This is a genomic window from Leuconostoc lactis KCTC 3528 = DSM 20202 (genome assembly GCF_014651235.1).
GTDB lineage: Bacteria > Bacillota > Bacilli > Lactobacillales > Lactobacillaceae > Leuconostoc > Leuconostoc lactis.
This window is the reverse complement of sequence record NZ_BMWM01000016.1, coordinates 1-40768: the sequence shown is the minus strand read 5'-3', so window position 1 is coordinate 40768 and position 40768 is coordinate 1. Positions and strand designations below refer to the sequence as shown.

Genomic DNA, 40768 nt, shown 5'->3' with positions numbered 1-40768 from the left:
ACACCAATCGAGATCTTCTTACTTAATCTACGTCACTAAATTCGTTCAAGTTATTTCTTGCAATCTGCCATAACAATAAATCAACACTGGAAAATATCATGCTTGCACCCCGTTTGGTGTTGAAGCGTGACGAAGCGGAAAACAAAAAAATTGCGATGGAATTGCTTGAAAAGGTTGGCTTGGCCGACAAAGCAGCGAATATGCCATCTGAATTGTCTGGTGGACAAAAGCAACGTGTTGCCATCGCGCGCTCATTGGCGATGAAGCCAAAAGCCCTATTGTTTGACGAACCAACTTCGGCTTTGGATCCGGAAATGGTTGGGGATGTGTTGGACGTTATGCGTGATATTGCCAAGGATTCATCCATGACAATGCTTGTCGTGACCCATGAAATGAGTTTCGCGAAGGCGGTGGCTGATCGGGTAATTTTCATGGCTGACGGACAAATTCTTGAAGATAGCACAACCAAGGCATTCTTCGATAATCCAAAAGAAGCACGTGCTAAGAAGTTCTTGAGCCAAGTTGAACATCATTAAAAATAGAGGAGGGGCGTTTACGAGTAATCTGAACGTACAGTAAATTATGGAAAAAGCTAAAAAACGACAATTTGGCATTATTGCAACAATTGTTTTAGCTGCCGTTATTGTCCTCGGTTTAATGTGGGCAACAGCCACAGCTAAGAAAAATTCAGAACACGAAGACACGCTGGCGCGTGTTGAACGACTGGGTCGTATTGTCTGGGGTGTCAAAGCAGATACAAAATTATTTGGTTTGATGAACACCAAAACTGGGACACCAGAAGGCTTTGACGTGGATATTGCCAAAGCCTTGACGGTGCAAATTGCAAAACAAACTGGCGTGCCAATGTCAGCACAATTTATCCCAGTATCAGCATCTTCAAAGATGCAGTTATTGAAGAACACTAATATTGATGGCTCTGTCTCAACGATGACAATTACGCCAGAACGTGAAAAGATTATTGACTTTACCAAGCCATATTTTGACGCCGGACAATCAATCTTGGTGAAAAAAGATTCTGGTATTCATTCTGTTAAAGATATGAATGATTCTAAGTACACGATTATTGTGGTCGTGGGCACCACTGCTGCCACTGAAATCAAGAAGTTTGCGCCTAAGGCAAAGGTTTTGGCAGTGCAAGACTATGCCACAGGTATGCAAGCGTTGAAGAGTGGTCAAGGGCAAGCGATGTCAACTGATAATGCGATCTTGTACGGTTTTGCAACTGAAAACCCAGAGTATCACATTGCTGGTGGTACATTTACGCATGGGCCTTACGGGATTGCCTTTGATAATGATCAAGGCCCAATGATTCGCGAAGCCAATAAGGCATTAGCAACGATCAAAAAGAATGGTGTCTACAACGCGTTAATTAAAAAGTGGTTCAGTGATGTTCCTGGTCTTGACTGGCACAGTTTGGAGGCGAAGTGATGATTGAATTGTTTCAGAATAATTTTCCAACTTTGATGCAGGGCTTTGGTTACACGTTACTATCGAGTGTGATTGCACTGGTGGGTTCCTTGATTTTGGGAACGGTGTTTGCGGTAATGCAAGTGATGCCACAGGCGTGGGTCCGTCGCATTGGTAATATTTATGTCCAAGTTTTCCGAAATATCCCACTTTTGGTAATTACGTTCTTCTTCTTCTTGGTCGTGTCACAGTACGTTAAAATGAGTGGTTTTGTTTCAGGAACTGTCGCGTTGATGTTGTATACATCAGCGTTTATTGCTGAAACTGTCCGTGCGGGTATTTTGGCGGTTAATGGTGGGCAAATGGAAGGTGCGCGTGCAAATGGGTTGTCATTCGCACAAGCTATGCGCCATATTGTTTTGCCACAGGCGTTCCGTGTGGCCTTGCCATCACTGGGTAACCAATTTATCAATTTGGTTAAAAACTCATCTATTTTAGCCTTTGTTGGTGGTTTGGACTTGATGTATCAAGGTAACATGATTGCAGCCAATACGTTTGAAACGTTTGGGACATATATCATTGTCGGTATCTTATATCTCATTATTACCTTACCGTTGAGTTACTATATGCAGCACCTTGAGCGTAAGCTCAAGCAGGCAGCGTAAGGAGGAATTATGGCGACATTAGGATTTTTTAGTGCCTTTACACCACAAAATGTGATGTATCTATTAGGCGGCCTGGGGATCACGGTTGGCGTATCTCTCATTTCAGTTATTTTGAGTTTAATTTTTGGTTCAATTGTTGGGATTATTCAATTTGAACGTATCCCTTATTTTTCAAAATTTGTCGGCACAATCAATAACGTGATTCGTAATTTGCCACTATTGTTAATTATTTTCTTTGTTTACTTTGCGTTGCCAAAGATTGGGATTCACTTATCAGTTTTTTGGGCCACCATCATTGCGATGAGTACGTTTGAGTCAGCGATGTTGGCTGAAATTGTGCGTGGTGGCTTGGAATCAGTTGATATTGGCCAATTTGAAGGTGCGCGTGCGAACGGCTTGAGTAATATGCAAACGATGATTTACATCATTTTGCCGCAAGCTTATAAGAAAATGATTCCACCAATTATTTCACAATTGATTTCATTGGTGAAGGATACTAGTTTGGCAATGGGAATTGTGTTGGCCGAATTGATGTATCGTGGCCAGATTGTTTATGCGCAGAACTCGACGTATATTATTCCAGTATTGATTGTGATGACGCTGGTCTACTTCGTCTTGAATTACGGTCTGTCATTAGTCGCACGCTGGGCTGATCGTAAATTAGCGTAACGGTTGTCTTTAATTTCGGACAGTTATTTATGGATGTAATCTCATAAAAATGTGTTAAAACCCATTATTTCAAAAAAATAACAAATAATTAGTTGTACATGAGAAAAGCACATGGTATACTAATATCTGTTAATAAAGAATTTAAAACACAAACCTTTATATCTCGGGAGGATATATGCTATGGAAACATGGAAGAAGGTAGCCCTTGGAGCGGCTGCTGTAGTCGTTGTCGGTGGTGGTACACGTGCTGCTGGTCTTTGGGGCGGTTCATCAGATAATAGCAAGAACTTGTCATTCCAATTGCCAACACCTATTCAAACATTGGACATTTCTAAGAATACCGATACGTACTCAGGTACGATCATTGGTAACTCTGGTGCCAACTTGATGCGTGTGGATGCCAAAGGTAAGCCACAACTTGAATTGGCGAAGTCAGTTAAGCACTCTGACGATGGTTTGACTTATACCGTTGAATTGAAGGATGGCTTGAAGTGGTCTGACGGTTCAAAGTTGACAGCCCAAGACTTCGTTTACACTTGGCAACGTATCGTGAATCCAAAGACAGCATCACAATATGCTTACTTAGCATCTGGTGTTGAAAACGCTGATAAGATTGCAGCCGGTAAGGCCGCTGTCGATTCACTTGGTGTCACTGCTAAGGGCAACACGTTGACATTCAAGTTGGAACGCCCAATGCCACAATTTGAATACTTGTTGACGTTTGCGAACTTCATGCCACAAAAGGAAAGCTTTGTGAACAAGGAAGGCAAGAAGTACGCGACAACTTCAGACACAGCATTGTACTCTGGTCCATATAAGGTTCAAGGTTGGAACGGAACAAACAACACGTTCAAGCTTGTGAAGAATGACAACTACTGGGATGCTAAGAACGTTAAGACAAAAGAAATTGACGTGCAAGTCGTTCAAAAGCCTGAAACAGCTGTGCAATTGTACAAGCAAGGTAAGATTGATCGTGTGTCAATTTCAAACACACCTGAATTGTATAAGGCTAACAAGAACAACAAGGATGTCGTGAAGACACCAGAAGCAACAACAGCTTATTTGGAATATAACCAAACAGGTAAGAACAAGTTCTTGGCTAACGCTAAGATCCGTGAAGCTTTGAACTTAGCAACTAACCGTAAGGAATTGACTGATCAAGTCACTTCTGGTGTGTCAACACCAGCCACTGGTTTGGTGCCAACAGGATTGGCTAAGACAGCTACTGGTGAAGACTTAGCCAAGTATGTTGCCCCTGGTTACACATACGATCCTAAGAAGGCCGCTGAATTGTTCAAGCAAGGTTTGCAAGAAGTTGGCGAAACAAGTGCTACATTGACAGTAACTTCTGATGCTGATTCACCAACTGCTAAGACAACTTTGGACTACCTCCAAGGTTCATGGGAAAAGGCTTTGCCTGGTCTTAAGATCGAAGAAAAGTTTGTGCCATTCCAACAACGTTTGAAGGATTCAAAAACACAAAACTTTGACATTGTTGTGACACTTTGGAGTGGTGACTATCCTGAAGGCTCAACGTTCTATGACTTGTTCAAGGATGGCGCATCATACAACGATGGCCGCTTTACGAACGTTCCTTATACAGCCGCTGTTAACAAGGCCGAAACAACAGATGCTTTGAAGCAAGAAGCACGTGATAACGACTATAAGGCAGCTGAAGCAGACTTGTTCAAGGACAGCAACTTTAACCCACTTTACTTCCGTTCAGGTTACTCACTACAAAATCCTAAGGTGACAGGTATCATTATCAACTCAACAGGATTGAACCAAGACTGGAAATTCGCTGTTAAGAAGTAAAAGTTGGTCTCATTAAAATATAAGCAATAACAAATAAGGATTGACGTAAGTTAATTCTTATTTTGTTCATTATAGGAAATCATAATTATGTGGAAATATATTCTCAAAAGACTAGGGTGGCTTGTCTTCACGCTATTCTTAGTCATTACAGCGACGTTTTTCTTGATGCAAATTATGCCAGGAACGCCGTTTAATAATCCGAAGTTGACGCCAGAAGCCTTGGCGCAGTTGAAGACAACCTATGGATTAGACTTGCCATTGTGGCAACAATATCTTAATTATTTGGTTGGGGTTGCACATGGTGATTTTGGTATTTCATTCCAATATCAAAATCAACCGGTTAGCATGTTGATTGGGCAACGGTTACCTGTTTCGGCAGCGCTTGGGGCACAAGCCTTGGTTGTTGGTGTGATTGCTGGTTTGATCATGGGTGCCGTGTCAGCACGTAACAAGAACAATAAAATTGATGGCACATTAGGCATTTTGTCAACGTTGGGTATTTCAGTGCCAAGTTTCATTTTGGGAATTGTCCTCGTCTACCTCTTTGGCTTCAAGTGGCCACTTTTCCCCGTTTCTGGTTGGGGTGATTCGTTCTCACAAACGATTTTGCCAACAATTGCTTTGGCAGTGAGTCCAGCAGCAATCACAACACGCTTTGTGCGTTCAGAAATGATTGAATCACTGAGTTCTGATTATGTGCAATTGGCAAAAGCCAAAGGCTTAAGCGAGAAGGAAATCGTTAACAAGCACGCTTACCGTAACTCAATGATTCCAGTTTTGACATTGATCGGGCCAATGGCGGCTGGTTTGTTAACGGGATCAACATTGATTGAACAAATTTTTTCGATTCCTGGTATTGGGCAACAGTTCGTGTTGTCTATTCCATCAAAAGACTTTCCGGTTATCATGGGCACAACAATTGTCTATGCGGCAATGTTGATGTTGATGATTTTGATTACAGATGTGCTCACGGCGATCGTTGATCCACGTGTTCGTTTGCAATAAGGAGGCTTATGATGGCAGCAAATACTGAAGATTTTGTCATCGTTGGCGCACAAAGCTCTGATGCCAACGAGCATATTTCAAAGCCGGCCTTGTCATTTTGGCAAGATGCTTGGCGTCGCCTCAAGCTTAACAAGCTTGCGGTTGTATCCATGTGGTTTTTAGTTATTATTTTGGCTTTTGCCGTGTTATCGAATATTTTCGTCCCACAAAAGGCAGCCAATTCATTTAATTCTGATAAAGTTGGTGTGTATAAGAACTTACCACCAAACTCTGGCTTACCAATTCCTGGTTGGGATGGTAAGATCAAAGCGCCTGGCGACACGACCTCAACGAACGCTTATAGCGAACAAGGTGTGCCGGATGGGCAAAAGTTTATCTTAGGTACGGATAATATTGGCCGTTCAATGGCTAAGCGTGTCACTGTCGGGTTGCGTATTTCATTGTTAGTGGCCATTGTGGCAACATTCATTGACTTGGTCATTGGTGTGGCTTATGGTGTCTTCTCTGGCTGGAAAGGCGGCTGGGTTGATAACGCGATGCAACGTATCATTGAAATCTTGTCATCTATTCCAAACTTGATCATCGTGACGATGCTTGGTTTGTTGTTTGGTAGTGGGATTGCCTCAATTATCTTGGCAATTGCCATGACTGGTTGGTTAGGCATGGCGCGTCAAGTCCGTAACATGACGTTGTCCTTAAAAGAACGTGATTATGTATTGGCTGCGAAGTCATTAGGTGAAAGCTCATTTAAAATTGCGGTGAAGCATTTGATTCCAAACATGGCCGGTACGATCATTGTGCAAATTATGATGACTGTGCCAAGTGCGATTATGTTTGAAGCGGTTTTGTCAGCCATTAACTTGGGTGTGAAGCCACCGACAGCGTCATTGGGATCATTGATTGCGGATGCGCAATCAATGTTGCAATTCTATCCTTATCAAGTATTAATTCCTTCAGCCGTGTTGGTATTGATCTCGTTGGCCTTCATCTTGTTGGGTGATGGCTTACGTGATGCATTTGACCCACGTGCGAGTGAAGATTAAGAGGTGTGCAAGAGAATGAGTAATCCGATATTAAGAGTTGAAAATTTGCACGTGAACTTCAACACGTATGCTGGGACAGTGCAAGCGATTCGTGATGTATCGTTTGACCTAAACAAGGGCGAAACGTTAGCGATTGTTGGTGAATCAGGGTCTGGTAAGTCAGTCACGACTAAGACGTTGATGGGTTTGAACGCCAAAAATGCTAGCATTCCTGATAATTCACGCTTGTTGTTTAAAGACCGTAATTTGCTCGATTTGACCGAAGAAGAATGGCAATCAGTGCGTGGTAACGAAATTGCTATGATTTTCCAAGATCCAATGACGAGTTTGGATCCAACGATGAAGATTGGGATGCAGATTGCTGAACCGCTCATAAAACATCGTGACATGAAAAAAGAAGACGCGCTAGCACGTGCGTTGGAGTTGATGAAAGGGGTTGGGATTCCTAACGCCGAAGAACACATCAACGATTACCCACACCAATGGTCTGGTGGGATGCGGCAACGTGCCGTGGTTGCCATTGCGTTGGCGGCTGATCCAGAAATTTTGATTGCTGATGAACCAACAACTGCCTTAGATGTGACGATTCAAGCGCAGATTTTGACATTAATGAAAAAATTGCAACATGAAACGAAAAGTTCAATTATTTTCATCACGCACGACCTCGGTGTGGTAGCAGGTGTTGCTGACCGTGTTGCTGTCATGTATGCGGGTAAGATTTTGGAATATGGTACTGTAGATGAAATCTTCTTTAATCCACAACACCCTTACACATGGGGCTTGCTTAATTCAATGCCAACAACTGATACTGAAGTTGGGACATTGGAAGCCATTCCAGGAACCCCACCAGATTTGTTGGAACCACCTAAGGGTGATGCATTCGCACCGCGTAATGCTTACGCCTTGGCGATTGATTTGAAAGAAGAACCACCATTCTTCAAAGTGAGTGACACGCACTATGCGGCCACATGGTTGTTAGATGAACGTGCACCAAAGGTCACGCCACCAGCGCAAATTCAAAAGCGTTGGGATCGTTGGCAAGAAATGCAAGGACAGGAGGCTTAATCATGACTGAAGAAGCACCAAAGAAGTTAGTTGAGCTAAAAGATCTGCAGTTGTATTTTAACCAAGGCAAGGCCAATGAAGTACGCGCAATTGATCATGTGAGCTTTGACATTTACGAAGGTGAAATTTTTGGCCTGGTTGGTGAATCAGGTTCTGGTAAGACGACCATTGGTCGGACAATTTTAAAGATTTATGAACAGACAGCTGGTGATATTTTATTCCAAGGAAAAGATGTCACGCAGTTGAAAGGGAAGAAATTAGCGGAATTCCGTAAGGATGCGCAAATGATTTTCCAAGATCCACAAGCGAGTTTGAATGGGCGTATGAAAGTGCGTGACATTATCGCTGAAGGAATTGACGTGAACAAACTCGCCAGTTCTAAGGCGGAACGTGACCAAAAAGTGCAAGAATTGTTGGATTTGGTTGGTTTGAACAAAGATCATGCTACCCGTTATCCCCACGAATTTTCGGGTGGCCAACGTCAGCGTATCGGGATTGCCCGTGCGTTAGCGGTTGATCCGAAGTTCATCATTGCCGATGAACCAATCTCTGCGCTGGACGTCTCAATTCAAGCACAAGTTGTGAACTTGATGAAGGAATTGCAGAAGAAGCATTCACTAACCTATCTCTTCATCGCGCACGACTTGTCAATGGTGAAGTATATTTCTGATCGTATCGGGGTCATGCACTGGGGTAAGTTGCTTGAAATCGGGTCTGCGGACGCGGTTTATAATCACCCTTTGCATCCTTATACGAAGAGCTTGCTTTCAGCCATTCCAGTGCCTGATCCAGAAGTAGAAAAGGCGCGTCAACCGTTGGAATATGATACAAGTATCGAAACTGACGGTAAAACACGGGAAATGATTGAAGTGAACCCAGGTCACTTTGTGTTGGCCACACCTGAAGAAGCAGCGCTATATAAAGCGCAACAGGTTTAAGGGATTAAAAAAGCTATAACAACTGATTCACAGTTGTTATAGCTTTTTTATGATAGAAAAATGATAATAACGTGCGTTTAACCGGTAACTGGTGTATAATTGTAATTAATTACTAATAAAAAGGTGGTAAAAGATGGTACGACAACAAGATAATTTTTATGACGCAGTGAATGGCGCTTGGGAAAAGGCTGCGGTAATTCCTAACGATAAGCCACGCACAGGTGGTTTTAGTGACTTGTCTGATGAGATTGAAAAGTGGTTACTGAAGGTCACGGCGGACTGGCAAGCAGGGAAAAACTTGCCTGACTCACCGATTTTGTCACAATTTATTGCGTATCATCGCTTAGCCACTGATTTTGCCACACGTGAACAACAAGGCACCCAACCCGTGCAAGCGTTGTTGAAACAGTATCAAAATTACACCTCATTTGCTGATTTTGCGCAACATATTGCCGAATTGGAAAAGCAAGGCTTGCCAAATGCTTTGCCACTTGGTGTGGGGCCTGATTTTAAAGATGCCCGGACCAATGTTTTGTGGGCTAGCGCGATCAACTTAGTCTTACCAGACACGACGTACTATGCACCCGATCACAAACAGGGACAAGCGTTGTTAGCGAAGTTTCGGGCTGCGCAAACAGCCTTACTGCCAAATTTTGGCTTTTCTGAGGCAGAAACGGCTGATTTGATTGACCGTTATCTGGCTTTTGATGCCCGTGCGGCCGCTGTCGTTTTAAGTCAAGAAGAGGGACATGAATATGCCAAGTTGTACCATCCTTACACTTGGGCAGACTTTACCAAATTAGCCCCAGAATTGCCGCTAGACGCGATTTTAACGGCCTTGGTTGGTCAGACACCAGATCAAGTGATTGTGCCCGAAGAACGCTTTTGGGCGGCCGCTAATCAATTCTTTTCTGAAGAAGGTTGGCCATTATTGCAGGCCCATTTGATCGTTTCGGTTGTTAACAGTTTTACGCGTTATTTATCGGACGATGTGCGCGTACTGGGTGGCCAATACCAGCGTGAATTGACGGGAGCACCAGAAGCCATGCAGGCGGATAAAGCAGCCTTTTATCTGGCAGCTGAACCGTTTAATCAAGCGATTGGCTACTATTACGCCCAAGAAAAGTTCTCACCAGCAGCCAAAGCCGATGTTGAGGCTAAAGTGGCCAAGATGATTGCCGTGTTTAAGCAACGACTACAAGCAAATGACTGGCTGAATGCCGCAACCCGCGAAAAGGCCATTACAAAATTAAATACCATCGTGCCACATATTGGCTATCCGGAGCAGCTACCGGCGCGCTTAGCCAAGAAAATTGTCCAACCAGGCGCTACTTTATTAGAAACAGCGTTACAGTTTCGACAAATTGAAATCGCTCATGAATGGTCGCAATGGCAACAACCGGTGGATCGTAGCGAATGGCATATGCCAGCTCATCTGGTGAATGCTTACTATGACCCACAGCAAAACCAAATTGTCTTCCCGGCAGCGATTTTGCAAGCCCCATTTTATAGTTTGTCACAATCGTCATCAGCGAATTACGGTGGGATTGGCGCGGTCATTGCGCATGAAATTTCCCATGCGTTTGATACGAATGGGGCGTCATTTGATGAGTTTGGGAGCTTAAAGAACTGGTGGACAGACGAGGACTTTGCTGCCTTTAAGGTGCGTACGGATCGGGTCGTGGCTCAGTTTGACGGCTTGGATTCGTATGGTGCTAAAGTCAATGGTAAACTCACCGTTTCTGAAAATGTCGCCGATTTGGGTGGTTTGGCGGCTGCGTTAGCCGCAGCTGCGCAGGAGCCAGACTTTTCCGCAACTGACTTCTTTGAAAGTTGGGCCACAATTTGGCGGATGAAGGCGCGACCAGAATATATGCAACTCCTAGCAGCCTCGGATCCACATGGTCCAGCGAAGTTACGCGTGAATGTCCAAGTGAAGAACTTTGATGCCTTCTTTGCGGCATTTAACGTACAACCAAGCGATGGGATGTGGTTGGCACCGGCTGAACGCGTGCAAATTTGGTAAGATGTGATAACAATGAGACAACGTGCTGACGAACAATCAGTGCGTTTTTTGATGCTGGGGATGTGAGTCGATCAAGACATGAGAAATCGTGATTAAACTTTGATACAATAGTGTGTATTGATTTTTTGAAACGAGTAAGACAATATGTATGAAAAAATGATCCTATTAATCATTCAAATAGTATTGATCACGGTGATGGTGATGATGATTGGTCTCATCGCACGCGCTTATTTTAAACAAAAAAAGCCTATTTTTCAGCGTTTTGGGTTGGGGATGGTCATTGGTTTTGTGACTGATTTTGGTGATACACTTGGGATTGGTTCTTTTGCAACGACGACAGCTGCCTTTCGAGCCACGCACTACATTGATGACGATCGGCAGTTACCGGGGACGTTAAATGCGATGCATGCCATTCCGGTCATGATCGAAGCGCTATTTTTCATCACCGCAGTGAAAGTCGAATTAAGCACGTTGTTGCCGATGACGACTGCCGCTGTCGTGGGGGCATACGTGGGGACACACGTCACGAAAAATTGGCATGCACCAACGGTACAGCGGGTAATGTCTGCGGCCTTGTTTATCGCGGTCGTGATTATGATAGTCCGGATGATCACCAACCCAGGAGCGGATAATGCTTTAATAGTGCACGGGTTGCATGGCTGGTGGCTTGTCTTAGGCATCGTGTTTAACCTTGGCGTGGGGATTTTGATGACGATGGGGCTGGGGAATTATGCGCCCGAATTGATTTTTTTCTCACTGATGGGGGTGAATCCAGCGATTGCTTTTCCAGTGATGATGTTAGATGCCGCTTTGATCATGCCAACGATGGCTTGGAATGTGATTAAGATGGATCGGATTTCATGGCGTGGTTTTGCTGGTGTCACGATTGGTGGTATTCTTGGCGTGATTGTTGCGGCTAAGTTCTTCACGAGTATGGATGTGCAATTGCTGAAACTATTGATTATTGTGGTGTCACTTTGGACCGCTTTTGGGTTATTTCGTGACTCATTTAAACAAAATTGGAAAAAAATCCACTAAAGGGGTTGTCAAGGTCTTAAATATTTGTTATTATAATATAGTTGTTTGAGACATGGGAGTGTAGCGAAGTCTGGCTAAACGCGACGGACTGTAACTCCGTTCCTTCGGGTTCGTAGGTTCGAATCCTACCGCTCCCATAGCCGATTAATAGTTAACGGCTGAATAAATTAACTATTGCCCCTTGGCCAAGCGGTAAGGCAGCGGTTTTTGGTACCGCCATGCGCTGGTTCGAATCCAGCAGGGGCAATCTTAAAAAAACCGGCATACTTGATGTATGTCGGTTTTTTATTGGCTTATGATTTTGGTGCATGTAACACTAATCCGTGTTCAGGTGTACGCGCATTAATCACGATATCTTCAACGCGGAAAATACGCGTTAATTGTTCTGTGGTAAAGAGTTTTTTCTTTTCCGCAATTTGTCGGAGTGATTTACCGGTGCGTAGGGATTCTTTGGCAATTTTGGCCGCTTCTTGATAACCAATAATTGGCGCCATCGCTGTGGCAAAGCTGGCTGATAGATCAATATCTTGAGACAAACGTGCTTTATTGCTGGTAATGCCATCAATCGCATTGATTCTTAAAGTTTGCATGGCTGCCGTTAAATGCTCAATACCGGCAAACAGTGACCGAAAGACAATGGGTTCAAAGGCATTCAGTTCTAACTGACCGGCCTCTGCGGCAGCTGTCACGGTTGCATCAAACCCAAACATTTCAAAGGCCACTTGGTTAACGACCTCTGGAATAACGGGATTGATTTTCCCGGGCATAATCGATGAGCCTGCCTGTGGGGCTGGCAAGTTAATTTCCGACAGTCCTGATCGGGGACCGGAACTCAAGAGACGCAAGTCGTTAGAAATTTTAGACAAATTCATGGCTAAGGTTTTGAGTGCGCCAGAGAGTGCCACAAAACAGTCTAGATTTTGGGTCGCGTCAAAGAGATCGTGTGCTTGTACCAAAGGTAAGTTGGTGATACCGGCCAAATTAGGCACGATATGCACTTGATAATGATAACTGACGTTAATCCCAGAACCGATGGCTGAGCCACCCATATTTAAGAGATAGAGCGCGTTACGTGCTGCAGTAATACGCTCAACATCACGTCGTAGCGGCTTTAACCAGGCGTGGAAACTGTTACCCAAGGTCATAGGGACAGCGTCTTGAAGTTGGGTACGACCCATTTTATATGTGGCTGAAAATTCATCCGCTTTGTTGCCAAGCGCGTCAATCAATGCTAGTAGTTCCGTAAATAGTGGCTCAAGGAGACGAATCAGAGCGATTTTACCTGCACTAGGATACGTGTCGTTGGTACTTTGGCCCATATTAACGTGGTCGTTGGGATGGATATAAGCATAGTCACCACGTAACCGGCCGGTTTGTTCTAATACGACATTGGCGATGACTTCATTGACGTTCATATTGGTTGATGTCCCAGCACCACCTTGGATGTCGCTAATTGGAAACAATTCGGGTTTGAAGGGTTGGTTGAGCAGCTGTTTCGTGGCGCGCACAATATGTTTGGCAACGGAGCGGTCTAAATTGCCGGATGTGGCATTGGTTTGTGCTGCTGCTTGTTTGATTTCCAAAAATGCGCGAATTAACTCAGGGTGTGTTACTTGGGCTGCAATTGGAAAATTGTGCAATGCCCGTTGCGTGTGAATCCCATAATAGTCAGTTTGAGGAATGTTCAATGGACCCAGTGAGTCAGTTTCGGTACGCATGATGATCTCCTTAATAAATTGTATAGCTATATTCTATATCGGAGAGCAGCTAGACCAATTAAACATGTTACTTATTATGACATGCTGTGGTGTTGATATAACAACATACTTCACTGTAACAAATTTTAAACCAAATAAAAAAAGCGTGTGCTAACACGCTTTTTATCGGGGGTTCACATCAATCACACGCACGTGATCATCGGGTTCGCCAATCACAACGCGGTTCACCACATCGGTGAAGAGGCCGTGTTCGACAACGCCCACCATCTTGATAAGTTCATCACCGAAGGCTCGGGGATGATCAATCATAGGTAAATGTAAATCGATGAGGAAATTAGCCGAGTCTGTGCGGACAGGATTACCATTTTGGTCAAGACGCCAAGTCGGTTGGAAGCCTTCAGCCGCAAAACGTTTGAATAGTTGGTGAGAACCATAGGGAATGACTTCAACTGGCAAATACTGATTTAACTTGGGTACTTGCTTGCTGGCATCAATCACCCAGATATTTTCGCGAGAATTAAAGGCCACGATTTTTTCCCATAGAAGGGCGGCACCGCCACCTTTAATGGCTGAAAAATCATCGGAAATCTGGTCAGCGCCATCAATGGTTAAATCGATTTGATCAACGTCGTCGACGTTATACATTGGTATGCCAAGTTGGGCAGCGTTACGGCGCGTTTTTTCCGAAGTGGCAACGCCAACGATTTTGAGGTTTTCGTGCGCCACGCGTTCACCTAACGCATTGATGACATGCGCAATCGTCGAACCAGAACCAATCCCAACAACCATGTCATTTTGGACAAATTCTGCGGCCCGTCGGCCAGCAATCATCTTTTGTTGTTCTTGGGTCATGGCTTGTACTGAATCTCCTGGTATTTGTCTGGCTGATTGAAAAATGCCTTACGGGCATAACTGCAAATCGGATGCACGGTCATGCCGTTTGCCCGTGCTTCGTCAACAACGGCGTCAAGAAGTGCTGCTGCAACTCCTTGACCGCGTAGTGCGGGGTCAACAATGGTTGAATTGATCGCATAGGTTTGGCCATCATTGATGGTTGTGTAAGTAATTTCAGCGAGACGTTTACCATCTGCTTCTAAAAAGTAACGACCGGGTTCATGTTGAAAGTCCATCATGCTTCTCCATTTCGTGACGATACGGTGATGCGAAAATCACCAGTGATAATCTAATTAGTTCTATTATACCGCAGGATACGGTTATTGGGGATGATGCGTGCCAAAAATCGACGGCAACAACTACGGTTTTACCGTATAATACAAAGTAAATCAATTTGACTAAATAAATGGAGGAAAACGACCATAGTCGTGGCTTTGAATGACTGTGGTTGGTAATTAAACATGCGTGGATTTGAAATTGTGTCAACAAAGGTGAACGACGGGCTTAATTTACCAAAACGGAGTACGCAAGCAGCGGCGGGGTATGACTTTGAAGCCTCAGAAGAGATTGTGATTCCAAGTGCATTGAGTAATCCTTTTTTCCGTGGCTTAAACATCTTATCACTCGGTAAATTAAAAAATGTACGTGATGATGAGGACTTGCAAGGGTTGCTTAGGCCGGTGCTTGTCCCAACAGGTATTAAGGCTTACATGGGTGAAGGGGAATATTTGCAATTGGTATCACGTTCAAGTGGTCCGATTAAAAAGCGCTTGATGATGCCAAATGCCGTTGGGATTGTTGATGCCGACTACTACAATAACCCAAGCAACGAAGGGGAAATTTTCTTCCAATTCATTAATTTTGGGCTTAAAGATGTCGTGATTAAAAAAGGCGAACGGATTGGCCAAGGTATTTTCTTACCTTACCTCTTAGCTGATGGCGATGATCAAGTTGAAAAGGCTGAGCGTCAAGGTGGTTTTGGCTCAACCGGCCAAAATTAGGTGATTGATGGCTGATGAACACAATGATATCGTGATATGTCAAGCAACTCGAGATTTTAAGTTACGGGTGACAGGTGTCTTGCTTGATGCGACTGGCAATATTGCCGTTAATACAGCGCCACAACAATATTGCGTGTTTTTACCAGGTGGTAAAGTGAAGTTTGGCGAAACCAGCCAAGCAGCCATTGTCCGCGAATTTATCGAGGAAATGGGCATCAATGTTCGTGCAGAACGCCTGCTAGCAGTGACTGAAAATTTATTTTCTATTGCCGGTAAGCAAGTTACCGAAATTGGCATGACTTGGTTAGTCACGCGGGTTGATCAAACGCAGGGGGATGCAAGAGACGGCTGGGAACAGGCGGTGATATGGCGTTCGCCAACTGCGCTTGATGATTTGAAACCTGTTGTTTTACAGCCGGTGTTGCATGACTTGCCATTACAACCAGTACATTTGATGTATCATCAGAAATAGTTGGAAAGGAGCCGCATATGCAACAGAAAATAGGTGTTTTAGCAGATGTACATGGTAATTTAACCGCCTTAGAGGCGGTTATTGCTGATGCAAAAAATCAAGGGGTCACTGAATTCTGGTCACTAGGAGACATCGCCACCTATGGCCCCAATACGGTTGCGAGTTATCGTCTATTGCATCAAGAAAATGCGACAGTGTTTTTACAAGGTAATTGGGAATCGAGTTACCAAGAATACGAGCGCGCAACGGCGGTTGACTTTGACGATGCCGCTGAAGTTGCATTTTTAAATTGGATGGCGCGCGATTATGCGCAATTTACAGTCGCTGAGATAGCACAAATTCAGCAATTACCAATTGCGACAACGATTGAACGTTTTGGCCGCCATTTTCACTTATCACATCACACCCCCACACAAAATTATGGTGATGCACTACTGGCTGATGCGCCACAAGAAAACTTCAATCAGATGTTAACAGGGCGCGATGCGGATATGGCGATTTACGCCCACATTCATGCGCAAATCATGCGCACAGATGCTGTGACGCAAGTGGACAATCATTTTCAAATGCATCGCATTCTAAATACTGGAACTGTCGGTCAGTCTTATCAACTTACCCCCCAAGGGATGGTCGCACAATACTTAGTGCTCACATTAGATGATGTTGTTGGTGTCGTGAGCACGGACTTTAGGCGCGTGAATTTTGATACCCAATTAGAAATATCACGTGCCCAGTCTGTTGACTGGCCGTTTGCAGCGGAATACGTGTGCATGTTACAAACAGGCCATTTCACACGTGATCGTGATAGTTTGCGTGGCAATGACAATTTTTTGATGTATCAAACCCAAGCCAAACACTTTTTAACACAACTAAAGGAGAGACATTATCGCAAAAGTTAAAACACAATTTATTTGCTCAAACTGTGGTTTCACGTCAGCGCGCTATCTGGGTCGCTGCTCAAACTGTGGTGAATGGGGCACATTTGTCGAAGAAAAAATTATGCCAGAGACCAACGACCGGAAAAGTCGGGTGAGCCTAGACGGTCGTACGGCTAAGGTTGAAAAGATTAATGAGGTCACATCAGAGGAAACACCGCGTGTTGCCACGAACCTTAAAGAACTGAACCGCGTGTTAGGCGGTGGGGTGGTTCCAGGTTCAATGGTGTTGATTGGTGGGGATCCAGGCATTGGGAAATCAACCCTCTTGCTCCAAGTTTCGGGACAATTGGCCCACGAAGGCCGTGTGTTATACGTGACTGGGGAAGAATCTGCCACCCAAGTAAAGTTGCGGGCAGATCGCTTGGGTGTGGGGAATGATGAATTTTACCTCTATCCAGAAACAGATATGACGGCGATTAAAAAGCAAATTGAATCGCTGCAACCAGATTTTGTCGTGATTGACTCAGTGCAAACGATGCAGGAACCAGACGTGACGTCCGCCATTGGCTCCGTGTCACAAATCCGTGAAGTCACGGCAGATTTATTGCAAATTGCCAAAACCAATAACATTTCTATTTTTATCGTTGGTCACGTGACTAAAGATGGGGCAATTGCTGGACCAAAGATTTTGGAGCATATGGTCGATACGGTGCTCTATTTTGAAGGCGATAGTAACTATAAGTACCGCATTTTACGCGCGGTGAAAAATCGTTTTGGTGCCACCAATGAATTGGGTATTTTTGAAATGCGTGACGGCGGTTTGATTGAAGTCGCCAACCCATCAGAAATCTTTTTGGAAGAACGATTAGCTGGCGCAACTGGTTCGGCCATTGTGGTCGCCTTGGAAGGCTCACGGCCGATTTTAGTGGAGTTGCAAGCTTTGGTGACGCCAACCGTCTTTGGGAATGCGCAACGGACGGCATCCGGATTAGATCGTAACCGCGTGTCGCTAATTATGGCCGTTTTGGAAAAGCGCGCCAATCTCTTGTTACAAAATCAAGATGCTTATCTGAAAGCTGCCGGTGGGGTCAAGCTGGATGAACCAGCAATTGATTTGGCGATTGCCGTGGCGCTGGCCAGTTCTTATCACGATAAAGAATCGCGGCCAAGCGACGTCTTTGTCGGTGAAATCGGGTTAACTGGGGAAATCCGGAGCGTCGCTGATATTGAAAGTCGGTTGAAGGAAGCGCGCAAGCTCGGCTTTAAACGGGCGATTGTGCCAAAGAACAACTTGAATGGTGTTACCTTACCCGAAGGGATTCAAGTAATTGGCGTCGCCACATTGCGGGAAGCGTTGCAATTAGCCTTAGATTAAAGGGGGTAATATGTGGGATCTGATTCCTGGTGATCTATTTATTTTGATGCATAATGGGTTATATCGTTATGTTTCACGTGGAACAGGTTATCGGGGACGTTGGTGGTTAGGTGTGCTGATAACCACGATGTTAGGCGTTATCCAAGTCGGCTTAGGCTGGCTGACGTTAGTAGTTGGGCTTAGCGATGCCCTAATTTTGTGGGGGAAAATTGCCGTTATGGCGATATTGCTGGTGATCATGGCCGGTCTAGGATGGGTGCTATACCACTGGGTACGGTTACTGAGACGTTTGGTACGGCAACAAGATGCGCCAATCCACGCTCAGCGTCATTAAATCGATAACGTTTGCAGGTCAGGTTAGCCGCCTGGCCTTTTGTTTTGCGAATATGTGGCCAATTGGAATTTTGTCGGGGTAATGTTGTACAATAGAGTAGATAAATAACGGGATAAACCGTATAACTGAGGAGGAAATGCGTTAGCCAAACCACTTGTCTAACGCTTTATATCACATGACAGAAGACATTCGTGTTCGCTATGCCCCATCACCAACAGGACATTTACATATTGGTAACGCGCGTACCGCAATCTTTAACTGGCTTTTTGCGCGCCACTACAATGGCCAATTCATTATTCGGATTGAAGATACTGATTCAGCACGTAACATCGCTGACGGTGAAAAGTCACAATTAGAAAACTTGGCTTGGCTTGGTTTGGACTGGGATGAATCACCAGAAAAGCCAGGTGCTTATGGCCCATACCGCCAATCTGAACGTAACGCTCAAGGCATTTACCAACCCTTTATTGATGAATTGTTGGCTAAGGGCTTGGCTTATAAGTCATATAAGACATCAGAACAATTGGCTGCTGAACGTGAAGCACAACAAGCCGCTAAGCAAGCGCCACATTACGTTTATGAATATGAAGGTTTGACGGATGAAGAACGCGAAGCCAAGTATGCGGAATTTGAAGCGCAAGGGTTAAAGCCCGTGATTCGCTTCCGTGTCCCAGAAGAAAAAGTTTATGCTTGGGATGACATTGTTAAGGGTCATATCGAAATCGGTGCCAAGGAAATTGGTGGCGACTGGGTGATTCAAAAAGCCGATGGGATGCCAACCTATAACTTTGCGGTGGTTGTCGATGATCATTTGATGAAGATTTCTCACGTGTTACGTGGGGATGATCACGTCTCAAACACACCAAAGCAAATGATGATTTTTGAAGCGTTGGGTTGGGATATGCCAAAGTTTGGTCACATGGCGTTGATTATCAACGGTGAAACCGGCAAGAAGTTATCAAAGCGTGACGAAAATGTGTTGCAATTCGTGGAACAATACAAGGATTTGGGCTATCAACCACAAGCGATGGTGAACTTTATTGGCTTGCTTGGTTGGTCACCAAAGGGTGAAGACGAAATCTTCTCCCTTGAAGAATTCACACAAATGTTTGACGAGAACCGTTTGTCAAAGGCCAACGCGAAGTTTGACCAAAAGAAGTTAGAATGGATTAACAACCAATGGATGCGTCGTGATTTGGATCAAGTGATGCCACAATTGATTCAAGAATTGGTCAATGCGGACTTAATTAGCGCAGAAGATGCCGAAACGAAGCGCGATTGGTTAACACAAGTCATTAAGGTTGCCGGTGTGGAAGGGATTTCCTATACACGCGAAATTGTTGACTTAGTGCGTCGCCCATTCTTTGAATTAAGTGATATTACGGATGAAATGGTCGATTATCTCACATCTGATGAAGGCCGTCAGGTCTTTGCAGCCTGGGAAAAAGCTTACACAGCCTTGCCAGAATCAGCGACTGCAGAAGATTACATGGCAGTGATTCGTGAGATTCAAAGCACACTTGAAATCAAGGGCCGTAACTTGTGGAATCCAATTCGTATTGCGACAACACATGAAGTGCAAGGACCAAACTTGCCAGAAATGTTAGTCGTATTGGAGAAAGACAAGGTCTTAGCGACAATGGCTGATGTTAAAGCTAAATATTTAGCCTAATTTAGGCGAGTCATAAAGGTGCTTCGGGTTAACTGAGGCGCCTTTTTTTGATGCACTTTGTGACAGCAAATCCGAGGACATTTAGCAGGATTTGGCATACAATGGGGTAACGGCTTATAAAGAAAGTGTGAATACCATGTATGCAGTAGAAATGTTAAATTATGGGGAACCGACGGTCTTGGTCGATAACCTAGCGGCAGCAATGCCGATGATTAAACCCAAACAGGTATTGGTGAAACAACGGGCGACGGCAATTGACCCTTATGATGTGAAGTTTCGGCAAGGATTGATGGGAACAGATAAGGCAACACCGCTCATTCCAGGGTCATCAGTGGCAGGCGTTGTCGTGGCGGTTGGCGCTGAAGTGACGGCATTTGCAGTTGGTGACCGCGTGGCGGCATCGACACATTTGAAAAGCTATGCCGAATTTGTGCCAGTTGGGCAATCCTTACTTGCTAAAATTCCCGACGCAGTAAGTGATGTCCAAGCGGCTGCGGTGGTACTGGGTGGGCAAACTGGTTATCAAATGATAACCAAAGACTTAGCGGTTCAGCCAAGGGATACGGTACTCATTCAAGGCGGTGCTGGTTCGGTTGGTTTCACAGCTATCCAGGTTGCGAAGTGGCTTGGGGTACAAACGCTTTATACGACAGTCCGTGGTCAGGCAGCAGCAGCCGTTGTGCAGGCCGTTGATCCGACACTGCAGGTCATTGATAGCCAAACGACGTCGCTGCAAGCAGCGATACCGGCAGGCGTGGATGTGATTTTAGATACGATTGGCGGTGATACCTTGCAGACGTCATTGGCCGTTTTGAAGCCAACTGGGCGATTGGTGTCATTGGTTGATACTATGGCTGATCCGCGCGTGACGATGGGTTATTTGCAATCTAACGGTAAACAGCTCGCTGAATTATTGGTGTTAGTAGCCCAAGGCCAGGTGATCGTGAACATTGCGGACACACGCCCATTTAATGCAGAGAACGTCCGCGATTTTCAAACGCGCCAACACGTACTGGGTAAACTTGTGCTCACATTTGACTAAAAAGTGTCACTTCGGTGATACTTTTATTTTGTAAGTAATCGTGATTTTTTTCACGTAATAAAAAATTAATGCCAATTTGTCATAATAAAAGTTTACAAATACGCGAAAAACAGGTACAATTTATTTGTAAAATAATTCACATGTAAAAGGAGTATGCTTAACATGAAAGCAGCAGTTGTACGTGAAAATCCAGATGGATATGTTGATTTGATTGAAGATTGGGAACCAAAGCCATTAGCCTTTGGTGAAGCATTAGTTGATATTGAATATGTTGGCCTTTGCCACACTGATTTGCATGTGGCGAATGCTGATTTTGGTAATCCAAATGAACTTGGACAACGTAATGGTAAGTTCCGTCGTGTTATCGGTCACGAAGGTGTTGGTCGTGTGTCAAAGTTGGCTGAAGGTGCCAGTGATTACCTCAAGATTGGTGATCGTGTTTCAATCGCTTGGTTCTTTGACGCCTGCGGTGTGTGTGACTACTGTGTGACAGGTAACGAAACATTCTGCCGTAAGGTACGCAACTCAGGTTACACAATTGATGGTGCGATGTCACAACAAGCTGTTGTGAACGCCAAGTACGCCGTTAAGGTGCCAGAAGGTTTGGACCCAGTACAAGCAACATCAATTACATGTGCCGGTGTGACAATGTATAAGTCATTGAAGGTCGGTGAAACAAAGCCAGGACAATGGGTATCAGTTCATGGTGCTGGTGGTTTGGGTAACTTGGCCGTTCAATATGCCCACAATGTCTTTGGTGCACATGTTGCTGTTATTGATGGTAACGATGACAAGTTGGCTGCCGCACAAGAAAACGGTGCTGAAGTATTGATCAACCGTAAGAAGGTTGATGATGTCGCAGCTGAAGTTCAAAAGGCTACTGGTGGTGTGCACAATGCGCAAGTGACAGCCGTTAACGCCGCTGCCTTTGATCAAGCCGTTGATTCACTACGTCCAATGGGTAAGTTAGTGGCGGTTGCTTTGCCACAAGGTGACATGGCTTTGAACATTGCCAAGACAGTCTTGGATGGTATTGAAGTACGTGGTTCATTGGTTGGTACACGTGCCGACTTGAAGGAAGCCTTCCAATTTGGTGCCGAAGGTAAGGTTAAGCCAATCGTTGAAAAGGTTGCCTTTGCCGACATGAACGAAGTGATTGATGAAATGAAGGCTGGTAAGATTACTGGTCGTAAAGTATTCGACTTCACAGTATTATAATCAAAAAAATCGTCCACACTTGGGCGATTTTTTTACATGTGTTAAGCAGCGTGTCGTTGTCTTGGACATAGCAGTTTTTGTATGCCTGTGTTAGAATTGGGTAACAAATGTATTGGAGGAAACGACCTCTTTTCTGATGAAAGATAGGTCAGTAATAAAGCATGCCATACTTTACACAACAACTTTTTAGCGGCCAGCGTGATCGTATTTTGCGTGTTGTTGATACCGCTAGTGAGGATCAAGCAACGGCTGGTTTTATCCACTTGTTCGACGAACGTCGTGTTTATGATTTTGACTATGCGACAGAAATAACGGAGGGCCGCATCACGCAAGCAGAGTTTGACGTTGAAGGCGAAGCTAATAATACGTTTAGTGTTAACTTCATGCCAATCGTGAACGATGATGACGAAATTCCGGGCGAATTATTTGAAGAATGGGCCGCCCTAATCGGGCGCGAATACGCCTTGATGCCACACGTGCACATCAATATGTATCAACAAGCCTTGAAGCCGGAAATTGAACAAATTGATGAACCGACATTTGAAGCGCGTTTGTTGGAATTAATCACGCGTATTTTAGGCTCATCAATGGTCGGCTTTACTGAGAAGTCGCTCACATTATTCCCAAGTTATTTAGTGCAAGAACAGCAAGCGGAACAAGCCCCACAAGGACCAACAACCCAAATTATCTTGCCAGACTAAACTAAGAAATAAATTAGCATAAAATAAGAACTATCTTAAAATAACAATATGTTAATAAAGTGATGACGAGTCAACTATTTGGCTACTAACCGTCAAACAGGACGCTGGCCTGCACACCAGACTGTTTGTCGCGCCCTGCTAATCAAAGTGATTAACAGGGTCTTTTTATTGGCAATATATTGGAAGGAATAGTCTACAGGTGGCGACTATCGCGTAGACAAACGTATCATATGACAAACAATCATCTCGTTTTACAAACGGATTTTGGCTTACAGGACGGGGCGGTAAGTTCAATGAGTGGTGTGGCTTATGGTGTGGCTAGTGATATAATCATTAGTGACCTGACCCATGGCATCACACCGTTTAATATTTTTGAAGGGTCATTTCGGTTGTTTCAAACATTTAGTTATTGGCCAGCTGGTACGGTATTTGTCTCCGTTGTGGATCCTGGTGTAGGATCCAAGCGGCTCTCAATTATTGCTGAGACAACCGGTGGCCATTATATTGTGACACCGGACAATGGGACGTTGTCTCATCTTTTGGCGCACGGGCTGATTGCGAGTGCGCGTGTTATTGATGAAACAACACAACGGTTACCAGGATCAGAAAAGTCTTCGACATTTCATGGTCGTGATATTTATGCCTACAATGGGGCACAGTTAGCGAGTGGTCAAATCCAGTACACCGATTACCAACAAGTATTGCCGGTTGACCAATTGGTGAAGTTGCCAATGCAACCAGGGCGCTATCAAACGACGGCGTCTGGGGTTGCACAGTTAGTTGGGAATATTGATATTACTGATGTTAATTTTGGCTCGTTGTGGTCCAATATTCCAGTAAAAGAATTTGAAAAGTTCAGTTTAGCATATGGGGATGTCTTGCGTGTCCAAATTCAACATCAAGGGCATACCATGTTTGATGACGTCTTACCTTATGTGCATACGTTTACGGACGTGGCACCAGGGGAACTGCTAATTTATATTGATTCTGTCTATACTGTGGCGTTTGGTGTGCATACGGGTAGTTTTGAACAAACGTATCATGTGGGTGCTGGACCTGAATGGGCGGTTACCTTAACGAAAGTGTCGGCATGATCTAAAAAGTGAGGGAGTAATATGCAAAAAAAGCAACAAAAAACTGGTTTTTCAGTGCGGTCAGTCGTTGCCACAGGAATTGGGGCAGCCGTATTCTTTGTGTTAATGAAATTTATTGCTATTCCAACGGGCGTACCAAATACCACCATTAACGTGGCGGAAGGATGGTTGGCCTTAATAGCGAGTTTATTTGGGCCGGTTGTTGGCCTACTGGTGGGCATTATTGGGCACACCTTAAATGATGCGGTCACTTATGGTGCGCCGTGGTGGTCTTGGGTAATTGCTGATGGTGTTTTTGGTTTTCTATTAGGATTGAGTAAAAAGTCGCTTGCCTTGGAATATGGCACATTAACGACTAAAAAAATCATTCAATTTAACATTTGGCAAGCAGTGGCCAATATCATTGCTTGGGTGATTATCGCCCCACTTGGTGACATTTTAATCTACAAAGAAGCCGCTCAAAAAGTTTTCTTGCAAGGTGTTGTGGCAGCAGCCGTGAACACCACCTCCGTGGCGGTTATCGGCACACTTTTGTTAATCGCTTACGTCAAGTCGCGACCAAAAAAGAGCAGTTTGCGTAGCGAGTAAATCAGCAAGCGTTGCTTGCGTACATATCTTATCAATAAGGGGCATTATGGCAACACCACTCATTGAATTTAAAAACGTGACATTTAAATATCATGCACAAGCTGAACCGACTTTGTATGACGTGAGTTTCCAAATTTTCCCTGGCGAAAAAGTTTTAATTGCCGGCGCTTCTGGTTCCGGTAAAACCACGTTACTGCGTTTGCTGAATGGTCTGATTCCCCATGCTTATGCGGGCGATATTTCGGGCCAAATGACACTTAACGGTCGCGACATTTCAGCGCAGAGTTTGTTTGAACTATCATTACAGGCAGGAACGGTTTTACAAGACGCCGACGCGCAATTTGTTGGGTTGACGGTCGCTGAAGACATTGCCTTTGCTTTGGAAAATGATCAGCAGCCAGTAGCCCGCATTAAAGCCGAAGTGGCAAAATGGGCACAGCGCTTTGGCTTAAGTAATCGGCTAGAGTTGGCACCGCAAATGCTGTCAGTGGTCAAAAACAACGCACAGCCATGGCAGGGGTGCTGGTTGATGATGGCAAATTACTCTTATTTGATGAACCCTTATCCAGTTTAGATCCAGCAGCAGGCTGGGATGCGATGACCATGATTGACCAGTTACAGGCAGACCGCGATTTGACGGTGGTAATTATCGAGCACCGGATTGAAGAAGTATTGCGTGCCAATGTGGATCGGATTATTGTGATGTCTGAAGGCCGTATCGTGGCCAATGACACGCCAACTGCCATTATTCAAGCTGGCGTCTTGCCACAGTACGGCTTAGATGAGCCATTGTATGTGCAACTGTTACGACAGGCACAAGTTGATGTGGCCCATTTGCCACATGTTGCTGATGTACAAAAAGTCGACGTTGCAGCCCACCAATCAGCGATTGCCAAATTACGTGTACCGGTACAAACAACCGTTGTCCAGCAACCCCAACTGACGTTGTCAAATGTTGACTTTAGCTACGATCAGCGTCAGCCACTCTTTCAAAACCTGAATCTCACCATCAATCGTGGGAAAATTGTTGGGATTGTCGGCAAAAATGGTTCCGGTAAAACCACGTTATCGCATCTCTTGACCGGCTTTTTAATGCCTGATGCGGCGGATATTCGCCTGGACGGGCAGTCGGTTTTAGGCCAATCAATTAAAACACGGGCCGAGCAGGTGGGGTATGTGTTACAAATTCCCAATCACATGATTACAAAGAGTACGGTTTTTGATGAAGTGGCGAGTGGTTTGGTGCTACGACAGGTAGAACCGGTTGAGATTGAGCAAAAGGTACGGTCAGTTTTACGCTTGCTTGATCTTGATGGGATGCGTAATTGGCCAATTGGGGCTTTGAGTTTTGGACAAAAAAAGCGTGTGACGATTGCGGCGGTTTTGGTGCTTTCGCCACAAATTCTTATTTTAGATGAACCAACGGCGGGTCAAGATGCCACGCATACACAAGAATTGTTGACATTTTTGACGGCTATCAATCGTCAAGAACACGTCACCATTGTCATGATTACGCACGACATGCATTTGCTGGCTAATTTTGTGCAGCGTGCGTTAGTGGTGGTTGATGGCCAGCTATTAGCAGATACCACGCCGGCTGAATTATTAGCTGATGAAGCGCTGGTACAAGCCGCGAGTTTGCGGACGACAAGTATTTATCAGTTAGCCAACCGCTTACAAATTGCCCATCCTGAGGAATTGAACGCGGCCGTATTACAACACACAGCATCTGTTTTGGGTGAAGACAATAAAGACTTATCAAAACCAGCACATGAGAGCAACGATGAATAACTTATTTGGATACAAACAACGAGATACATGGTTAAACCAAACAACAGGCACTGCCAAGTTGATTGGTTTTTTAGCTTTGACAACGATTGGGATGATTTCGTATGATCCACGGTTTTTATTGGGACTGGGAATTTTGGCCATCTTATTACTGCGGCGTGCCAAAATTAAATATCGTGAATATGCCTTCATGCTGAAATTAGTTTTGTTTTTTGCCGTCATTAACTTGGTGATGGTCGCGGTTTTGGCACCTCAGTACGGCGTGCAACTTTATGGCACGCGCCATGTGCTTCTTGGTCACGGGTATTGGGCGTTGACACAGGAGCAAGTCTTCTATGAGTTAAATCTCTTGTTGAAATACCTGTTCTCGTTGCCGTTAGCCATTATTTTGTTATTTACGACGAATCCGAGCGAGTTTGCCGCCAGTTTGAACAAGATTGGAGTGCCTTATAAAATTGCGTACGCATTTGCGATTACATTGCGCTATATTCCAGATGTTCAAAGTGATTACCGGACCATTAGTTTGGCTCAGCAGGCACGGGGATATGAGATTTCTAAGCAGGCCTCGCTATGGGCACGTTCTAAAGGGGCAGTACAAATTATTTTACCGCTCGTTTTTACCAGCCTAAATCGCATTGATACGATTAGTCAGGCCATGGAATTGCGCCGATTTGGTCGTGAAAAAGGCCGTACGTGGTATCAAGAACAACCATTTCGACTGCGTGATGTCGGGGTTGTGATGGGGGCTATTGTTGTCGTTGCTATCGGCGTGCTGCTACTGTTTGTGGATCATGGTCGGGTATATAATCCCTTCCGGCCTGCCGGTTAATTGTTTCTGGGACAGGTCACTGTTGACAATGCGAACGTATGTTCTTATAATAAAGTCAGTAATGCTAGGTAGTGGAGGAAAATGTTATGCAACAGCAAACCTTTCGTCGCGCGTTAGAAGCCGCTATTTCAGCACAAAGCGTGGCAACGGTTGTCGACAAAGCTTATGCGTTTCAAGTCGAAAAAAATAATCAACGTCTTGCAAGAGCGCGCTATGGCACAGTGAAATTAGCGCGTGAAGCGGATGCAATGTGGGATGGGATTGTGGCTAACATCCATGCGGGGATGTCTGGCCGATCAGATGATCAGATTTTAGCGCAATTACAAGACCCTGATTTTATTGATACGTTAGAAGAAGCCTTAGCGGAAATTGATTTTGTGCCAGAAGATTAAGTGATTTGCTAATCACCAACGTATTATTTAATAACCAAGTGGCTAATTCTGCGAAACACTTGAAATGTATAGCTGTTCTGTAGTACAATTAATAATTGTGAACGCACAAAAGTGCGTACACTCCTTGCAGCCAAGGCTGCCAGAGACCAAAAGGAGGAAATAAAACATGGCTACATCATACGAATTGACTTACATCGTTCGCCCTGATATCGAAGTGGATGCAAAGAAAGCGCTCGTAGAACGCTTTGATGGTATCTTGACTGATAATGGTGCAACAATCTCAAAGTCAGCTGATTGGGCAACACGTCGTTTTGCTTATGAAATTGCTGGTTACCGCGAAGGCGTATACCACGTAATCGATTTCACTGCAGAAGACGACGCAGCAATCAACGAATTTGATCGTTTGGCAAAGATCTCACAAGACATCTTGCGTCACATGATCGTTAAGCGCGACGCAGAATAATTCTGGGATTCCACTGGTGAAGGAGCTTTTGATATGATTAATCGAGTAGTATTGATTGGGCGATTGACCCGTGATGTGGAATTACGTTATACCCAATCGGGTACAGCAGTCGGCACGTTTAGTTTGGCGGTTAACCGCCAGTTCACCAACCAAGCTGGTGAACGTGAAGCTGACTTTATTAACGCCGTGATTTGGCGTAAAGCAGCTGAAAATTTTGCAAACTTTACTGGAAAAGGTGCACTAGTTGCCATTGAAGGCCGTTTGCAAACACGGAATTATGAAAACAACCAAGGACAACGTGTTTACGTGACCGAAGTTGTCGTTGATAATTTCTCATTACTTGAATCACGTGCTGAAAGTGATAAGCGACGTGCCCAAAACGGGTCGTCAGAACCATCTCATCAGGGTGGTGCGTCATTCGGTACGCCAAGTGATAATGCATTTGGTGGCGTTGATCCGTTTGCTACGGCTAGCCAAGCTAACCCACAAGCGACAACACCAACAAATGATGCCCCTAACCCATTTGCGGCGAGCGGCAAAACAGAAATTGATATATCAGATGATGATCTACCATTTTAAAATATAACTTACAACACTACGAAAGGAGCTTTAATCATGTCAGAACAAAACTCACGTCCACAAAATTCAGAACGTCCACAACGTTCACGTCGCCCACAAGGCGGCCCACGTCGTCGTCGTAAGGTTGACTACATTGCAGCTAACCACATCGAATTCATCGACTACAAGAACACAGAATTGTTGGAACGCTTTATCTCAGAACGTGGTAAGATCTTGCCACGTCGTGTGACTGGTACTTCAGCCAAGAACCAACGTAAAGTGACAACTGCAATCAAGCGTGCACGTATCATGGCTTTGTTGCCATTCGTTACAGAAGACTAATCTTTGACGCGCGATTGAGAGACTCAGATTTTATCTGAGTCTCTTTTTGTTTATTTTGGTAAATCGCAACTGTGGTAAAATAGTACAAGGAGCATTTTGCCTAGATAACAGTGGTTTGGCAAAATGATAGAGGAAGATATAGGGGTTTCTTGTGAAAAAACTATTTGATTTTAAAACGTTACCAATATTTTTTCAAAGCACAAAATTAGGCACCGTCGCGTTACTGTTGTTATCTGTCAGTGTCATGAGTGTATTTTTTGCCTTGTTGGTCAATTGGATTTTCGGGTTAATCTGGATTGTGGTTGTGTTAATCGGTTTGGTTTATTCCGCGCAGTCGCTAAAAGAAGTCAATGAAAATGCCCAAGAATATTTGACAGGGTTGGGGTATCGGATATCTCGTAGTGAACAAGAAGCCTTGATTCGTATGCCAATTGGGATTATTCTCTTAAATGCATCGGAAAAAATTGACTGGATCAATCCTTACATGCAAACTTATCTTGATAAGCGTGATGTGTTAGGCTTGACGTTGACCCAATTGGATCCGCAACTTGCCACTGATATTAAAAATTATTCTGATGCACGGGAGACGAACACGATTACGTGGCAAGGTAAGCAGTTTTCACTTTATGTCCAGCAGAATTTGCGTGTCATCTACATGATGGATATTAGTGAATATGCGGCTATCGCCAAAGAGTACGAAGATCATCAATTATTTAGTGGTCTCATTTCAGTCGATAACTATGAAGAAGTGACCGAAGGTATGACCGAATCGGAAACCTCAACGTTACGCACATATGTGACCGGCGCCTTGTCAGAATGGGCGGCAGCTCACCGGATCTATTTGCGTCGTCTCAGTACAGTACACTATGTGATGTTTGGGTATCAGGATTCCTTGCGTGCTGCCGAAGACGATAAGTTTTCGGTGCTAAAAGCGATTCGTGAAGCGACGGCGCAACAAAACTTACCCGTGACGTTGTCTATGGGGATTGCCTATGGCGAGCAAGACATTATTGAACTGGCCAAAATGGCACAAACCAATCTGGACTTGGCTTTGGGGCGTGGTGGTGATCAAGTTGTGGTGAAGTCTAAGCAAGCTGCGGCGAGATTTTACGGTGGCGCAACGAATCCAATGGAAAAGCGGACGCGTGTGCGTGCACGGATGATTTCACAGACGATTGCTGAATTGATGGAACAGGCTGATAATATTATGATTGTTGGTCACGTCACCCCTGATCTGGACGCTATCGGTGCGGGACTAGGAATTTGGCGGATGGCGCAAACAAAAAATAAACCGGCTTTTTTGATTGTTGATGAAAAATCGGTGTATAGTGACATCACGTTGCTACTGGCAGAAATCCGTAAAAACCCACCCGAAATCATGGCCCCAGGGTCAAATATCAATGACTCCATTGTTGATGAGGCACGCGCCATGAAATTAGTCCGTGATAATACGCTCTTGATTTTAGTGGATCATGCGCAAGGTTCAATTACTAGTGCACCAAATCTTTTGGATCGGTTGGGCAATCGTGTCGTGGTCATTGATCATCATCGTTTAGCTGAACAAGGGCTAGCTGAAAAACCATTGCTCACCTATGTTGAACCGTATGCATCATCCACTTCTGAACTTGTCGTTGAGCTGTTGCAGTACCAAGATCAAAGTCATGCACCAATTACCAAGTTAGAAGCTACGGCAATGCTTGGTGGGATTCAAATTGATACCAAAAACTTCACGTTACGAACTGGCTCACGAACTTTTGATGCCGCCAGTTATTTGCGTGCTAACGGTGCGGACAGTAACTTAATTCAATTCTTTATGAAAGAGAAGTTCTCAGACTTCAAGGCGCGCGCGCATTTGATTAACCTAGCGGTTGTGGCTGACGGTTATGCCATTGTCTGTGGTGAGGTAGATAGCGTTTATTCTGGACTGATTACGGCACAAGCAGCTGATGAATTGTTGCAAATTAGTGGCGTTGAGGCCTCGTTTGTTATTACCAAACGGGCTGATGGTCGTGTCGGTATTTCGGCACGATCAACCGGACAACGTAACGTCCAGCGTGTTATGGAGGCAATGGGCGGTGGCGGTCATCTATCAAATGCTGCTACCCAATTGACGGACACGACAACAGACGAAGTGAATGATCAGTTGCTTAAAATTTTGGCAGAATACGTTGAAGAGTAACCTGGTCTACATCGGTGTGTCGTTTATGAAAGAAATTATTTTTTGAAGGAGTAACACATGAAAGTTGTATTTTTAGAAGATGTTAAGGGTCGTGGGAAAAAAGGGGAAGTTAAGGAAGTGCCAGATGGGTACGCTAATAACTTCTTAATTAAGAATAAAAAAGCAGAACCAGCCACAGGTAAAAATGTGGGTGCTGTTAAGGGGCGTCAGAAGGCAGCAGAAAAAGCAGCTGCTGAACAATTAGCTGAAGCACAAGCACTGAAGGCAAAGATTGAAGCAGATGACTTTGTGGTGACAATCAAAGGCAAGTCTGGTGCGGATGGCCGCCTCTTTGGTGCGGTATCATCTAAGCAAATTGCGACGGCTTTGGCTGATCAAAAGCAACTAAAAATTGATAAGCGTAAGCTTGAATTGAACCATCCTATCCACTCATTAGGTTACACGACAGTGCCGCTCAAGTTACACCGTGACGTGACCGCAGACTTACGTGTTCATGTCAGCGAGGGTTAAACATGGATAACCCAGAAGCATACGAGTATAGACAAGTCCCACAAGATGTCGATGCTGAACGGGCGGTGCTGGGCGCAATCTTCTTTGATGTGAAATCTGATAACGCGATGGTAGCGGCGAGCGCCATTTTGGAAGCGGATGATTTTTATCGCCAAGCCCATCAAACCATTTTTAAAGCGATGCAACAGCTGGTTGATGAACAACGTCCGATTGACATGCTCACGCTTCAGGATAAACTCAATAGTTTACAGCAATTAGATAATGTGGGCGGTATGGCTTACTTAGCTGAAATCTCGGAATCTTCTGCATCATCGGCCAATTTAAAGCATTATGCCAATATCGTGCGTGAAAAGGCCATTCTACGTCGGATGATTGAGACGTTGACGCGCAGTATGTCGTTAGCCTATGATGCTGCGGCACCGAGTGAGGAAATCTTAGATACATTAAGCCGTAGTCTGGATAACTTGGCTGAGAATCGTGGTGATGAAGATTTTCAAAAGATTAAAGACGTGCTGCAAGCCTTCCAAGCTAATTTGGATCAAGCTGTCGCCAATGATAATGATGTGGTTGGCCTAGCAACAGGGTATCCCGAATTAGATAAATTAACCCACGGTTTTCGTGAAGATCAAATGATTGTGTTGGGCGCGCGACCAGCGGTCGGAAAAACAGCCTTTGTGTTAAATATTGCCAAAAATGTGGCCAAAGCTGAGCAAGTACCAGTGGTTGTGTTCAGTCTTGAAATGGGTGCTGTGGATTTGGTGACCCGACTGGTAGCGGCTGAAGGTGCGATTGATTCCAGTCATTTGACAACGGGTCAGATGACCCAAGAGGATTGGCAGTCGTTGACATTAGCCATGCAATCATTGGCGAATATGCAAATCTACATGGACGACACGGCGGGGATTAAAATTAACCAAATTAGCGCCAAGTTACGTAAACTTGAAAAAGATTTGGTGAATGAATTACCACCAGATCAACGCGCAAGTAATCCACATCCAATCGGCATGGTGATTATTGATTATTTGGGTCTGATTGAATCCAATAATACAGAAAGTCGCCAACAGGCGGTTTCAGAAGTGTCACGTGCGATTAAAAAGTTAGCCAAAGAATTACATACGCCTATTTTAGCGTTGGCACAATTGAGTCGTGGTGTTGAGCAACGTACGGATAAGCGACCGGTGCTTTCTGATTTGCGTGAATCTGGCTCGATTGAACAAGATGCGGATATTGTCGCCTTTTTGTATCGTGATGACTACTATCGCAACGATGGTGGCGATGATGATGGTGATTCAGATCCGCGTGACGAAGAAGAAGCGGTGCCAATTGAAATTATTTTGGAAAAAAATCGTGCTGGTGCACGCGGCACGGCAACCTTGATGTTTAATAAACCAACCTTTAAGTTTAGCCCAATGGCGCCGTTGTATCGTGATGATATGAACGCTGGCCCTAATGGTAACGTTGGGTGGTAAAAAAGACAGTCTAACGACTGTCTTTTTTTAAACTTAATTTTCTAGTAAATCGACAAAAGGCGCATGGATTAAGGACGCCAAATCGGCCGGATTGATTTGGTCACTGCGTCCCAATTCACCAGCACTTACTAAAAAGTAAGGCGCGGTCTGGGCAGTCAAATCAATGAAAATTGGGAAATGCTTCGTATGCCAAATCCCAACTGGATTGTTAGCCCCGTGGACATAACCCGTGGTTTGCTGCAAGGTCTTTAAGGGCAACATGGTAACTTTTTTATTGCCCGATGCCGCCGCGAGTTTTTTCATTGATAAATGTTGTGTGATGGGAATCACTGCAATGACGGGGCCGGTTTTATCACCAGTGGCCGCTAAAGTCTTATAGATATCGTCATGCTTGACGCTAAATTCTGCAAGAATTTGATCACGCTCAGCTGCTGTTTTATCTAAGATATTTAGCGTGAGGGGTGTGTAAGCCAGGTTATGCTTGTCCATCACCTGTTCGGGAAGTGTTTTCTTAATTTTTTTCTTTGCCATGATATGTCCATTCTAACACAAATTGGCGTACCCAAAAAGGATTGCGGTCCAACCAATTTATGCTATACTAGTTAGCATGATGTCAGAAGCAATTTATGTCACCGTACAGGCGGACTTAAAACAAAAAATTTATAATGGTGATTTTCCGGACTTGAAATTACCGGATGAACGGACGTTAGCGGCGCAATATGAGGTGTCACGTTCGTCCATCAAACGTGCGTTAAACGTGCTGGTACAACAAGGTGTGATTTTTAAAAAGCGGGGGAGTGGGACGTTTGTTAACCCGTTGTATTTAAAAAACCATGACTTGTTCCAACATGAAGGGTCAAATCTTGGGGTCTCGGACTCGTTTCGGGTAGACGGTAAAGCGCCAAGTATTGAATTACTTGATTTCCAAGTGGTTCCCGCAACCCCTGTCCAGCAGCAAGCTTTGTTTTTAAATGATGGCGACTTTGTGTACGAAATTAAGCGGTTGCGACGTTTGGAAGGGGTGCCTTTCATGATTGAACGCGGCTATGTGCCAATCAATGTTTTGCCTGGTTTGAACAAAGAAATCGTGTCCGGTTCAGTCTATGAGTACGTGGAAAACACCAAAAACCGAGCCGTGACCAAGTCCTTTATGACGATTATGGCGGAACCGTCCAACGCTGAAGATCAACAGTTATTGGAATTGTCGGACAAAGAGCCAGTTGGCATTATGGAAGGGATCTTCTTTATGGATGATGGCACGCCATTAGAATTTTCAAACATGCGGTTGCATTATAAATATTTACGGTACAATGCGTTTGTCAGCATTGATTCAGAATAGCAACAGGGCAATCGCCTGTTGCTATTTTATTTGTCTTAAAAATAATTGGACCGCACCAATGTTTGTGTTGCGCCAACCAAATTTGAAAAAATAATCAACCAATCAGATGCGTTATCTTGAATAAATTAGGCAAATCGGTTATACTGAAAGAGTAAATAACGGAGAAAGATTCGTGGTTTACGATTCTCTCAAAATAATAAGGAGTACTTAATCTCATGGTAGATTTCGATTCAAAAGAGTACTTGGAACTCGTTGATAAGTGGTGGCGTGCAACCAACTATTTGTCAGCAGGGATGATCTTCTTGAAGAGCAACCCATTGTTCTCAGTTACTAACACACCAATCCAAGCCGAAGACGTTAAAGTTAAGCCTATCGGTCACTGGGGAACAATTTCAGGTCAAACTTTCTTGTATGCACACGCAAACCGTTTGATCAACAAGTATGACGTGAACATGTTCTATGTCGGTGGTCCTGGACACGGTGGCCAAGTTATGGTTACTAACGCGTACTTGGATGGCGAATATACTGAAGATTACCCAGAAATCACACAAGATTTGGCTGGTATGAGCCGCTTGTTCAAGCGTTTCTCATTCCCTGGTGGAATCGGATCACACATGACAGCGCAAACACCAGGTTCATTGCATGAAGGTGGTGAATTGGGTTACTCATTGTCACACGCATTCGGTGCCGTTTTGGATAACCCAGACCAAATCGCTTTCGCCGTTGTTGGTGATGGTGAAGCTGAAACAGGTCCATCAATGACTTCATGGTTGTCATCAAAGTTCTTGAACGCTAAGAACGATGGTGCCGTATTGCCAATTTTGGATTTGAACGGCTTCAAGATTTCAAACCCAACAATCTTCTCACGTATGAGCCATGAAGAAATCACAAAGTTCTTTGAAGGTGTTGGTTACTCACCACGCTTCATCGAAAACGATGACATTCATGACTATGCTAAGTATCACGAAATCGCTGCTAAGGTCTTTGACCAAGCGATCGAAGACATCTTGGCTATCCAAAAGGATGCACGTGAAAACGGTAAGTATGAAGATGGTACAATCCCTGCATGGCCTGTAATTATTGCACGTTTGCCAAAGGGTTGGGGTGGTCCACGTTACGACAAGAACGGTGACCCTATCGAAGATTCATTCCGTGCGCACCAAGTGCCATTGCCTTTGGATCAAAACAACCTTGACACATTGCCAGAATTCGAAGAATGGATGAACTCATACAAGCCTGAAGAATTGTTCAACGCTGATGGTTCATTGAAGGACGAAGTGAAGGCACTTGCACCTAAGGGTGACAAGCGTATGTCTGCTAACCCAATCACTAATGGTGGTCGCCGTCGCGGTGAAGCACCTAAGACATTGGACTTGCCAGACTGGCGTCAATTCACAAACGACATTACTAACGAAAACCGTGGACATGAATTGCCAAAAGTAACGCAAAACATGGACATGACAACTCTTTCAGCATACTTGGAAGAAGTTACTAAGTTGAACCCAACATCATTCCGTATCTTCGGACCTGATGAAACAATGTCAAACCGTTTGTGGGATCTCTTCAACACAACAACACGTCAATGGATGGAACCTACAAAGTTCCCTAACGATCAATACGTAGGACCTGAAGGTCGTATCATTGATTCACAATTGTCAGAACACCAAGCTGAAGGTTGGTTGGAAGCTTACACATTGACTGGTCGTGTTGGAATCTTCGCATCATACGAATCATTCCTACGTGTCGTGGACTCAATGGTTACACAACACTTCAAGTGGTTGCGTCACGCTTCAGAACAACCATGGCGTAATGATTACCCATCATTGAACTTGATTGCAACATCAACTGCCTTCCAACAAGATCACAACGGTTACACACACCAAGACCCAGGTATGTTGACACACTTGGCTGAAAAGAAGTCTAACTTCATCCGTGAATACTTGCCAGCCGATGGTAACTCATTGTTGGCTGTTCAAGCACGTGCCTTTTCAGAACGTCAAAAGGTTAACTTGATTGTTGCCTCAAAGCAACCACGTCAACAATGGTTCACTGCTGACGAAGCTGAAGAATTGGCTACAGAAGGTTTGAAGATCATCGATTGGGCATCTACTGCACCATCTGGTGATGTGGATATTACATTCGCATCAGCTGGTACAGAACCAACAATCGAAACTTTGGCTGCTTTGTGGTTGATTAACCAAGCCTTCCCAGAAGTTAAGTTCCGCTATGTCAACGTTGTTGAATTGCTTCGTTTGCAAAAGAAGTCAGAAGCTTACTTGAACAGCGAACGTGAATTGTCTGACGACGACTTCAACAAGTTCTTCCAAGCTGATACACCAGTTATCTTCGGATTCCACGGCTTCGAAGACTTGGTTGAATCATTCTTCTTCGAACGCAAGTTCCGTGGTGATGTATACGTTCACGGTTACCGTGAAGATGGTGACATCACAACAACATACGACATGCGTGTTTACTCAAAGTTGGATCGTTTCCACCAAGCTAAGGAAGCTGCCGAAATCTTGTCAGCTAACGGTAAGATTGATCAAGACGCTGCTGTTACATTCATTACTAAGATGGAAGACATCTTGGCAAAGCACTACGAAGTAACACGTAACGAAGGTCACGATATCGAAGAATTTACTAACTGGAACTGGGCACCTTTGAAGTAATCAGCCATTTGGCTTATTACAGAAAATGTACCACCAGTACAAATCAAGCGAATCAGATTATTCTGGTTCGCTTTTTTGTATACTTATCGGTAAAATAAAGGTAACGTATTGAGATAAGGAGCGCTGTATCATGCTATTAAAAAAAGACGGTCATACGCACACACCGTTTTCACATCAAAATTCGGATGAACCGTTTGATGCCTATATTGAACGGGCGATTGCGTTAGGATTTGACGCTTATACGATTACGGAACATGCACCGTTATTGCAAGACCTGACGTTACCAGCTGACTATCCGGTGGTTAGTCAAGATGATCTTGCACATGTAAAGGCTGAAACCGCACGGTTAATCGCCAAGTGTGGGGATAAAATTCAAATCAAGCGCGGTTTAGAAGTGGATTATGTGGTGGGTCAAGAACGTCAATTGCGCACATTTTTACGAGAAAATCGTGACTGGTTTGACGAAATTATCCTAGCTGTTCATTTGCTACCGGATGATTCAGGCGACGTGACACCCATTGATTATTCGGCAGAATTGCTGACGACACACTTCGCCACGTTGTTACAAGACCCACAAGCATTCTATCGCCGCTATTTTGAAACAGTTGCGCAGAGTGTTGAAGCCGTTTTAGGGGTTGATGTACCGGTGGCAATCGGACATCTTGGACTGGTTAAAAAATTCCAAAAGGTGTTAGATTTGCCAGATTATGCGGACGATATCTATCGTATGATTGGGGATATTTTCCAAATGATGCAAGTACGCGGTTATGCGTTAGAATTTAATGCAGCCGGCCTGAGTGAAGTTGAAAATGGCGCAACTTATCCGCAGTTTAATGTTGTAACGGCTGCTCGCGATATGGGAATTGACGTGGTGTATGGCTCAGATGCCCACCAAGTAAGTGAAGTGGGTCGTTATTTTGATGATCTTGCAGCGGTTTTGCAAGCATGACGGCGGCAACGCAGTATCGGGCAGTTTTCTTTGATTTTGATGGCACCTTGGCCAATACAGAAAAATTAGCTGTGTATGCCACGCAAGCCGCTTTTGCACAAATGGATTTTCCGATACCAACGGCAGCAGACATTATTCAATATCAAGGGATACCAATTGAAACGTCGTTTCCATTGTTAGCACAGGATCCCATGGATCAGACGACATTACAGCAGTTATTCACCGCTTTTAGATCGGCTTATCAAGCTGGGGAATCAGCTGAGACAATTCAGGCCTTTTCAGGAATCCCGGAATTGTTAACCCAATTAGTGGCTGCTGGGCAGCAACTATTTTTGATGACGAGTAAAAAATCAGCTGTGGCGCAACGGAATTTGGCCATGTTATCTTTGGACAAATATTTTACGGCGATATATGGTTCAGATCGCGTCGTGGCTTATAAGCCAGCACCAGGTGGGTTACAGCAAGCGCTAGCAGAATATCAATTATCTGCGAATGAAGCGGTGATGGTTGGCGATGCAACCTTTGATATCGATGCCGGGAATGCAGCTGGAATGACAACCATTGCAGTGACTTGGGGTGCGCATACACAAGAAACGTTGAAACAATCCGAACCGGATTATCTGGTTGCGACACGGGAAGCATTAGCAGAGGTACTATACAAATGAGTGATTATCGCGCAGATAAATTAGGTGAATACTTGGACGTCTATAATGCGCAAAAAGAACGTACGGGACGAACGCATCAACGTGGCCAACAACTACAACCTGGGGACTACCATTTGGTGACTAATGGATTGATATTTAATTCAAAGGGTGATGTGTTGTTACAGCAGCGTGCTTTTGATAAGTTGAGCCATCCTGGGATATGGACCGCTGATACGGGTGGGGCTGTTTTAGTTGGTGAGACAAGTCAGCAAGCGCTAGTGCGGGAATTATTCGAGGAACTTGGGCTAGCTGTTTCAGCTGACGAGCTGGTGTTTATTGAGACGTTGCGCTATACTGACTGGATTGAAGATTGGTATGCCATCAAATTACCGGATCAGCCGGTGACCTTTCAATTACAAACCGCTGAAGTGGTGGCGGTTCGTTGGGTGCGTTTCGATGAGGCGCTGGCTAATAACACTGCAAAAGGCTTTGATGATAACGACTTATTACACACAGCGAAAGCACGTTTGTTCTAATTGTCGTTTAGCATGAAAAAAGTAGAGATATGGTTTTTTGACGCCATATTTCTTTTATTTTGTCGCAATAAGAAAGTAGGGAGCGCCGGATGGCTGATTTTTTTAAACTTGATCGAAATATTCAATTACGCATTGTGATGATGTTTATTACAGTCGCGATTGGTTCCTCGGTCGGCCCCAATATGACCATTTATTATGTGGGATATTTTGGTGCTTTTTTGACGGGGACTTTGTTAGTCCTTGTCCAAGTAGCTGGTTTTCTGGCTGGCTTATATGGTGGTCATCTGGCGGATTTGTGGGGACGTAAGCGGGTTATGATTGCTGGAATTGGCTTAATGACATTAGGCTATTTGCTAGCTGCCGTGATGAATTCACCACTATATATTAATCCCTACATCACGTTTTTCGGTTTCTTGATGGCGAGTGTGGGATTAAGTTTTGCCTCTCCAGCTGAAGAAGCCATGATGATTGATGTGTCGACGGTGAAAAATCGTAAGTTCATTTATGCCATGATTTATTGGGTTATCAATTTAGCGGTGATGATTGGCGCAGGACTGGGTGGTTGGTTTTTCAAAACGGCGCGCTTCCAACTTTTGATTGGCACCGCCATTGGGGCCTTGATTAGTCTTATTATTGTCCTCGTATGGATTACTGAAACCTTACCCAAGGACAAGCGGCCAACCCATGGTCAGTCGGTTTGGGCAGCGGTGAAAAGTTACCGAACGGTATTTGCAGATCGTCGCTATATGAAATTTATGATCGCAAGTATTGGGGCAACGATTATTTTCACGTCACCAGATTATTATCTTGCCGCACATTTATCCCAAACATTCCATACGATTGATATCGCTGGTGTTGAGATTTTTGGGCAACGGATGCTGTCTATTGTGACCATGGTCAACACCTTCATGATTGTCTTGATGATGGGCATGATGACTAAACTATTTAAACATTGGTCTGAAATGAAAGCGAGTGCGGTCGGTACCGCCTTACAGGGTGGCGGTTTTGCCATCATGTTCTTGTTAACGGACTTTTGGCCACTTATGGTTTTTACCGTGATTTTGACACTTGGCGAAATGATTGTCACACCAGCCAGTCAGTCTCTGCGCGCTGAAATGATGAACCCAGAAAAAATTGGCGCTTATAGTGGTTTTAGTGCCGCGATTCGGCCGATTGGCGCTATTTTAGCGTCTGGGATTGTGAGTGCCTCCGTTTTGGTAGGCAATGTTGGTGCCGCGTTACTATTACTTACAGCTACAGGGATCAGCATTTTGTTTACTTATTTAGCCGTGCAGATGTTACGCGAGAACCGAACAAGTTGAAGTGTTTTGTCGTGACGCACTTTATTATTTTGGCAGATTGCAAGAAATAACTTGAACGAATTTAGTGACGTAGATTAAGTAAGAAGATCTCGATTGGTGT

39 protein-coding genes, 2 tRNA genes and 2 pseudogenes are annotated in these 40768 nt (G+C 44.4%); 39 read left to right on the top strand and 4 right to left on the bottom strand.

Going from position 1 to position 40768, the window contains the following annotated elements; translation table 11 throughout:
- Nucleotides 1-68: 68 nt before the first annotated feature.
- From IE039_RS05660 to IE039_RS05600, 13 genes and pseudogenes are all read left to right on the top strand, one after another.
- A pseudogene (locus IE039_RS05660) lies at nt 69-536 on the top strand (amino acid ABC transporter ATP-binding protein); the annotation flags it as partial.
- A gap of 46 nt (nt 537-582) precedes the next feature.
- The gene (locus tag IE039_RS05655) at nt 583-1449 is read left to right on the top strand and encodes a transporter substrate-binding domain-containing protein (RefSeq protein WP_010000769.1); all 867 of its coding nucleotides are present in this window, start codon (nt 583-585) and stop codon (nt 1447-1449) included.
- A 2-nt stretch (nt 1450-1451) separates the two neighbouring features.
- Nucleotides 1452-2093, top strand: a complete 642-nt coding sequence (locus IE039_RS05650) for an amino acid ABC transporter permease (RefSeq protein ID WP_029508931.1) — start codon at nt 1452-1454, stop codon at nt 2091-2093.
- A 9-nt stretch (nt 2094-2102) separates the two neighbouring features.
- Nucleotides 2103-2762: an amino acid ABC transporter permease gene (locus tag IE039_RS05645; protein WP_189428871.1), complete on the top strand. Its 660-nt coding sequence runs from the start codon at nt 2103-2105 to the stop codon at nt 2760-2762.
- A gap of 180 nt (nt 2763-2942) precedes the next feature.
- Nucleotides 2943-4577: a peptide ABC transporter substrate-binding protein gene (locus tag IE039_RS05640; RefSeq protein WP_010002412.1), complete on the top strand. Its 1635-nt coding sequence runs from the start codon at nt 2943-2945 to the stop codon at nt 4575-4577.
- 87 nt (nt 4578-4664) lie between these two features.
- The gene (locus IE039_RS05635) at nt 4665-5582 is read left to right on the top strand and encodes an ABC transporter permease (protein WP_010000765.1); all 918 of its coding nucleotides are present in this window, start codon (nt 4665-4667) and stop codon (nt 5580-5582) included.
- An 11-nt stretch (nt 5583-5593) separates the two neighbouring features.
- Entirely contained in the window at nt 5594-6625 is a 1032-nt protein-coding gene (locus IE039_RS05630) for an ABC transporter permease (protein ID WP_010000764.1), read from the top strand.
- A gap of 15 nt (nt 6626-6640) precedes the next feature.
- Complete coding sequence (locus IE039_RS05625) at nt 6641-7690, top strand: ABC transporter ATP-binding protein (RefSeq protein ID WP_010002414.1); 1050 nt, start codon at nt 6641-6643, stop codon at nt 7688-7690.
- 2 nt (nt 7691-7692) lie between these two features.
- On the top strand, nt 7693-8628 hold the full coding sequence (locus IE039_RS05620; RefSeq protein WP_010002416.1) for an ABC transporter ATP-binding protein: 936 nt from the start codon (nt 7693-7695) through the stop codon (nt 8626-8628).
- 133 nt (nt 8629-8761) lie between these two features.
- On the top strand, nt 8762-10654 hold the full coding sequence (locus tag IE039_RS05615) for a M13-type metalloendopeptidase (protein WP_010002514.1): 1893 nt from the start codon (nt 8762-8764) through the stop codon (nt 10652-10654).
- A gap of 144 nt (nt 10655-10798) precedes the next feature.
- Nucleotides 10799-11692 (top strand): sulfite exporter TauE/SafE family protein, encoded by an 894-nt coding sequence (locus IE039_RS05610; RefSeq protein WP_010002513.1) that lies wholly within the window; start codon nt 10799-10801, stop codon nt 11690-11692.
- Nucleotides 11693-11746: 54 nt separating this feature from the next.
- Nucleotides 11747-11829 (top strand) — tRNA-Tyr (locus IE039_RS05605).
- 38 nt (nt 11830-11867) lie between these two features.
- Nucleotides 11868-11939: transfer RNA gene (locus tag IE039_RS05600), tRNA-Gln, on the top strand.
- A 46-nt stretch (nt 11940-11985) separates the two neighbouring features.
- Here IE039_RS05600 and IE039_RS05595 read toward each other — a convergent pair.
- The 3 genes from IE039_RS05595 to IE039_RS05585 form a co-directional block, all read right to left on the bottom strand.
- Nucleotides 11986-13410: an aspartate ammonia-lyase gene (locus tag IE039_RS05595; RefSeq protein ID WP_010002512.1), complete on the bottom strand. Its 1425-nt coding sequence runs from the start codon at nt 13408-13410 to the stop codon at nt 11986-11988.
- Between the two features lie 162 nt (nt 13411-13572).
- Nucleotides 13573-14262, bottom strand: coding sequence for a ribose-5-phosphate isomerase RpiA (rpiA, locus tag IE039_RS05590; RefSeq protein ID WP_010000960.1), 690 nt, complete (start codon nt 14260-14262; stop codon nt 13573-13575).
- Nucleotides 14259-14540: a GNAT family N-acetyltransferase gene (locus IE039_RS05585; protein ID WP_010002509.1), complete on the bottom strand. Its 282-nt coding sequence runs from the start codon at nt 14538-14540 to the stop codon at nt 14259-14261. The genes rpiA and IE039_RS05585 overlap by 4 nt, the downstream gene beginning before the upstream one ends.
- 225 nt (nt 14541-14765) lie before the next feature.
- Here IE039_RS05585 and IE039_RS05580 point away from each other — a divergent pair, with 225 nt between their 5' ends.
- The 20 genes and pseudogenes from IE039_RS05580 to dnaB all read left to right on the top strand — a co-directional run bounded on the left by IE039_RS05580 (nt 14766) and on the right by dnaB (nt 33209).
- Nucleotides 14766-15305 (top strand): dCTP deaminase/dUTPase family protein, encoded by a 540-nt coding sequence (locus IE039_RS05580; RefSeq protein WP_010000962.1) that lies wholly within the window; start codon nt 14766-14768, stop codon nt 15303-15305.
- 7 nt (nt 15306-15312) lie between these two features.
- Nucleotides 15313-15777 (top strand): NUDIX hydrolase, encoded by a 465-nt coding sequence (locus tag IE039_RS05575; protein ID WP_010000963.1) that lies wholly within the window; start codon nt 15313-15315, stop codon nt 15775-15777.
- A 17-nt stretch (nt 15778-15794) separates the two neighbouring features.
- Nucleotides 15795-16676 carry a metallophosphoesterase family protein gene (locus tag IE039_RS05570; protein WP_010002507.1) on the top strand — a complete coding sequence of 294 codons (882 nt, stop codon included), beginning with the start codon at nt 15795-15797 and terminating at the stop codon, nt 16674-16676.
- Complete coding sequence (radA, locus tag IE039_RS05565; RefSeq protein WP_077281988.1) at nt 16663-18030, top strand: DNA repair protein RadA; 1368 nt, start codon at nt 16663-16665, stop codon at nt 18028-18030. Before IE039_RS05570 ends, radA begins: the two co-directional genes overlap by 14 nt.
- A gap of 10 nt (nt 18031-18040) precedes the next feature.
- Nucleotides 18041-18364: a hypothetical protein gene (locus IE039_RS05560; protein WP_010002503.1), complete on the top strand. Its 324-nt coding sequence runs from the start codon at nt 18041-18043 to the stop codon at nt 18362-18364.
- Nucleotides 18365-18539: 175 nt separating this feature from the next.
- Nucleotides 18540-20036 (top strand): glutamate--tRNA ligase, encoded by a 1497-nt coding sequence (gene gltX / locus IE039_RS05555; protein WP_189428870.1) that lies wholly within the window; start codon nt 18540-18542, stop codon nt 20034-20036.
- Between the two features lie 136 nt (nt 20037-20172).
- Nucleotides 20173-21078 carry an NADP-dependent oxidoreductase gene (locus tag IE039_RS05550; protein WP_189428873.1) on the top strand — a complete coding sequence of 302 codons (906 nt, stop codon included), beginning with the start codon at nt 20173-20175 and terminating at the stop codon, nt 21076-21078.
- A gap of 162 nt (nt 21079-21240) precedes the next feature.
- Entirely contained in the window at nt 21241-22296 is a 1056-nt protein-coding gene (gene adhP, locus IE039_RS05545; RefSeq protein WP_029510101.1) for an alcohol dehydrogenase AdhP, read from the top strand.
- Nucleotides 22297-22457: 161 nt separating this feature from the next.
- Nucleotides 22458-22997: a hypothetical protein gene (locus IE039_RS05540; protein ID WP_019040920.1), complete on the top strand. Its 540-nt coding sequence runs from the start codon at nt 22458-22460 to the stop codon at nt 22995-22997.
- A 230-nt stretch (nt 22998-23227) separates the two neighbouring features.
- Nucleotides 23228-24091, top strand: a complete 864-nt coding sequence (locus IE039_RS05535; RefSeq protein ID WP_019040919.1) for an SAM hydrolase/SAM-dependent halogenase family protein — start codon at nt 23228-23230, stop codon at nt 24089-24091.
- Nucleotides 24092-24112: 21 nt separating this feature from the next.
- Entirely contained in the window at nt 24113-24679 is a 567-nt protein-coding gene (locus tag IE039_RS05530) for an ECF-type riboflavin transporter substrate-binding protein (protein WP_189428869.1), read from the top strand.
- 46 nt (nt 24680-24725) lie between these two features.
- A pseudogene (locus IE039_RS05525) lies at nt 24726-26470 on the top strand (ABC transporter ATP-binding protein).
- Nucleotides 26463-27296 carry an energy-coupling factor transporter transmembrane component T family protein gene (locus tag IE039_RS05520; RefSeq protein WP_029510106.1) on the top strand — a complete coding sequence of 278 codons (834 nt, stop codon included), beginning with the start codon at nt 26463-26465 and terminating at the stop codon, nt 27294-27296. Before IE039_RS05525 ends, IE039_RS05520 begins: the two are co-directional and overlap by 8 nt.
- A gap of 86 nt (nt 27297-27382) precedes the next feature.
- Nucleotides 27383-27688: a hypothetical protein gene (locus IE039_RS05515; RefSeq protein ID WP_010002910.1), complete on the top strand. Its 306-nt coding sequence runs from the start codon at nt 27383-27385 to the stop codon at nt 27686-27688.
- A 166-nt stretch (nt 27689-27854) separates the two neighbouring features.
- On the top strand, nt 27855-28151 hold the full coding sequence (rpsF, locus tag IE039_RS05510) for a 30S ribosomal protein S6 (RefSeq protein ID WP_010003903.1): 297 nt from the start codon (nt 27855-27857) through the stop codon (nt 28149-28151).
- A gap of 33 nt (nt 28152-28184) precedes the next feature.
- Nucleotides 28185-28730, top strand: coding sequence for a single-stranded DNA-binding protein (gene ssb, locus IE039_RS05505; protein WP_010003904.1), 546 nt, complete (start codon nt 28185-28187; stop codon nt 28728-28730).
- Nucleotides 28731-28766: 36 nt separating this feature from the next.
- A complete protein-coding gene (gene rpsR / locus IE039_RS05500) occupies nt 28767-29051 on the top strand; it encodes a 30S ribosomal protein S18 (RefSeq protein ID WP_004904499.1) in 285 nt (94 codons plus the stop codon).
- Nucleotides 29052-29202: 151 nt separating this feature from the next.
- Nucleotides 29203-31230 carry a DHH family phosphoesterase gene (locus IE039_RS05495; protein WP_189428868.1) on the top strand — a complete coding sequence of 676 codons (2028 nt, stop codon included), beginning with the start codon at nt 29203-29205 and terminating at the stop codon, nt 31228-31230.
- A gap of 57 nt (nt 31231-31287) precedes the next feature.
- A complete protein-coding gene (gene rplI / locus IE039_RS05490) occupies nt 31288-31740 on the top strand; it encodes a 50S ribosomal protein L9 (protein WP_029510109.1) in 453 nt (150 codons plus the stop codon).
- Between the two features lie 2 nt (nt 31741-31742).
- Nucleotides 31743-33209 (top strand): replicative DNA helicase, encoded by a 1467-nt coding sequence (dnaB, locus tag IE039_RS05485; protein WP_029510110.1) that lies wholly within the window; start codon nt 31743-31745, stop codon nt 33207-33209.
- Between the two features lie 33 nt (nt 33210-33242).
- Here the strand turns inward: dnaB and IE039_RS05480 are convergent, their stop codons facing one another.
- On the bottom strand, nt 33243-33740 hold the full coding sequence (locus IE039_RS05480) for an aminoacyl-tRNA deacylase (protein ID WP_019041636.1): 498 nt from the start codon (nt 33738-33740) through the stop codon (nt 33243-33245).
- A gap of 79 nt (nt 33741-33819) precedes the next feature.
- On the opposite strand from IE039_RS05480, the gene IE039_RS05475 reads away from it, so the two are divergent.
- The 6 genes from IE039_RS05475 to IE039_RS05450 all read left to right on the top strand — a co-directional run bounded on the left by IE039_RS05475 (nt 33820) and on the right by IE039_RS05450 (nt 40668).
- On the top strand, nt 33820-34548 hold the full coding sequence (locus tag IE039_RS05475; RefSeq protein WP_010000983.1) for a GntR family transcriptional regulator: 729 nt from the start codon (nt 33820-33822) through the stop codon (nt 34546-34548).
- Nucleotides 34549-34763: 215 nt separating this feature from the next.
- Entirely contained in the window at nt 34764-37217 is a 2454-nt protein-coding gene (locus tag IE039_RS05470) for a phosphoketolase family protein (protein ID WP_189428867.1), read from the top strand.
- 130 nt (nt 37218-37347) lie between these two features.
- Nucleotides 37348-38166: a histidinol-phosphatase HisJ gene (hisJ, locus tag IE039_RS05465; RefSeq protein WP_019039772.1), complete on the top strand. Its 819-nt coding sequence runs from the start codon at nt 37348-37350 to the stop codon at nt 38164-38166.
- A complete protein-coding gene (locus IE039_RS05460) occupies nt 38163-38831 on the top strand; it encodes an HAD family hydrolase (RefSeq protein WP_019039773.1) in 669 nt (222 codons plus the stop codon). The genes hisJ and IE039_RS05460 overlap by 4 nt, the downstream gene beginning before the upstream one ends.
- Nucleotides 38828-39346, top strand: coding sequence for an NUDIX hydrolase (locus tag IE039_RS05455; protein ID WP_019039774.1), 519 nt, complete (start codon nt 38828-38830; stop codon nt 39344-39346). The genes IE039_RS05460 and IE039_RS05455 overlap by 4 nt, the downstream gene beginning before the upstream one ends.
- Nucleotides 39347-39435: 89 nt before the next feature.
- Nucleotides 39436-40668 (top strand): MDR family MFS transporter, encoded by a 1233-nt coding sequence (locus tag IE039_RS05450; RefSeq protein ID WP_189428866.1) that lies wholly within the window; start codon nt 39436-39438, stop codon nt 40666-40668.
- Nucleotides 40669-40768 lie beyond the last annotated feature (100 nt).

What these genes read in the sequence shown, in the direction of transcription:
- IE039_RS05655 (WP_010000769.1), top strand. Translation starts at nt 583, where the DNA reads ATGGAAAAAGCTAAAAAACGACAATTTGGCATTATTGCAACAATTGTT.
- IE039_RS05645 (WP_189428871.1), top strand. Translation starts at nt 2,103, where the DNA reads ATGGCGACATTAGGATTTTTTAGTGCCTTTACACCACAAAATGTGATG.
- IE039_RS05640 (WP_010002412.1), top strand. Translation starts at nt 2,943, where the DNA reads ATGGAAACATGGAAGAAGGTAGCCCTTGGAGCGGCTGCTGTAGTCGTT.
- IE039_RS05635 (WP_010000765.1), top strand. Translation starts at nt 4,665, where the DNA reads ATGTGGAAATATATTCTCAAAAGACTAGGGTGGCTTGTCTTCACGCTA.
- IE039_RS05630 (WP_010000764.1), top strand. Translation starts at nt 5,594, where the DNA reads ATGGCAGCAAATACTGAAGATTTTGTCATCGTTGGCGCACAAAGCTCT.
- IE039_RS05625 (WP_010002414.1), top strand. Translation starts at nt 6,641, where the DNA reads ATGAGTAATCCGATATTAAGAGTTGAAAATTTGCACGTGAACTTCAAC.
- IE039_RS05620 (WP_010002416.1), top strand. Translation starts at nt 7,693, where the DNA reads ATGACTGAAGAAGCACCAAAGAAGTTAGTTGAGCTAAAAGATCTGCAG.
- IE039_RS05615 (WP_010002514.1), top strand. Translation starts at nt 8,762, where the DNA reads ATGGTACGACAACAAGATAATTTTTATGACGCAGTGAATGGCGCTTGG.
- IE039_RS05610 (WP_010002513.1), top strand. Translation starts at nt 10,799, where the DNA reads ATGTATGAAAAAATGATCCTATTAATCATTCAAATAGTATTGATCACG.
- IE039_RS05595 (WP_010002512.1), bottom strand. Translation starts at nt 13,410, where the DNA reads ATGCGTACCGAAACTGACTCACTGGGTCCATTGAACATTCCTCAAACT.
- rpiA (WP_010000960.1), bottom strand. Translation starts at nt 14,262, where the DNA reads ATGACCCAAGAACAACAAAAGATGATTGCTGGCCGACGGGCCGCAGAA.
- IE039_RS05585 (WP_010002509.1), bottom strand. Translation starts at nt 14,540, where the DNA reads ATGGACTTTCAACATGAACCCGGTCGTTACTTTTTAGAAGCAGATGGT.
- IE039_RS05580 (WP_010000962.1), top strand. Translation starts at nt 14,766, where the DNA reads ATGCGTGGATTTGAAATTGTGTCAACAAAGGTGAACGACGGGCTTAAT.
- IE039_RS05575 (WP_010000963.1), top strand. Translation starts at nt 15,313, where the DNA reads ATGGCTGATGAACACAATGATATCGTGATATGTCAAGCAACTCGAGAT.
- IE039_RS05570 (WP_010002507.1), top strand. Translation starts at nt 15,795, where the DNA reads ATGCAACAGAAAATAGGTGTTTTAGCAGATGTACATGGTAATTTAACC.
- IE039_RS05560 (WP_010002503.1), top strand. Translation starts at nt 18,041, where the DNA reads ATGTGGGATCTGATTCCTGGTGATCTATTTATTTTGATGCATAATGGG.
- gltX (WP_189428870.1), top strand. Translation starts at nt 18,540, where the DNA reads ATGACAGAAGACATTCGTGTTCGCTATGCCCCATCACCAACAGGACAT.
- IE039_RS05550 (WP_189428873.1), top strand. Translation starts at nt 20,173, where the DNA reads ATGTATGCAGTAGAAATGTTAAATTATGGGGAACCGACGGTCTTGGTC.
- adhP (WP_029510101.1), top strand. Translation starts at nt 21,241, where the DNA reads ATGAAAGCAGCAGTTGTACGTGAAAATCCAGATGGATATGTTGATTTG.
- IE039_RS05540 (WP_019040920.1), top strand. Translation starts at nt 22,458, where the DNA reads ATGCCATACTTTACACAACAACTTTTTAGCGGCCAGCGTGATCGTATT.
- IE039_RS05535 (WP_019040919.1), top strand. Translation starts at nt 23,228, where the DNA reads ATGACAAACAATCATCTCGTTTTACAAACGGATTTTGGCTTACAGGAC.
- IE039_RS05530 (WP_189428869.1), top strand. Translation starts at nt 24,113, where the DNA reads ATGCAAAAAAAGCAACAAAAAACTGGTTTTTCAGTGCGGTCAGTCGTT.
- IE039_RS05520 (WP_029510106.1), top strand. Translation starts at nt 26,463, where the DNA reads ATGAATAACTTATTTGGATACAAACAACGAGATACATGGTTAAACCAA.
- IE039_RS05515 (WP_010002910.1), top strand. Translation starts at nt 27,383, where the DNA reads ATGCAACAGCAAACCTTTCGTCGCGCGTTAGAAGCCGCTATTTCAGCA.
- rpsF (WP_010003903.1), top strand. Translation starts at nt 27,855, where the DNA reads ATGGCTACATCATACGAATTGACTTACATCGTTCGCCCTGATATCGAA.
- ssb (WP_010003904.1), top strand. Translation starts at nt 28,185, where the DNA reads ATGATTAATCGAGTAGTATTGATTGGGCGATTGACCCGTGATGTGGAA.
- rpsR (WP_004904499.1), top strand. Translation starts at nt 28,767, where the DNA reads ATGTCAGAACAAAACTCACGTCCACAAAATTCAGAACGTCCACAACGT.
- rplI (WP_029510109.1), top strand. Translation starts at nt 31,288, where the DNA reads ATGAAAGTTGTATTTTTAGAAGATGTTAAGGGTCGTGGGAAAAAAGGG.
- dnaB (WP_029510110.1), top strand. Translation starts at nt 31,743, where the DNA reads ATGGATAACCCAGAAGCATACGAGTATAGACAAGTCCCACAAGATGTC.
- IE039_RS05480 (WP_019041636.1), bottom strand. Translation starts at nt 33,740, where the DNA reads ATGGCAAAGAAAAAAATTAAGAAAACACTTCCCGAACAGGTGATGGAC.
- IE039_RS05475 (WP_010000983.1), top strand. Translation starts at nt 33,820, where the DNA reads ATGTCAGAAGCAATTTATGTCACCGTACAGGCGGACTTAAAACAAAAA.
- IE039_RS05470 (WP_189428867.1), top strand. Translation starts at nt 34,764, where the DNA reads ATGGTAGATTTCGATTCAAAAGAGTACTTGGAACTCGTTGATAAGTGG.
- hisJ (WP_019039772.1), top strand. Translation starts at nt 37,348, where the DNA reads ATGCTATTAAAAAAAGACGGTCATACGCACACACCGTTTTCACATCAA.
- IE039_RS05460 (WP_019039773.1), top strand. Translation starts at nt 38,163, where the DNA reads ATGACGGCGGCAACGCAGTATCGGGCAGTTTTCTTTGATTTTGATGGC.
- IE039_RS05455 (WP_019039774.1), top strand. Translation starts at nt 38,828, where the DNA reads ATGAGTGATTATCGCGCAGATAAATTAGGTGAATACTTGGACGTCTAT.
- IE039_RS05450 (WP_189428866.1), top strand. Translation starts at nt 39,436, where the DNA reads ATGGCTGATTTTTTTAAACTTGATCGAAATATTCAATTACGCATTGTG.